Source organism: Mycobacteriales bacterium (assembly GCA_040902655.1).
Lineage (GTDB): Bacteria > Actinomycetota > Actinomycetes > Mycobacteriales > SCTD01 > SCTD01.
The window spans coordinates 195680-253350 of the sequence record JBBDWV010000052.1 but is presented as its reverse complement, the minus strand read 5'-3'; the positions used below and the strand labels follow the sequence as shown (position 1 = coordinate 253350).

Genomic DNA, 57671 nt, shown 5'->3' with positions numbered 1-57671 from the left:
TTCCGCCGCCGCGGCGCCTCAGCTCGAGCACCAGGTGCAGTGCGACCCGGGCCCCCGACATGCCGATGGGGTGGCCCAGGGAGATGGCGCCACCGTTGACGTTGACCTTGTCCTCGTCGATGCCCAGCTCCTTGCGGGACTGGATGCCCACCTGGGCGAAGGCCTCGTTCAGCTCGACCAGGTCGAGGCCGTCGACTGTCAGCCCCTCCTTGGCGAGCGCCTTCTTGATGGCGTTCGCCGGCTGCGACTGCAGGCTGGCGTCCGGGCCGGCGACGGTGCCGTGCGCGCCGATCTCGGCAAGGACCGGGACACCCAGCTCGCGGGCCTTCGCGGCACTCATGACCACCACGGCGCAGCCCCCGTCGGAGATCTGCGAGGCGTTGCCGGCGGTCACGGTGCCGTCGGCGGCGAAGGCCGGCTTGAGTTTGGCGAGCGTCTGCGCCGTGGTCTCCGGGCGTACACCCTCGTCGGTCGTGAACAGCAACGGCTCGCCCTTTCGCTGCGGGATCGGGACCGGGACGATCTCGTCGTCGAACCGGCCGTCCTTCTGCGCGGCGGTCGCCCGCTCGTGAGATCGCGCCGCGAAGGCGTCCTGCTCCTCGCGCGAGATGTTCAGCTTCTTGCCGTACTCCTCGGTACCCGCGCCCATCGCCACCTGGTCGAAGGCGCAGAACAGCCCGTCGTGGAGCGTCGCGTCGACGACCGTCGCGTTGCCGTAGCGGTAGCCGGCCCGAGCTCCGGGGAGCAGGTGCGGGGCGTTGGTCATCGACTCCATGCCACCCGCCACGACGACGTCGTACTCCCCTGCCCGGATCAGCTGGTCGGCCAGCGCGATCGCGTCGAGCCCTGACAGGCAGACCTTGTTGATCGTCAGGGCCGGGACGCTCATCGGGATGCCGCCCTGAACGGCCGCCTGCCGCGCGGTGATCTGGCCCTGCCCGGCCTGCAGCACGTGACCCATGATCACGTAGTCGACCTGGTCGCCGGAGATCCCGGCGCGCTCCAGGGCGGCTTCGATGGCGATACCGCCGAGCTGCATCGCCGTGAAGCCCTTGAGTGCCCCCGAGAGCTTGCCGATCGGGGTACGGGCGCCGGCGACGAGAACGGAGCGGGTCACAGGGGACCTCCTGGGGTCTGAGATGCGGTGCTGCGACGATACCCAGCAGCAACCCACCGCCGCGAAGGAGCCTGTCCGTGCAGATCACGCACATCGACCACGTCGGCATCGCCGTCGCCGATCTCGATGCCGCCATCGCGATGTACGAGACCGGCTTCGGCATGCGCTGCGTGCACACAGAGGTCAACGAGGAGCAGGGCGTACGCGAGGCGATGCTCGAGGTGGGCGACTCCGGTACCTACCTGCAGCTGCTCGCCCCGCTGTCGCCGGACAGCCCGATCGGGAAGTTCCTCGACAGGAGCGGCCCCGGCATCCAGCAGATGGCCTACCGGGTCGACTCGATCGAGGAGGTCAGCGACCACCTGCGCAGCCAGGGCATGCGCCTGCTCTACGACGAGCCGAAGAAGGGCACAGCGGGCAGCCGGGTGAACTTCGTACATCCGAAGAGCGCCGGTGGGGTGCTGGTCGAGCTGGTCGAGCCGGCCCCGGGGGGCGCGGCCCACTGAGACCGCGCCCGCCGGCTTCGGTACCGCGGTGACACCGATCCTGCTGCCTCGGCTATCGCGGCACCCTGCCCGCCGCGTCGGTGGGCTGGAGGCCACTCAAGCTCTCGTGCGCGTGCCCCGGCTGTGACGCGAGCCGCCGTCTCGTCACCAGGAAGGCGATGGTCAGGAACAGACCGGCCATCAACAGGCCGACGACACCGGCCAAGATGATCCGGGCAGTGCTCGAACCCTGCACAGCCACCGGTGCGAACTGTGCCGCCGAGGTGTAGATGTCCTGCACTCCTGTGCCGTTCCGGGCGTCGAGTCCGGTGGGCGGCGGGCCACTGTTGCGGGTGTCGTCCCACCCGAAGAGGGCGAAGGCGTCGGTGGAGGCGACCCCCGGCGGCGCGGCGATGTCGTAGCCGAGCCCGTAGACCCCGAAGCGGCGGTCCACGCTCTGGTCGGTGATGCGCCGGTTGTCGCTCCAGGACTCACCGCCGTCGTCGGAAGAGCTGTAGTAGACGTCGTTGGAGCGGATCCCCGGATCGCTCCGGGTGTCCCACCAGACGACGTCGAGCCGCCCGTTCGGCGCGATGCTGATGTTGGGGAAGAACTGAGCCGCCAGGTCCTCGGGTGCGTCGTCGCTGAGCGCCCCGAGATCGCTCCAGGTCTTGCCCCCGTCGCGGGAGACGCGGTGGTACACCTCGCCGTACGCCGCCAGCTTCGGACGGGGGTTGAGCCCGTAGACGATGTGCAGCGTGCCGTCCTCGGCGACGGCCATCTGCTGCCCGGCGAAGGCCGGCCCGCCCGTGGGGTTGTCCGGGCCGAACGGGGTCGCCTGCGTGGTGGTCCAGTTCTTCCCGTCGTCGGACGACCGGGACAGGAACAGCGCCTGCGCGGTGCGCGGAACGATGTTCACCGCCCCGGCGCCCCACAGGACGTACGCCGTCCCCTCGCCGTCGACCCCGACAACGGTGCCGTTGCGCCCGCCTCGACCGCCGAAATTCGCCGCCTGGTCGGGAGTGGCACCCTTCGTGCCGGCCGGCGGCAGCTCCGGAGGACCACCCCCACCCGGGCCTCCGGGCGGGGGTGGAGTGGCGCTCAGTGCCTGCTGGCGAAGGTCTGCGGAGTCGAAGACCCCGTCCGCGAGGTCCACACCTTCGTCGAAGGTGCGACCCCCGTCCCGGGACACCGCCACCATGGCACCGGGCGGCACCGCATCGGGCGCCTTGAATCCGGGCAACACCTTGCTGAAGGTGAGATACACGACGTCGTCGTCACCACCGCGACGCTCGACGGCGAGGCCCTGCACCGGGCGGAGGTTCTCGGCCTCTTTACCGGTCTTCCCACGGCTGGTACGCACCACCGACGTCTGCCAGGAATCTCCCAGGTCCGCCGACCGCGCCACCAGCACCGCTCCGCCCGCTCGGCTGGACTCTTGCGGCGACCACCCGCCGAGCGCCATGTAGAGCATCCCGCCCCCACCGAAGGCCACGGGCGCCTGGATCACTCCGCCCTGACTCTGCGAGCAGAACGGGTAGTCGGCCGTGTTGGGGGAGCCCTCCGGTTGCGTCCAGGTGGCGCCACCGTCGGCCGACCGGAGCAGGCCGCACCGGCGGGTCAGCAGATCAGCGAAGCCGGCCACCACCCGCAGCGGATTCTCGGGGTCGACGGCAAGCGCCGGGCTGGAGTACATGCGGGTCGGGCTCAGATCGGCGTGTGTCGCGCGAACCGGCTCGGTCAGGCCGCTCGGCTCAGCTGCCTGCGCGGGGCTGGAAAGCAACAGCCCTGCCAGGGTGCCGGCCAGCACTCCAGCGACGCGTCGCGAGGGTGAGATCATCACGGACTCTTCTCTTGGGGTGACGCTGAGACTGATCGGGAGCGGCCGGCCAGCCGGGCCGCAGGAGCACGTCGCCGTGCGCAGCAACACACACCAGCGATGCTGGCGGCTACCGGCTGACCGTGACCTTGGAGGGAGCCGCGCTCCTGCGGCCGGTGGCAAAGACGGTGACCCCGACCGCGAACAGAGCTATGCCAGCCACACCCAGTGAGGCCAGCGCCAGCGTGCCGCCACCAACGGACTCGGTCGTGGCCAGGCTGTCGAGTCGATCGCCCGGCGCGGCGCCCATCGGGGCAGCCACCACCGGCAACGCGCCGGATTCCCCCGGGACCTTGACCAGGGTGCGGGCGGGCACCTGCGTGGGCGTGCCATCTGCAGCGGTCTGGGTGAACACCAACACGTAGTTGCCGGCAGCGGTGCCCGGTGGGATCGTCACCGAGCCGGTGACGCGCTGCTTCACAGGTACGCCGAGTTCTGCCAGCACCGGTCCGTCGAGCGCGTCGAAGCGCACGACGACAGGCTCCTTCTGGCGAAAGTTCGAACCGACGATCTGCACCGATTCGCCAGCCTTCACGGTGTCGGTGCTCAACAACACCGCCGGCCCCGAGACACAGGCCCACGCTCCCGCGGCCAGCGAGACAACGAGCGCGGCGGCGGCAAGCCCCGCGCCGGTCAATCCACGACGAGACGACACAGGCTGGTCCCCCCAACTTTCTTGTACGGCGTGCGGCGAGCGCCACAGCAACGGGGCGAAACGTACGCAGGCGGACCAAGAGGCGCAATAGGTGCACCACACAGTTAGATGTCGGACACAGGTAGAGGTTCGCCGCAGATAGCTGTTTTTGCGGCGACGTGTTCAGTTCAGCGCGCTCGACCGTGGAAAAAGCCTGCTGCAAAGGCTGCGTCGCTGGCCGGTCGTCGACGGAGTGCGCTGAATTCGCTGGGTCGGACCTGGCGTCCCCGCCGGACGACCCGCCGCCAGGACGACCGTCTCCTGGGCACTGACCGCCGCCGGCGGCCGACACCTGCCCGGACCCGGCCGAAGCCTCGATACCCTGCGGCGCACATCCACCGACACAGGGAGAACGCCGCGCGTGAAGGACATCCTCGAGGCCATCCAGTCCGGCGACAGCAAGGCCGTGCAGGGGGTGCCGGTCCCGGAGAGCTACCGCGGCGTCGTCGTCCGCAAGGACGAGATCGGCATGTTCGAGGGCGTCGCGTCGCGCGACAAGGACCCACGCAAGAGCCTGCACGTCGACGAAGTGGCCACCCCGGAACTCGGACCGGGCGAGGCGATCGTCGCGGTCATGGCGTCCTCGGTGAACTTCAACACCGTCTGGACCTCGATCTTCGAGCCGGTGCCGACCTTCGGCTTCCTCGAGCGGTACGGGCGGCTGTCCGAGCTCACGAAGCGGCACGACCTGCCGTACCACGTCGTGGGCTCCGACCTGTCCGGCGTGGTGCTCGCCGTCGGCGCGGGCGTGTCGAAGTGGAAGGCCGGCGACACGGTCGTCGCGCACTGCCTGTCGGTCGAGCTCGAGGACCCACAGGGCCACGACGACACGATGATGGACCCCCAGCAGCGCATCTGGGGCTTCGAGACCAACTTCGGCGGCCTGGCCGAGCTGGCGCTGGTCAAGACCAACCAGCTGATGCCGAAGCCGGCGCACCTGACCTGGGAAGAGGCCGCCGCCCCTGGCCTGGTCAACTCGACCGCCTACCGACAGCTGGTCAGCAAGAACGGCGCGGCGATGAAGCAGGGCGACACCGTCCTGGTCTGGGGCGCCAGCGGCGGGCTCGGGTCCTACGCCACGCAGTACGCCCTGAACGGAGGGGGGATCCCGGTCTGCGTCGTCAGCTCCCCGGAGAAGGCCGAGATCGTCCGGCGGATGGGGGCCGAGCTGGTCATCGACCGCAGTGCCGAGGACTACCGGTTCTGGAAGGACGAGCACAACCAGGACCCCAAGGAATGGCAGCGCTTCGGCAAGAAGATCCGCGAGCTGACCGGCGGCGAGGACATCGACATCGTCTTCGAGCACCCCGGCCGCGAGACCTTCGGCGCGTCGGTGTACGTGACCAGGAAGGGCGGCACCATCACGACCTGCGCGTCGACCAGCGGCTACATGCACCAGTACGACAACCGCTACTTCTGGATGAACCTCAAGCGGATCGTGGGCTCGCACTTCGCGAACTACCGGGAGAGCTGGGAGGCCAACCGGCTCATCGGTAAGGGGCTGATCCACCCGACGCTGTCCAGGACGTACGCCCTGGAGGACACCGGCCAGGCGGCGTACGACGTCCACAAGAACCTGCACCAGGGCAAGGTGGGGGTGCTGTGCCTCGCGCCCGAGGAGGGGCACGGGGTCGAGGACTCGGCGCAGGAGTTCCGGGCCAGGCACGTGGACGCGATCAACCGCTTCCGCGACGTCTGAGCGCGCCGCGCAAGCTTCCGTGTGGCGCTGCGGGTCGGTGGGCGCCGCGGGTGGTAGGACAGCGCCATGAGCCCCGCCGACACCCCGGACGACCTGGTCCCACTGCAGGACAACGCCGACGCCGGTGGGTTCGACGTCGTCTTGCGCGGCTACGACCGCCGACAGGTGGACGACTACCTCGACCGCGTGGAGGTGGCGCTCGGCGATGCCGACGAGCGCCACGCCCAGGACGGTCAGCGGATCACGGCCCTCGAGGAGCATGTCGCGAAGCAGGCAGCGGCGCTGTCCGCTGCCGAGCGGCGCGCCTCGGGCCAGTCCGAGCCAGGGTCGCTGCTCACTGCGCGGCTGGCCGAGATGCTCCGGCTGGCCGAGGAGGAGGCCGCGTCCGTGCGGGCCGAGGCGCGGGGGGACGCCGAGCGGATGGTCGCCGCCGCCAAGCAGCAGGCGGCCCGGGAGAGCACCGAGCGCGACGCCGCGCTGCGCAAGCGCGAGGAGGAGGTGGCCCGCGCGTCCGAGGGCGCCGAGGCGGCCACCCTGCAGGCCCAGCGCGACGTCGAGGCGCTGCGCGCCAAGGCCTCGGCCGACGCGCAGGCGCAGACGCAGGCCGCCGCGCAGGAGGCCCGCACCGTGCGCGACGACGCCCGCAAGGAGGCGGACAAGCTCGTGACGCAGGCCCGCGAGGACGTGCAGGCGCTGCACGAGCAGGCCCGGCGGGAGGCCGCGGCGATGACCGCTGAGGCCCGCCGCCAGGTCGAGGAGCTCTCGGCCCAGCGCGACGCGATCGCCGGGCAGCTGCAGACGCTGCGGGACGCGGTCTCCGCCGCCGTGGCTCCGCTCAGCGGCCCGCCGCGGCAGCCGGGCCCATCGGGTCCGACCCGCGGAACCCGTGACTGACGACGCGCCGGGCTCCCCGCCGGCGCCCGAGGTCGCACGGCAGGTCGAGCAGGTCCGCGAGGTCCAGGGCGCTGTCGAGGAGCAGGCCGGGCAGGCGGAACGCGCGCGGACGGGGGCGATCGACGCGAGACATGCTGCGGAGCAGGCACGAGCCGGTGCGGAGCAGGCACGAGGCGGTGCGGAGCAGGCACGAGGCGGTGCGGAGCAGGCCCGAGCCGGTGCGGTCGCGGCCAGCAGCGCCGCCGTCGACGCTGCGCAGGTGGTCGCGCCGCCGGCGGACCCGCTGCTCGACACCGCCGCGCGCAGGATCGAGGCCGCCGTCGACGAGGACAACCCCTACGGCGTGCCCGGGCGGCCGTTGTCCAGTCGCTCACCGTTCCGGATCGCGTTCACGGGGGCGCTCGGGATCGCGCTCGCGTACGGGCTGGTGAAGGCGCTGATCGCGGTGCAGGGCGTGCTGGTCCTGCTGCTGACGGCCGCCTTCCTCGCGATCGGCCTCAACCCTGCGGTGGAAGCCCTGGAGCGCCGTCAGATGCGGCGCGGCTTCGCGGTCGGGCTGGTGCTGCTGGCGATGCTGCTGTTCTTCGTCGGCTTCGGCTTCGCAGTCGTCCCGCCGATCGTCGAGCAGGCACAGGAGTTCGCCGCGCGCGCTCCGGGCTACGTCGCACAACTGCAGGACAACGAGCGGATCGCCGCCGTGGACGAGCGGTTCGGCCTGCTGGAGCGGGCCCAGGGCATGCTGAACGATCCCGGACGCCTCGGCGTCAGCGCGGCGGGCGGCGTGCTGGGCGTCGGCAAGGTCGTCTTCGGCGCCTTCTTCAGCGCCCTGACCGTGCTGATCGTGACGCTTTACTTCCTGTCGAACCTGCCCTCGATCAAGGCCAACGCCTACCGCCTCGTGCCCCGCACCAGGAGGGCGCGGGTGGGCCTGCTGACGGACGAGATCCTCAGCCGGGTCGGGAGCTACGTGGCCGGCGCGGTGACGATCGCCGCGCTCGCCGCCAGCCTGACGTACCTGCTGCTGCGGGTGCTCGGCGTCGACTACGCCGTCGCGCTGGCGATGGTCGTGTTCCTCACCGGGCTCATCCCGCTGATCGGCGCGACGATCGGCGCCGTCGTCATCACCACGGTCGCGCTGTTCACCTCGGTGCAGGCCGGGCTGATCGTCGCCGTCTACTACCTCGTCTACCAGCAGGTCGAGAACTACGTCCTCTATCCGCGGATCATGCAGCGCTCGGTGAACGTCTCGCCCGCGGCGACCGTGGTCGCCGTGCTGGTGGGCGGCTCGCTGCTGGGGGTGCTGGGAGCGCTGCTGGCCATCCCGATCGCCGCGGCCGTGCAGCTGGTCCTGCAGGAGGTCGTCGCACCGCGTCAGGACGCGGTCTGACGCCGACGGACGACCCCGGCGGGAGTCTGCCCCGCCGTCATCCTGCCGGTCGGGCCGACGCTCCTGCGCTGTCCCCGTACGTCCTGGGCAGGGGATGGGCGGCGGGCGCCACCCGCCGGACGACCTCGTCGAGCACCCGTTCGGTGTGGCCGACGAACAGGTGCTTGGCGCCGTCGACCGCGACGACCTCGCACTGCGGCACGGCGGCAAAGCGGTTCCGGGCCTCGGCCGGCCGCAGGAAGTCGTCGTGCTCCGGGACGAGCGCCGTCAGCGGCTTGCCGGAGGCGGCCCAGCCCGCGAGGTCCGACGGCTGCGAGTAGCGCAGCGGCGGGCTGATCAGGACCGCGCCCGCGACGGAGGGGTCGCAGCCGTACATGAGCACGAGGTCGGTACCGAACGACCAGCCCAGCAGCCAGATCGCCGGCAGGTCCTCCGCCTCGCAGAAGTCCAGCGCGGCGGCCACGTCGAACTTCTCACCCACCGCGTCGTCGAACTGCCCGGAGCTGGTGCCGCGTGGGCTGGTCGTGCCGCGGGTGTTGAAGCGCAGCACTGCGAGACCCGCCAGCGCAGGCAACCGGTAGCTGGCCTTCCTGAGCAGGTGGCTGTCCATGAAGCCGCCCTGCGTCGGCAACGGGTGCAGGCAGATCACCGTCGCGACCGGCGGCCGGTCGGCCGGCAGGGCCAGCTCCCCCACCAGTTCGAGGCCGTCGGCGGTGTGCAGCACGACGTCCCGCCGCTCGGCCGGCAGCACGGTGTTGGCGCGGATGTCGGGCATGGTTGTCGACCCTACTGACCCCCTCCTTGCGTCATGCTGAGAGGAGCATCTTGCGCGGGGCGCAGCATGACGTAAGCCGGAGGGTGGGGGGTCAGCCGTAGCGGGGGGCGTTCTTGGAGCGGTGCACCTTCACGCCGCGGCGGCCGCGGGCGTCCCAGCACGCGGTGTGCCAGTGCCGCCGGTCGTCCGGCCTCCCCTGCGGCCACGCCACGACGTGCGGCGAGCCTGGGCGCAGCTCCTGGTCGCATCCCGGGCAGCGGTAGACCCGCGGGCTCGACGTGCCGGCCACCCGGCGTACGACGTGCCCGTCCTCCACCTGCTCGCCGACCGGCGGTCGCGGTGTCCCCTCGTCGTCGTCGTGCTTGAGCGCGTCCAAGGCTGCCGCGCGCATCGCCGCGCGCCGCGAACCCCTGGCCATCAGCTACTTCCGGGCGTAGTCGCGGAAGCCGCGGCCGGTCTTGCGGCCGAGGTAGCCGGCACGGACGAGGTGCTCGAGCATCGGCGCCGGCACGTCGCCCGGCTCACGGAACTCGTCGAACAGCGTCCGCTGGATCGCCAGTGTGACGTCGAGCCCGACCACGTCCATCAGCGCGAACGGCCCCATCGGGTGGCCGCAGCCCTTGGTCATGGCGAAGTCGATGTCGTCGATGGTCGCGTAGTGCGCCTCGAGCATCTTGACGGCGTCGTTGAGGTAGGGGAACAGCAGCGCGTTGACGATGAAGCCGGCCCGGTCGCCGCAGAGCACGGCGTGCTTGCGCGTCTTCGCGCAGACCTCGACGACGGTCGCCACGACGTCGTCGGCGGTGGTCACGGTCGGCACCACCTCGACGAGCTTCATCATCGTCGCCGGGTTGAACCAGTGCATGCCGACGACGTCCTGCGGACGCGAGGTGGCCTGCGCGCACTCGATGACCGGCAGGCTCGAGGTGGTCGTGGCCAGGATCGCGCCCGGCTTCAGCACCTCGTCGAGCGCGGAGAACAGCGCCTTCTTGATGGTCAGGTCCTCGACGACGGCCTCGACCACCAGGTCGCAGTCGGCCAGATCGTCCAGCGACGTGGTGCCGGTGATCCGAGCGAGCGTTGCGTCGCGCTCCTGCTCCGTCAACTTGCCGCGCTGCAGGGCCTTGTCGAGCGAGGCCTCGATCTTCTTCCGCACCGCCGCGACCTTGTCCTCGCCCCGGGCGCGGAAGATTACGTCGTAACCGCTCTTGGCGCACACCTCGACGATGCCGCCGGCCATCGTGCCGGTGCCGATGACACCGATCCGCTGGACGGGGCGTGGGCTGCCAGTGGTGGTCGTCGGGGTGGCGTGGTCGGCGACGGTCTCCGGCGAGTCCGGCGCGGCGTAGGTGTAGATGCCACGGCCGCTCTTGCGGCCGAGAAGCCCCGCCGTGACGTACTGCTTGAGCAGCGGCGCCGGCGCGTGCCGGTGGTCGCGGGACTGCGTGTACATCGTCTCGAGGATCTCGTACGCGCTGTCCAGGCCGATCAAATCGAGCAGCGCCAGCGGGCCCATCGGGTGGCCGGTGCCGAAGCGCATGGCGGCGTCGATGTCCTCGCGCGAGGCGTACTTGCTCTCGTACATCCGCAGCGCGTTGTTGAGGTAGCCGAACAGCAGGGCGTTGGCGATGAAGCCGGCCCGGTCACCGGCCGTGGCGCCGGTCTTGCCGACCTGCTCGACCAGCGCCTGCACGTCCTCGACGACGGACGGGTCGGCGACGACCGTCCGCACGACCTCCACCAGGCCCATGACCGGAGCCGGGTTGAACCAGTGCAGCCCGACGACCCGGCTCGGCCGGTGCGTACCCGTGGCGAGCTCGGTGACGGACAGCGCGGAGGTGTTGGTGGCCAGCACGGCCTCCTCCGGCAGCAGCGCGTCGAGCTGCGCGAACAGCTCCCGCTTGAGCTCCATGCGCTCGGGGATCGCCTCGATCACGAGGTCGCAGTCCTGGACAGCCGTGAGGTCGGTGCCCGTACGGATGCGGCCGAGGATCGCGTCGACCTCGTCCCGCGTGAGCTTGCCCTTGGCGAGCGCGCGACCGGTCGACGCGGTGAGGTGGGAGTGCGCCCGCTCGAGCCCGGCCTGGTCCACCTCGACCCCGACGACGCCCAGACCGGAGCGGGCGAGCACCTCCGCGATGCCCGCGCCCATGGTCCCGAGACCGACCACGCCCACCTTGTTGAACTCGCGCGCCACGGCATCCCCTTTGTCCTCGAGCCGCATCCGCGGCGGGAACCGCGAGTGTCCCAGCCTGCTGGAACGCGACCCGCGGGGGGTGCGGCGGTCAGCCGCGGCCGCGCTCCGCCTTCGCCGGTCGGGCCGCCTTGGCCGATCGGGCCGCCTTGGCCGGCCGGGACACCTTTGCCGGCCGCTCCACCTTTGCCGGGCGCTCCACCTTCGCCGGCCGCTCCACCTTCGCCGGGCGCTCCACCTTCGCCGGGCGCTCCACCTTCACCGGGCGCTCCACCTTCACCGGCCGCTCCACCTTCACCGGCCGCTCCACCTTCACCGGCCGCTCCACCTTCACCGGCCGGGGCTTGGCCGGCCGGTCCGCCGCCTCGCGCGGCTTCTCGCTGCCGGTGGCCGGAACCGCCCGTGACCGCTGCCGCTGGGCCGCCACCACCTTCGGGGACTCCGTCTTGGGCCGCGACGTGAGCGGCGGGGCTGCAGGGCGTGACGGCACCGCACCGTCCACGGGCCCGGGTGCCGGTGCGGCCGGTGCGGGCGAGGTGGCCGGCACCGGCACCTCACGCACCCACTCGTCCCGTGTCCGCAGCGCCGGGCGTCCGTGCCCGCGGCGTTCCTCGTCCTCCCTCCTGCGCGGCGTCGGAGACGGCACCACGGACGAGCGGCTCCCACCGGTCGGAGCAGCCGCCCGGGCGCCGGTGGAGGTCGCGCCGGATCCGGCGGCCAGCCGCAGCTCGGGGTCGGCCTCGAGCAGCGTCGCGTTGGCGCCCTGCCAGTAGGAGGTGCGGCCCATCGCGCCGGCCCAGCTCAGCGACAGGTGCACATGGTCTGTATGCGCGTTGGCCCCGTTGTAGGGCCTCCAGCCACGATCGGCGCTGTACGCCGACCAGATCTGGCGGTCCCAGATCATGTACATGACGCCCAGCCGGCGCGCCAGCGCGTGCCGGTTCCCGGACGTGTCGGTGGCCAGCAGCTGGCCGAGCACGCTCTCGGCAGCAGCCCGCTCGGCGGGAACACCGATGTTGACGCCCCAGTCGAAGGCTCGCCCCTCCTTGTGCTCGGAGACACCGCGCGCCGAGCACGTCCGGGAGACACCGAGGCTGCGGGTGTTCGGGTGAGTACGCAGGAGCAGGTCACGCAGTGCCGTCGTGCCGGGCTTGGCGACCGGGTCGCAGACGCGCTGTGGGTCGTAGGCCGCGTAGGGGTCGATGCCCTTCACCTGTGGCACCGAGAAGCCGCGGGCCGTGGCGGCGGGTCGGGCCGCCAGGGTGCGTGATGCCGGTCGGGCGCGCGGTGCCGACGCCGCCTGGCCCTCGTGCTTCTCCCCCTCGTGCGCCTCGCCCTCGTGCGCCTCGCCCTCGTGCGCCTCGCCCTCGTGCTCCTGCTCCAGGTCGTGCTCGTCGCTCAATGCCGGGACGGACGCCAGCGCCCACGCAGCGCCGGTCCAGCGCGCCTCGAAGCCCATGTAGGCGTACGACGCCTCCTGACACACGACCAGCCCGTTGACGGCAGTGGTGGTGTCCTCCGGTGCGGAGCCCACCGGCTCGACGTGGCCGCCGACGGAGAATTCCCCCGCGAGCGGCACCGACCAGCGCACTCGCAGCCGGTCAGCCGGGCAGAAGCGGGTGCTGTCGTCGCCGTCGCCGCGGACGGGGACGGCGTCGAGCGCCGCCGCGAGCTGCAGTGCACTGCGTTCGAGCCCCGCACGGCCGCGCTCGGCACTGCCGGCCGGCAGCGGCGTACGCCCCACCTCCGCAGCCGCGACCAGCGGCACCGGCTGCTCCAGCTCCTTGCCGGCGGCGAAACCGACGAGCGAACCGCCGAGCAGCGCGGAGCAGACGGTGACGATCAGCGTCCTGCGGCGCAGGAGTCGGGACATGGAGCAACCTCGGCACGATCGGACGGACGCACCCGATGTGCGCCCTTGTCCTTGTCGTCACCGATGTCCGTTGCTGTTGCCCCGATCGGGTGAACCGTCGCCGGGGGACCGCAGCTGACCTTCGGCGCTGTCGCTCCGGCGGCAGAGCCCGCCGCACACCCGTGACGGTGCACGCCTCAGAACAGCGTCGGGGTGCTCGGGTCCATGCCGCGCAGACCGTCGTAGTCCAGTTGCACGCAGGTGATCCCACGGTCCGCGGCCAGCACCTTGGCCTGCGGCTTGAAGCTCTGCGCGGCGAGCACGCCCCTGACCTCGCCGAGCACGGTCGAGACGCGCTGCAGGTAGCGGGTGAGCTGCTCCACACCGTCGATCTCGGCGTGCCGCTTCACCTCGACGAGCACGTGGGCACCGGTGTCGTCCCGGACCAGCAGGTCGACCGGCCCGATGTCGGTGAAGTACTCCCGCTGCACCAGCGTCCAGCCTGCACCGAGCACCTCGCAGCGCTCGGCCAGCAGCTCCTGCAGGTGCTTCTCCACGCCGTCCTTGACCAGTCCCGGGTCGGTGCCGAGCTCGTGCGAGACGTCCGAGAGCACCTCCTCGACGGTGATCACCAGCTGTTCGCCGGCCTTGTTGGTCACCGTCCAGACCCCGTCGCGATCGATGGTGCTGCACGGAGGGCTCATCCACATCAGCGGCTTGTAGGCCCGGTCGTCGGCGTGGATCGACACCGATCCGTCGGCCTTCACCAGCAGCAGCCGGGTCGCCATCGGCAGGTGGGCAGTCAGCCGGCCGACGTAGTCGACCGAGCAGGTCGCGAGGACGAGGCGCATGCCCGGTGAGCGTAGGCCCTGCCGAATGTGATGTAGCTCACATCCCCGAACGTGAGCGCCGTCACGTCCGGTACGGATAGCTTTGTCCCTCTGCCGACCGACCGTTACAAGGAGGCTCCCCTTGCGCCCTGATCTCCTGCTCGCGCACACCGAACTCAGCCGCCGCGCCGCCCTCGGCCTGGCCGGCAAGGCCGCGGCGACAGCGGCCCTGGCCAGCACCGCGCTCGGCACCGCGGCACACGCCGACGAGCCGCGGCGAAGCCGCACCGCCGGCGGAAAGCGGCGCAACGACGACGACTACGACGACCAGATGTTCGACGTCGATCACGCCGAGGACGGCGGATGGGCCCCGAGCCGGTACGGCGCCGGCGACCAGCGGGGCACGTTCAACGAGGTCACCCCGGAGAAGACCGCCGCCGCACTGGGCCTGATCACCGGCCGCAAGGCGACCAAGACCTACAACCTGGGCGAGCTGCTCACCAACGGGATTCCCGCCTACATCACCGACCCGCCGCGGGACTACCAGCAGCGGCTGACCGTCCTGGGCTACCAGCCGCCGGAGGGCTTCGAGGAGGGTGGCGGCATCCTGCAGAGCACCGAGCCGCTCGCCGCCAACCGGGTGAGCATCCACGAGGAGCGCTTCGAGCCGGGGTTCACCTACCAGATCGCCACCCAGCTGGACAACCTCAACCACCTCGGCGTCGGCGCGACGTTCTACAACGGCTTCCAGGGCCCGGACATCGCCGAGCCGTGGGGCACTTCGAAGCTCGGCAACGAGCACATGGGGCCGATCGTCACCCGCGGCGTGCTGCTCGACATCCTCGGCCTGAAGCTCGAGGCCGGCGACGAGGCCGCGCTGAGCACCAACACCGCCGGGGAGCCCACCCTGTTCGACTCCTACCGGATCACGCTCGAGGACATCCGTGCCGCGATGGAGCGCGGCCGCATCAGGAGCATCGAGCCGGGCGATGTCGTGCTCTTCCGTACGGGCTGGAACAAGGTCGTCGGCGAGCGGGAGCGCTACCTGTCCGCCGAGCCGGGGATCTACCTGCGCGAGGCCCGCTGGCTGGCGGCCCGCCGGCCGGCCATCGTCGGTTCGGACGCCTGGGGCTTCGAGCTGCTCGGGAACGAGGACGTCATCGAGGCCGCCTTCCCGGTGCACCAGGAGCTGCTGGCCAAGGAGGGCATCAGGATCGGCGAGGCCATCATCACCGACGAGCTCGCTGCCGACGGCGTCCATGAGTTCGTCTACCTCTACACACCGCAGTACGCCAAGGGTGCGACGGCGGGAAGCTCGCCGCCCGCTGCGCTGGCCCAGCCCAAGCGCTGAGGCCCGGCTCCCCGGCCGGCCGAGCGGTCGGCCGGGAGCCGCGGTGCGGGTCAGCGGTGACGGGTCAGCGGTGACGGGTCAGCCGCGGTCGCAGGTCAGTCCTGCAGTGACGCCAGCCCGTTCGCGGCGCGGACGACCTCCACCACCGAACGCAGGATGTCGGTCAGCTCGAAGTCCTTGGGGGTGTAGACCGCCGCGACGCCCTGCTCCTTCAGCCGCCGCGCGTCACCGTCCGGGATGATGCCGCCGACGACCACCGGCACGTCGCCGACGCCGGCCTCGCGCAGGCCGGCGAGCACTGCCGGGACCGCGTCCATGTGCGAGCCGGACAGGATCGACAGCCCGATCACGTGCACGTCCTCCTCGACGGCGGCCGCCACGATCTGCCCTGCGGTCAGCCGGATGCCCTGGTAGACGACCTCGAAGCCGCAGTCGCGGGCGCGTACGGCGATCTGCTCCGCGCCGTTGGAGTGGCCGTCGAGGCCGGGCTTGCCGACGAGGAAGCGCAGCCGGACGCCCATCTCCTCACCGGTCTGCCGGACCGCCTCGCGCACGGCCGCGATCGCGCTGCCGGCTGTCCCTGATCCTGCGGCGACGGCGCCGGAGACGCCAGTCGGCGCGCGGTACTCGCCGAACACCTCGCGCAGCGCGCCGGCCCACTCCCCCGTCGTGACGCCGGCCCTGGCGCAGGCGACGGTGGCGGTCATCAGGTTGTTCTCCGTCTTGGCAGCATCACGCAGCCCGCGCAGCGCCTCGTCGACGGCCGCCGCGTCGCGCTGCGCGCGCCAGGCGCGCACCGCCTCGATCGCCTGCTGCTCGACCTCCGGGTCGACCGTGAGGATGGCCTTGTCGATGTCGGCCGTGAGCGGGTTCGGCTCGGTGGAGGTGAACCGATTGACCCCCACCACGACGTCCTCGCCGGCCTCGATCCGGCGCCGTCGCTCCGCGTGCGAGGAGACCAGCGCGCTCTTCATGTAGCCGGACTCGACGGCCGCGACCGCTCCGCCCATCGCCTGCACCCGGTCGATCTCGTCGCGCACCTGTTGCTTCAGCGAGGCCACCTTGCCCTCGACGACCACCGAGCCGGTGAACAGGTCGTCGTACTCCAGCAGGTCGGTCTCGAAGGCGAGCACCTGCTGGAAACGCAACGACCACTGCTGGTCCCACGGCCGCGGCAGGCCGAGCGCCTCGTTCCACGCGGGCAGCTGCACGGCGCGGGCGCGGGCGTCCTTGGACAGCGTCACGCCGAGCATCTCGAGCACGATGCGCTGCACGTTGTTCTCCGGCTGCGCCTCGGTCAGGCCGAGCGAGTTGACCTGCACGCCGTAGCGGAAGCGCCGGTGTTTGGGGTCCTGCACGCCGTAGCGCTCGAGCAGCAGCTCGTCCCAGAGCTGCGTGAAGGCCCGCATCTTGCACAGCTCCTCCACGAAACGCACGCCGGCGTTGACGAAGAAGGAGATGCGGGCGCAGACCTCGCCGAAGCGCTCCTCGGGCACCTGCCCCGCGGCCTGAACCGCGTCGAGGACGGCGATCGCGGTGCACAACGCGTACGAGATCTCCTGCACCGGCGTGGCGCCGGCCTCCTGCAGGTGGTAGCTGCAGATGTTGATCGGGTTCCACTTGGGGATCTCGGTGACCGTGTAGGCCACCATGTCGGTGATCAGCCGCAGCGACGGGCCGGGCGGGAAGACGTAGGTCCCACGCGAGAGGTATTCCTTGATGATGTCGTTCTGCGTGGTGCCGGCGAGTTGCTGGGCGTCAGCGCCCTGCTCCTCCGCGACCGCCTGGTAGAGCGCGAGCAGCCACATGGCGGTGGCGTTGATGGTCATCGAGGTGTTCATCGTGTCGAGCGGGATTGCGTCGAACAGCGCCCGCATGTCGCCCAGGTGCGTCACCGGCACGCCGACCTTGCCGACCTCGCCGCGGGCCAGCTCGTCGTCGGGGTCGTAGCCGGTCTGCGTCGGCAGGTCGAAGGCCACCGACAGGCCGGTCTGCCCCTTTTCGAGGTTGCGCCGGTAGAGGGCGTTGCTGTCCTTGGGCGTCGAGTGGCCCGCGTAGGTGCGCATCACCCAGGGCTTGTCCCGCGTCGGGCGCGGCGTTTCCGCGGGGACGCCCGGCACTTCAGAACCGATCGACTGCACCTGCTCCGTCATGGATCCAGCGTACGGCGGGGCCCGCGAGCCTCGCCCGGGCCGCCCGCGGGTGCGGGGCGGCAGGTGGCAGGTCGGAGGCGCCCGCGGGTCAGCCGCCGAGCTGCCCGGCCCGCCCGGCCCGCCCGGCCCGCCCGGCCGCCCGGCCCGGTGATCTTCTCCAGACTGGATCCGCAGCCGACACGCCGGCGCGTTGCCTGCCGATCCAGACGGCAGAAGATCATCGGCGGGTGCGGGGCGGCAGGTGGCAGGCCGGAGGCGCCCACGGCTCCATCCGCAGCGGCCGGGCGCGCGGGGCGGGGTGGCAGCCGGCCGGCGCCCCGAGCGCGGCCAGGCCGGCCCGGTCGCCGGCGCCGAACTGCGACTCGCTGTTCGTGGTCTGCGGGTACATCACCTGCGTCGGGTCGAGGACGTGGCCGAGACCGACGGCGTGCGTGAGCTCGTGCAGCAGCACCTCGCCGTCGGTGGTGCCGGCGCCGAAGCCCGAGGCCAACCGGCGGGTGGCGTCCAGCACCACCTGGCCGGTGACGAGGGACGGCCCGTCCCGGTTCGGCACGGCAACCGCGACGGCGACGCCCTGGGTGCCGTCGCCGATCGCCAGGTCGGTCGAGTCCGGGGGCACCCAGCCGATCAGCAGCGGCGCCCAGCGCTCGCCGTAGCGTTCGGGCTGGAAGGCTGCCCGTGCACGGGAGGGCAACTCGTCGGTCTCGCCCTCGTCGACGAAACGCAGTCCGCTGGCGGCCGACAGCCGGCGCAGCGCCTCGGCGAGATCCCGACGGCCGGCGTCGGGGATCCAGCCGGCCTGGACGACGAAGCCGATCGGCCTGCACGGGTCCCAGCGCGCCGGCCGGCCGCGCTCGTCGACGTAGGTGGGCCCCCAGCCGGCCGCGGCGGACGCCGGCTGCTCGACCGTGATCACGGTGCCGTCGCCTGAGGCGGCAGCGCGGTGGCTGGCGACGGCGCCAACGGCCACCGTCAGCGTGAGCAGGCACAGCAGCACGACGAGCCTCGACCTGGGGCGGCGCCTCGGCGCGGCCACCGCACCGACGGCAACCGGCGCCCAGTACCCGTCCATGAACAGACGATCGGCAATGCAGGCCGCGTTCTGGACCGCCCGCGAGCGCTGTCCCGGCAGCGGCGCGGGGATCGGTGCACACTGGGGCCACGCCCGCGCCGGAGGAGTCACCGTGATCGTGTCGAGCTACCACCACCTGGTCGCCCCGCTCGTCGCGGCCGGGGCGCTGGCCGTGATCCTGCTCCTGTGCCGGTGGGTCTTCTCGACGGCGGACCGCGACCGGCGCAACGCCCGCCGCGCGGCGGCGCCCCCTGCCGCACGGGGCGGCGACTACGGACTGCTTGTGCCGGTGGCGACGGTCCGTACGGCCGACGACGCCGAGATGCTGCGCGCGGTCCTGCGCGAGGCGGGCATCCGGTGCACGGTCGCGGCCGACGCCGACGGCGCTGACGTCCTGGTCTTCCGCACGGACGTGCTGCGCGCCCGGGAACTGGTGGCCAGCTGAGCCGGTCCCCTAGTAGCCCAGCCAGGGCTGGTCGGGAACGACCTCTCGACGCACGTCGGCACCGAGCGCGACCAGCTTCTCGACGAACCCCTCGTAGCCGCGGTCGATGTGCTGCACCTCCCCCACCTCGGTCATGCCGTCCGCGACCAGCCCGGCCAGGACCAGCCCGACACCGGCCCGGATGTCGTGCGCCGTGACGGGGGCACCGGACAGCTGCTGCTTGCCGCGCACCACCGCATGATGGCCCTCCGTGCGGACGTCTGCCCCCAGCCGGCGCAGCTCGTCGACGTACATCCAGCGCGACTCGAAGACGTTCTCAGTGATCATCGCGGTGCCCTCGGCGATCGCGTCGAGCGCCAGCAGCATCGGCTGCAGATCGGTGGGCAGCCCCGGATAGGGCAACGTCACCAGGTCCACGGCCCGCGGCCGCTCGGTCATCGTCACCCGGAAGCCGCCCGGTTCCGGCTCGACCACGGCGCCGGCGTCGACCAACTTGTCCAGTGGGACCTCGAGGTGCTCGGGCCGCCCGCCACGCACGAACACCTCCCCCCGGGTCATCACCGCCCCGATCGCCCAACTGCACGCCACGATGCGGTCGGCCACGGTCTCGTGCTCGACCGGCCGCAGCCCCTCGACACCCTCGATCTCCAGCGTGCTGCTGCCCACGCCGCCGACCTGTGCGCCCATCGCCTGCAGCATCCGGCACAGATCGACGATCTCGGGCTCCCGCGCGGCGTTGTCGATGACCGTCGTGCCCTTGGCCAGCACCGATGCCATCAGGAGATTCTCGGTTGCCCCGACGCTGGGGAAGTCCAGCCAGACCGAGGCACCGCGCAGCCGGGCGGCGCGGGCGACGACGTAGCCGTGCTCGATCTCTACCTCGGCCCCCAGCTTGACCAGACCGGCCATGTGCATGTCGAGCGGCCGGCTGCCGATCGCGTCGCCGCCCGGCAGCGCCACCTTGGCCTCGCCACAGCGGGCCACCAGCGGGCCGAGCACCGCGATCGAGCCGCGGATCCGGCGTACCAGGTCGTAGTCGGCCTCGTGCCCGAGCCGGGCCGGGACATCAATGGCGACACGCCCGGCTGCGACGTCGACCGAGCAGCCCAGCCGCCCGACCAGCTGCGACATGACCGGCACGTCCAGAATGTTCGGGACGTTGGTCAGCGTCGTCCGGCCCTCGGCCAGCAGCGCGGCCGCCATCAGTTTCAGCACGCTGTTCTTGGCGCCGGTGACGGAGACCTCGCCCGCGAGTCGGGCACCGCCCATGACGAGGAACCGCTCCATCCGGTCAGTCTAGGGAGGCGCTGCCGAAGGCGGTGCTGCGTGCTCCTTTGCGGAGCCCGAGCCGGTGCGGCCCCGTTAGGCTGCGGCTCATGGCCGTTCACCTCACCCGCATCTACACCAAGACCGGCGACGACGGGACGACCGCGCTCGGCGACATGAGCCGGGTGAGCAAGACCGACCCGCGCATCGAGGCCTTCGCCGACGTGAACGAGGCCAACGCCGCGCTCGGCGTCGCGCTCGCGCTGGGCGAGCTGTCCGAAGAGCTGCGGGCGCTGCTGCGCCAGGTGCAGAACGACCTGTTCGACGTCGGCGCCGACCTCTGCACGCCCGTGGTGCCGGACCCGCAGTGGACGCCGATCCGGGTGACCGCTGACTACACCGAGCGCCTGGAGCAGGCCTGCGACCGCTACAACGCCGACCTGCCGAAGCTGGACAGCTTCATCCTGCCCGGCGGCACGAGCGGCTCGGCGCTGCTTCAGGTCGCGCTGACGGTCGTACGGCGGGCCGAGCGCCGGACCTGGGCGCTGCTCGAGGCCGAGCCGCAGGCGACCCATCAGGAGCCGGTGCTCTACCTCAACCGGCTGTCCGACCTGCTGTTCATCCTGTCGCGGGTCGCCAACGGCGGCGACGATGTGAAGTGGGTCCGCGGCGCCGGCCGGACCGGGTAGGGCCGCGCCGCACCGGGACCGCCCACCGGCGAACGTCGCGCTGATCCACGCGGAGTTGCAGGTGGTTCGCGCGTTCAGAACCACCTGAAAGTTCGCGTGGATCACCAGAGTGGGAGCGGAGTACGCCGGCCGGGCCGAGCGCTAGACCGGCAGCGTGGCGCCGGGCGGCCGGGCCTCCAGCCAGGCCAGGAAGCCGGTGACGGCGGCGCAGCTCATCGCCAGCTCGACCGGCTGCCCCTGCACCTGGCACTCGAGCACCGCGGCGCCCTGCAGCAGCGCCCGGTGCTCGCCGCCCGACGGCTCGCGCCGCCGCACGACCTGCAGGCTGCGCCGCGAGTAGCGCCGCCGGGGCCGCGGCGCCAGGCTGAACACGCGGTACCAGAGCAGCTCGTCGTCGACGAACCGCCCGACGCCGTTGACCCAGCCGCGGCCGTGGCCGGGCGCCTTCAGCCGCAGTGACAGCTCGATCGTGCCGCCGGCGCGCTGCAGGCCGACGCGGCGCAGCAGGCCGGCGCCCACGACGAGCACGACGAGGACGGCCAGCGAGAGCAGGACCTGTGCTGCGCTCACGCCGGGTAGCGGCCGTCGGGCTCTGCGTCCGTGGGACTACGCCGGCTGCCCGGCAGCACGCAGGCGGCTCTCGGCCCGGCGCTGCGCCGCGACATCCTGCTCACCGCGCGCCCGGTCCAGCGCGGCCCGGGCCCGGCCCGCGTCGATGTCCTGCGCCAGCTCCGCCACCTCGGCCAGGATCGTGACGCCCTCGTCGGTCACCGAGAGAAAGCCTCCGTGGACCGCGGCGAACAGCTGCGCGCCGTCGGGCTGGTAGACGGTGACCACGGCACCCTCGGCGAGCTGGCCGAGCAGGGGCGCGTGACCGGGCAGCACGCCGATCTCACCCTCGGTGGTACGCGCGGTCACCTGGGTCGCCTCGCCGCTCCACACCTCACGCTCGACCGAGACCAGCTCGACGTGCAGCTCCGCCACTTTCACTCCTTCTCGTACGTATGGGGCCGGGTCTACGAGCCGAGCGCCTTGGCCTTCTCCTCGACGTCCTCGATGCCGCCGCACAGGAAGAACGCCTGCTCGGGGATGTGGTCGTACTCGCCCTCGGTCAACTTCTTGAACGAGGCGATGGTCTCCTCGATCGGGACGAACTTGCCGGGCTGGCCGGTGAAGGCCTCCGCGACGAAGAACGGCTGCGACAGGAAGCGCTGGATCCGGCGGGCCCGGTTGACCAGGACCTTGTCCTCCTCGGCGAGCTCGTCGATGCCGAGGATGGCGATGATGTCCTGCAGGTCCTTGTAACGCTGCAGGATGCGCTGCACCTCACGGGCGACGCTGTAGTGCTCTTCACCGACGAACCGCGGGTCCAGGATCCGGCTGGTCGAGTCCAGCGGGTCGACGGCCGGGTAGATGCCGAGCTCGGAGATGGCGCGCGAGAGCACCGTCGTGGCGTCCAGGTGGGTGAAGGTGGTATGCGGCGCCGGGTCGGTGATGTCGTCGGCCGGCACGTAGATCGCCTGCAGCGAGGTGATCGAGTGTCCACGCGTGGAGGTGATCCGCTCCTGGAGCACGCCCATCTCGTCGGCCAGCGTCGGCTGGTAGCCGACGGCGCTGGGCATCCGGCCGAGCAGGGTGGACACCTCGGAGCCGGCCTGGGTGAAGCGGAAGATGTTGTCGATGAACAGCAGCACGTCCTGCTTCTGCACGTCGCGGAAGTACTCCGCCATCGTCAGTGCGGACAGCGCGACGCGCAGCCGGGTGCCCGGCGGCTCGTCCATCTGACCGAAGACCAGCGCGGTGTCGGCGATGACGCCGGACTCGGTCATCTCCCCGAACAGGTCGTTGCCCTCGCGGGTGCGCTCGCCGACGCCGGCGAACACCGAGACGCCGGAGAACTCCTTGGCGACGCGGTAGATCATCTCCTGGATGAGCACGGTCTTGCCGACGCCGGCACCACCGAACAGGCCGATCTTGCCACCGGCGACGTAGGGCGCGAGCAGGTCGATGACCTTGATGCCGGTCGGGAAGATCTCGGTCTTGCTCTCCAGCTGGTCGAAGGCCGGCGAGGGCCGGTGGATCGGCCAGTAGGTGTCGGCGTCGACGCTCTCGACGTCCAGCGGCTGCCCGAGGGCGTTGAAGACGTGCCCCTTGGTCGCGTCACCGACCGGGACCATGATCGGCGAACCGGTGTCGGTGACGTCGGCGCCGCGCACGAGGCCGTCGGTCGGCTGCATCGCGATCGCGCGGACGAGGTTGTCGCCGATGTGCTGCGCGACCTCGAGCGTCAGCGTCGACGTCGTCTCGCCCATCGTGCGGTCGACCTCGAGCGCGTTGTAGATGGCCGGCATCGCGTCGGGCGGGAACTCGACGTCGACGACGGGGCCGATGACGCGAGCGACCCGGCCGGTGCCGCCGGCCTCGGGGGCGGCAGCGGGGCTGTCGGCGGTGAGGGTCATGACGTTTCCTCTTCCTGGCTCGGGTCTGGTGCGGGCGTGGCGGGTGGGAGCAGGGTCAGGCGTCTTCGAGCGCGGTGGCGCCGCCGACGATCTCGCTGATCTCCTGGGTGATCTCGGCCTGCCGGGCCGAGTTCGCCGCTCGGGTGAGCGACTTGATGAGCTCGTCCGCGTTGTCGGTCGCGGCCTTCATCGCGCGGCGCCGGGAGGCCGACTCCGATGCCGCGGACTCCAGCATGGCCGCGTAGACGCGGGTCTGCACGTAGCGCGGCAGCAGCGTGTCGAGCAGGGCTGCGGGGTCGGGCTCGAACTCGTACAGCGGGAGCACGAAGTCCTCCGGCGGCGCCTCGTCGGACTCCTCGACCACCAGTGGCAGGATCCGGTTCGCCACCGCCCGCTGGGTCAGCGCCGAGACGTACTCGGTGTGCACGACGTGGATCTCGCCGGTGCCCCCCTCCTCCTCGGTACGCAGAAAGGAATCGATGAGCGCGTCGGCCACCTCGCGGGCGTCCTCGTAGGTCGGCTGTTCCGAGAAGCCGGTCCAGGACTGCTCGATATGCCGGTTGCGGAACTTGTAGAAGCCCACCGCCTTGCGGCCGACGAGGAAGGAGGCCGGCTCCTTGCTCTCGTTGCGCAGCAGCTCCTCGAGCTGGGCGGCGGTCTTGAGCGCGTTGGCGTTGTAACCGCCGGCCAGGCCGCGGTCGCTGGTGATGACCAGCACGGCAGCCCGCTTCTCGTCCGTCTGCTCCTGCAGCAGCGGATGGTCGAGGGTGGCCGTCTGCGAGGCGAGCGCGGAGATGACGCGGGTGATCTGCCGGGAGTAGGGCTTGGCCGCGTTGACCCGGGCCTGCGCCTTGACGATGCGGGATGCCGCGATGAGCTCCATCGCGCGGGTGATCTTCTTCGTCGACTTCACCGACCGGATGCGGCGGCGGTAGACGCGGAGCTGGGCACCCATCGGTCAGCGGCTCTTGTACTTGGTGATCGTCTCCTGGCCACGGTCCTCGGCGTCCATGGCCTCCTCGGGCGCCTCGTTCACCAGACTCTTGCCCTCACCGGTGGTGAACTGCTTCTTGAAGTCCGCCACCGCCCGCTCGAGCTGGCCGATCGTGTCGTCCTCGAGCTTGCCGGTCTGCACGATCGCGTCGTAGATCGCGGAGGCGCTGCGGCCGATGTAGTCCAGGAACTCGGTCTCGAAACGGCGGATGTCCGCGACCGGCACGTCGTCGAGGTGGCCATTGGTACCGGCCCAGATGGAGGCGACCTGGTGCTCGACCGGGAACGGGGAGTACTGCGGCTGCTTGAGCAGCTCGACCAGCCGGGCGCCACGCTCGAGCTGGGCCTTGGAGGCCTTGTCGAGGTCGGAGCCGAACGCGGCGAAGGCCTCGAGCTCGCGGTACTGCGCGAGGTCCAGGCGCAGCCGGCCGGAGACCGCCTTCATCGCCTTGCGCTGCGCCGAGCCGCCGACGCGGGAGACCGAGATGCCGACGTTGATGGCCGGCCGGACACCGGAGTTGAACAGGTCGGTCTCGAGGAAGATCTGCCCGTCGGTGATCGAGATGACGTTGGTCGGGATGAACGCCGAGACGTCGTTGCCCTTGGTCTCGACCAGCGGCAGGCCGGTCATCGAGCCGCCGCCGAGCTCGTCGGACAGCTTCGCGCAGCGCTCGAGCAGGCGGCTGTGCAGGTAGAAGACGTCACCCGGGTAGGCCTCACGGCCCGGCGGGCGGCGCAGCAGCAGCGAGATGGCGCGGTAGGCGTCGGCCTGCTTGGACAGGTCGTCGAAGACGATCAGCACGTGCTGGCCGTTGTACATCCAGTGCTGGCCGATGCTCGAGCCGGTGTACGGCGCGAGGTACTTGAAGCCGGCCGGCTGCGACGCCGGAGCGGCGACGACGGTGGTGTACTCCATCGCGCCGGCCTCCTCCAGGCGACCGACGGTCTCGGCGACCGTGGAGCCCTTCTGACCGATGGCGACGTAGATGCACTTGACCTGCTTCTTGGGGTCGCCGGTCTTCCAGTTGTCGCGCTGGTTGATGATCGCGTCGATCGCGACGGCGGTCTTGCCGGTCTGCCGGTCGCCGATGATGAGCTGGCGCTGGCCGCGCCCGATGGCCGTCATCGCGTCGACCGCCTTGATGCCGGTCTGCAGCGGCTCGGACACCGGCTGGCGCTGCACGACGGTTGGAGCCTGCAGCTCCAGGATGCGCCGACCCTCGGCGACGATCTCGCCCTTGCCGTCGATCGGCTTGCCGAGCGGGTCGACGACGCGACCGAGGAAGCCGTCGCCGACCGGCACGGACAGGATGTCGCCGGTGCGGCGGACCGGCTGGCCCTCCTCGATACCGGCCGGGTCGCCGAGCAGAACCGCGCCGACCTCGCGGGTGTCGAGGTTCAGGGCCAGGCCCAGTACCCCGCCCTCGAATTCGAGCAGCTCGTTGGCCATCGTGGAGTACAGCCCCTCGACCCGGGCGATGCCGTCACCGACCTCCGTGACGACGCCGACCTCCTCGCGGGTGGTCTCGGCGCTGTACGACGTGACGTACTGCTCGATCGCGGACCGGACGTCCTCCGGGCGGATGCTGAGCTCCGTCATGCTCTTTTCCCTGCTCTCGTTGTCTGCGTGGGGCGGTGTGCGGATGTGGGTCAGCCCGCGAGCGTGCGGCGGACGTCGTGCAGTCGGCGCGACACGGTGCCGTCGATGACCTCGTCACCGACGCGCACCTCGAGGCCGCCGAGGACGGTCGGGTCGACGTCGACCTGCAGCGAGACGTCCCGGCCGTAGATGCGGGTCAGCGAGGAGACCAGGCGGGCCTGCTGGCCCGCGTCCAGCGGCCGGGCCGCGCGCACCTGGGCGACGTAGCGCGCCCGGCGTGCGGCGGCCAGATCGAGCAGCTCCTCGATCGCGGACTCGAGCGACTGCGCCCGCGGCCGAGTGACCGCGATCTCGAGCAGCCGCACCGTCGTCCGCTGGGCCTTGCCGCCGAGCAGCTCGCGCAGCAGCCCGCTCTTGCGGTCCGCCGGCAGGCCGGGGTCGGTCAGCGCCGCCCGCAGCGCGGGCTCGCGCTCGAGCAGCCGCTCGAAGCGGAAAAGCTCGTCCTCGACCTCGTCGAGCACGCCTTCGCCCTCGGCGGCGGTCAGCGCGGCGGTGGCCGCGAGCCGCTCGACGACCTGGCGCAGGTCCTGCGAGGCGTTCCAGCGGTCGGCGACCAGGTCGCGCAGCACCGACAGCGGGAGCGGCGCAAGTTGCGCGCCGAGCAGCGTGTCGACGAGCTGCTGACGGCTGCGCGGTGTCGAGGCGGGGTCGGTGAAGGCACGCCGCAGCGACGGCTCCCGGTCCAGCAGGACGGCGACGGCGAAGAGCCCCTCGCTGACCTCCGCCGAGCCGGCACCGCCGGGCAAGCTGCCGATGCTCTCCTCGAAGCGCGTGAGCGCGCTCTTCAGTGCATCCCGGCTGGCGCCCTGCATCAGCGCGCCGTCCCTGCGGAGGCGCTCTCCAGGCCGTCGAGGAAGCGCTCCACGGTGCGCCGCTCACGCGCCTCGTCCTCGAGCGATTCGCCGACGATGCGCCCGGCCAGCTGCACGGCCAGGCCGCCGACCTCGCGGCGCAGCTCGGCCACGACCTGCTGGCGCTCGCTGGCGATCTGCGCGGTCGCCGCCTCGGTGATCCGGGCCGCCTCGGTGCGCGCCTCGACGCGTGCCTCCTCGACGATCTGCGCCCGCTGGGCCTGCGCCTCGGTCCGGATCCGGCCGGCCTCGTTGCGGGCCTCGGCCAGCTGCTCGCGGTACTGCGCCAGCAGGGCTGCCGCCTCCTCGCGCTCCCGCTTCGCCTCGGCCAGGCCGCCCTCGATGGCGGCCGTCCGGTCGGCGTAGGCCTTCTCGAAGACCGGGAAGACCTTGGCCCGCAGGAACAGCAACAGCAGCGTGAAGGCGACCGCTCCGACGATCAGCTCGGAGACGTGCGGGACGAGAGGATTCGGCTCCTGGCCGGCCTCGATGGCAAGCACCGCCGCCTCGTCGAGGAGGGCGGTGCTGACAAGGGACGCCACGGCTAGAGCACGAAGGCGAGGCCGATGCCGATGATGGCCAGGGCCTCGGCGAGGGCGAAGCCGAGGATGGCGATGCTCTGCAGCACGCCTCGGGCCTCGGGCTGGCGGGCGACGCCGCTGATGTACGCAGCGAAGATCAGCCCGATGCCGATGCCGGGGCCGATGGCCGCGAGCCCGTAGCCGATCATGTTCAGGCTGCCGTTCAGTTCGCCTTCCACAGACGTTCCTCTCACGATGGTGGTGCTCAGGGTGGGGCTCGGGACAGTTGGGGCGTGCGGTCGAGCTAGTGCTCGTCCACCAGCGCGCCGCCGATGTAGAGCGCGGCGAGCAAGGTGAACACATAGGCCTGCAGGAGCTGGATGAAGGCCTCGAAGAACGTGACGACGATGCTGGCGAAAATCGACACCGAGCCGGCGAGGACGCCGACGATGCCGCCGTACTCCAGCAGGAGGTACTCGCCGCCCAGGATGAACAGCACGAGCACCAGGTGCCCTGCGAACATGTTGAGCGTGAGACGCAGGCAGAGCGTCACCGGACGCACGACGAAGTTCGACAGCAGCTCGATGGGCGCCAACAGGATGTAGACCGGCCAGGGGATGCCGGGCGGGAACATCATCGCCTTGAAGTAGCCGACGAAGCCGGCCCGCTTGATGCCGAGGTAGTTGTAGACGGCCCAGACCATGACCGCGAGCACCAGCGGGATCGCGATCTTCGAGGTGCCGGGGAGCTGGAACGGCGGGATGATGCCGAAGAGGTTGTTGACGGCGATGAAGAAGAACAGCGTCGCGAGGAAGGGCACGAAGCGCAGCCCCTCCTTGCCGAGCGTCTCCATGCCGATGCCGTTGCGGACGAAGCCGTATGCGGACTCGCCGACGTACTGCAGCTTGCCCGGGACCATGCCGCCGCCGGCCGCGGCCCGGCGCGAGGCAGCGTAGAAGAACGCTCCCACCAGCACCGTCGCCAGCAGGACGACGACGATCGGCTTGTCGACCTCGAAGGCGCCGATCGAGAAGAAGGGCGGCGGCTCGAAGATGCTCGGCCCGGGGGGCGTGAAGCCGTTGCCCTCGGCGGCGAGGAGCGTGCTGCTCACGACGTCCTTCCTGTACGGACCGGCACAGAGCGGCAGCCGGTCATGGCTGCCTACCGTAGCGAAACCACACGAGGTACAGGCCAGCGCCCATGCCCAGGAGCAGCCCGACCAGCACGAATGCCGTGTTGTCGAACTTCTCGCTCAGCAGGTAGCCGGCTCCGCCCCACACGAGCACCCCGGAAATGACCAGGCCCAGGGCTCCGTACGCATCGGCTTCGCCCTTGCGCCGGAAGTCCTTCGACTCGTCGTCTGGGGACGGGGGCGGCATGGCAGAGGGAAGACTACAGGGTGGCCCGGGACCGGCCGACAAGGGCCACCTGCGTGCCGACCCAGACCAGCGTGCAGGCGATCAGGGTGAGCGCGAGCCAGCGGGTGTCGACGGCTCCGGAGCGGGCCACGACGCTCAGCACGACGAGCAGTCCGACCAGCCGCAGCGCGTAGGTCATGAGCAGCAGGACCAGGCCGATCCCCGCGAGGGACAGGTCGCCGCCGACCAGCAGTAGCGGCAGCGCGCCGGTCCAGAAGAAGACGAGCACGAGTGCGGCCGCCACGAGCGCCCCCACGGCAGCGCCCTCGACACCTGACAGGGCCCCGGCCAGCGCCGACAGCGCACCGGTGAGGGCGACGGTGACCGGTGCGGCCCGCGGCCCGTCCAGGCGGCGGAGCGCGCTCACCGCTCGCCCGGGTCCACGGCTCGCAGCCTGGGCACCCTGGAGATGACGAGGGCGACAGCGGCGGCCAGACCCAGCCCAGCCAGGACGGGCAGCGGGCCTCCGCTGACCGAGACGGCCACCGCGCCGAAGGCCAGCAGCGCCGTCCAGAAGTACATGATGAGTACGGCGCGGGTGTGGCTGTGGCCGATCTCCAGCAGCCGGTGGTGCAGGTGCTCCTTGTCCGGCGCGAACGGCGAGCGACCGGCCCGGGTGCGTCGGACGACGGCGAGCAGCAGGTCGACGAACGGCACGGCCAGCACGGCGAAGGGCAGCAGCAGCGGCAGCAGCACCGGGAACTGCGCCGTTGCGGGCAGGTTGGCGTAGTTGACCTGGCCGGTCAGGCTGATCACGGAGGCCGCCAGCATCAGCCCGATGAGCATCGAGCCGGAGTCGCCCATGAAGATGCGGGCCGGGTTGAAGTTGTGCGGCAGGAAGCCCAGGCAGGCACCGGCCAGCACGACGGCGATCAGCGTCGGCGCGCTGATGCGGTCCTGGGCCACGCCGCCCGTGACGCCGCCGCTGGCCAGGGAGTAGGAGAACGCGAAGAAGGCGAGCGCCGCGATGGCGCCGACACCTGCCGCGAGGCCGTCGAGGCCGTCGACGAAGTTGATGGCGTTGACCGTCAGCAGGGTGATCGCGACCGTCAGGACGACGCTCTCGGGGCCGAGCGAGATCGCGCCGACGCCGGGGATGGTGAGGGTGACGAGCTGCAGCCCGATCAGCACCATGGTGCCGGTGGCCAGCACCTGCCCCGCCAGTTTGGTGAGGGCGTCGAGGCCCCACCGGTCGTCGACCGCCCCGAGCAGCACGATCAGGCCGCCGGCGATGACGACCGCCTCGACGTCGGAGTAGCGGAACACCCGCGACAGCGCCGGCAGCGAGCCGGCGACGAGGAAGCCGGCGCACACCCCGGCGTACATCGCCAGGCCGCCCAGGCGCGGCGTGGGGATGGCGTGCACATCGCGGTCGCGCGGCTGCGCGATGGCGCCGGAGCGGAGCGCGAAGCGGCGCGCGAGCGGCGTCAGGAGGTAGGTGACGGCCGCGGCGACGCACAGGACGAGCAGGTACTCCCGCACAGGGGCGCAGGCTAGCCGGGCGTCGGGGCGTCGGTCGCGCCCGACGCGCTCGTGGAACGGGCCTCGGCGGGACGACCGTAGGCGGGGTGCGCCTGGACCAGCGCTGTCACGGCGGCCCGGACGTCCCCGGCGGCCGAGCCGTCCTCGTCGCGCACGGCTCGGCCGATGAGCGAGCCGATCTCCTTCATGTCGGCCTCGGTCATCCCCTGGGTCGTGACGCTGGGCGTCCCCACGCGCACGCCGCTGGCGACGGAGGCGGGCTGCGGGTCGTACGGGATGGCGTTCTTGTTCAGGACGATGCCGGCGCGGTCGCAGCGCGACTCGGCGTCCTTGCCGGACACGCCGATCCCCTGCAGGTCCAGCAGCGCCAGGTGGGTGTCGGTGCCGCCGGTGACCGGGCGCATTCCCTCCGCCGCGAGTGACTGCGTGAGCGCCTGGGCGTTGGCGATGACCTGGCGGGTGTAGGTGGAGTACTCCGGGCTCATGCACTCCTTGAAGTTGACCGCCTTGGCGGCCACGGCGTGCATGAGCGGCCCGCCCTGCATCATCGGGAAGACCGCCTTGTCGAGCTTCGGGGCGTGTTCGGCCTTGCAGACCAGCGCTCCACCGCGCGGGCCGCGGAGCACCTTGTGGGTGGTGAACGTCACGACGTCGGCGTACGGCACCGGGCTCGGGATCGCCTTGCCCGCGACCAGGCCGATGAAGTGGGCGGCGTCGACCATGAAGACGGCGCCGACCTCGTCGGCCACCTCGCGGAAGGCGGCAAAGTCGATCAGCCGCGGGATCGCGGAGCCGCCGGCGATGATCAGCTTGGGCCGCTGCTCGCGGGCGAGGTCGCGCATCTGGTCGTAGTCGATGTCCTCGCTGCCCTGGGCGACCCCGTAGTGCACGGCCTGGAACCACTTGCCGGAGAAGCTGACCTTCGTGCCGTGCGTGAGGTGGCCGCCGTGCGGCAGCGACATCGCCAGAACCTTGTCGCCGGGCGACAGGAACGCGCCGTAGACAGCGAGGTTGGCACTGGCGCCCGAGTGCGGCTGCAGGTTCGCGTGCTCGGCGCCGAACAGCTGCTTTGCCCGCTCGATGCCGAGCTGCTCGGCGCGGTCGACGACCTCGCAGCCGCCGTAGTAGCGCCTGCCGGGATAGCCCTCGGCGTACTTGTTCGACAGCGTGCTGCCGAGCGCGGCAAGCACCGCCGGGCTGGTGAAGTTCTCGCTGGCGATGAGCTGCAGCCCCCCGCGCAGGCGGGTGAGCTCGTCCAGCACGACCCCGGCGATCTCCGGGTCCGTCTGCTCGAGGGCGGCGAAGTCGGGTCCCCAGAAGGTCATGCGGTGCTCCTGTCCACAGGCGGGCTTACCTGGACTCTACGGCGGCGGCGATGAGGTCGAGCGGGCGCTGCAGACTGCGGCGCACCAGGTCGCCGCAGACGGTGAAGCCGTGTTCCGGTCCCTGGTACGGGTCGGCCAGGTCGTCGTCACGCGGCGAGCCCGGCGGCACCAGGCCGCGCCGTCCGGCCGCGGCGCGGACCAGCTCGCGGGCCCGCTCGACCGGGTCGCTCGCCGTCAGCTGCGCCGGCTCGACCTCGCCGGTCAACCGGTCGAACTCGCGCAGCGTGAAGCTGCGGGCGGCGGCCCGCGGGTGCAGGACGACGGCGGCCGCACGGTGCTCCCGGGTGGCCCCGAGCACCAGGTCGGCCCGGGCGACGTGCTCGGCGACCAGCTCACGCGCCCGGAAGTCCGTGCCGTCCAGGCTGACGCTCTGCAGCGTCGAGAGGGCGTACGGCTCCATCGGTGCGCCGGCCTGACCCCAGGTGCCGGCCGAGTCGACGACGAAGCGCCCGGAGGCCGGCCCCAGACGCTCCTGCAGCCCGGCGCGCGTCAGCCGCTCGGCCATCGGCGACCGGCAGATGTTGCCGGTGCAGACGTGCAGGATCCGGAACACCTCGCTCATCGGGGCCCCTCGACGTCGGGCAGGAGGGCCTGCAGGTCGGCGAGCTCCAGAGCGCCGACCCGGCGCACCTGTGGTGGCGATCCGGTCAGGTCGACGATCGTCGACGCTTTGCCGTCGCCGCTGGTGCCGGCCTCCAGGTAGACCGCCACGGAGCTGCCGAGCTGCTCCTGCGCCTGCGCGGCATCGGTCGCGGGCGGCAGGCCGGTGCGGTTGGCGCTGCTGACCGCCAGTGGTCCGGTCTCGGCCAGTACGGCGAGCGCGACCGGGTGCAGCGGCATCCGGACAGCGACGGTGCCGCGGGTCTCCCCCAGGTCCCAGGCCAGCGAGGCGGCGGCGGGCACGATGAGGGTGAGCGGTCCGGGCCAGAAGGCCTCGACCAGGCGGCGCATGCGCGGCGTGACCTGGTCGGCGAGGCCGTCCAGACCACGCCAGGAGCCGACCAGGACCGGCACCGGCATGTCGCGGCCGCGGCCCTTGGCGGCGAGCAGTCGGTCCACCGCAGGTGGCGAGAACGCGTCGGCGGCCAGCCCGTAGACGGTGTCGGTGGGCAGCACCGCGAGGTCACCGCGGCGCAGCGCCGCCACGGCCTGCGCCACGCCCGGGGCCGGGTCCTCCCGCACGTCGTGGACGGTCACCGGGTGCCGGCCCAGCGGGCGGTGACGTAGCGGTCACGATCGGCGTAGTCCTTGTGGTCCTGCACGTCCGACCAGCCCCCGGCCTGCTCGAACAGGGCGGGTGCGATCCGTCCCTGCCGGTCGGAGTGCTCGACGACCACGAGGCCGCCCGGCTTGAGCAGCCGCCGGGCGGCCTGCTCCACCAGACGGATCACGTCGAGGCCGTCCTCCCCCGCCCACAGCGCAACGCCCGGGTCGTGGTCGAGGACCTCCGGGTCGGGCAGGTGCGCCTCCGTCGTCGCGACGTACGGCGGGTTGCTGATCACCAGGTCGAGGGTGCCGTCCGAGCCGGGCAGCGCGTCCTCGGCGCTGCCGAGGTGCAGCTGCACCGCGGGATCGCCGGCCTTGATCCGGTTGGCGGCATTGCGGTGCGTCCAGGCCAGCGCGTCGGCGTCACGCTCCACGGCATGCACCACCGCCCCCGGCACTTCGTTGGCCAGCGCGAAGGCAATGGTGCCGCTGCCGGTGCACAGGTCGACGCAGAGCGGCTTCTCGACGCCCTTCAGCGCGTCCACCGCGAACTGCACGACCGATTCGGTCTCCGGCCGCGGCACGAAGACACCGGGCCCGACCTCGAGTTCGATGTAGCGAAAGCCCACGCTGCCGGTGAGGTGCTGCAGCGGCACGCGGGCGGCCCGGCGCGCGACGAGCTCGTCGTACGCCGCCGCCTGGTGGTCGTCGAAGTCGTCGACCAGGAGCAGGTCCGAGGGCTTGGCGAGGCCGACGACGTGCACCGCGAGGGCGCGGGCATCGTGCTCAGGGCTGTCGACCCCGGCCTGCCGGAGCCGGGTCGTGGCGGCCTGCAGGGCGGCCCGCAAACGGGTCATGGGCTGTCCGGCCCGGCGAGCTTGGCGGCGGTGTCGGCGTCCACCAAGGAGGCGATGACGGGGTCGAGGTCGCCGTCCAGCACCTGTACGAGGTTGTTGGCCTTGTAGCCACTGCGGTGGTCGGCCACCCGGTTGTCCGGAAAGTTGTAGGTGCGCACCTTCTCGCTGCGGTCCACGGTGCGGATCTGCGCGCCGCGCACGGCGCTGTCCTTGGCCGCCTGCTCCTCGAGGGCCAGCGCCAGCAGCCGGGCGCGCAGCACGCGCATACCGGCCTCGCGGTTCTGCAGTTGGCTCTTCTCGTTCTGCATCGCCACGGTCACGCCGGTGGGCAGGTGGGTGATGCGGACCGCGGAGTCGGTGGTGTTGACGCTCTGCCCGCCGGGTCCGGACGAGCGGTAGACGTCGATGCGCAGGTCGTTCTGGTCGATCGTGACGTCGACCTCCTCGGCCTCGGGCAGCACCAGGACGCCGGCGGCGGAGGTGTGGATGCGGCCCTGGCTCTCGGTGACCGGGACGCGCTGCACGCGGTGCACACCGCCCTCGTACTTCAGCCGGCCGAAGACGGGATCCGCCGGGTCGCGGCTCTTGACCGCGAGCTGGATGTCCTTGAAGCCGCCGAGCTCCCCCTCGGTCGCGCTGATGACCTCGACCTTCCAGCCGCGCTGCTCGGCGTAGCGGGTGTACATCCGGACGAGGTCGCCGGCGAACAGCGCGCTCTCGTCGCCGCCCTCGCCGGCCTTGACCTCGAGCAGACAGTCCTTGGCGTCGGCGGGATCCCTGGGTACGAGCAGGTCCCTGATGCGGCCCTCGAGCCCGGTCAGCTGCTCCGCGAGGTCGTCGGCCAGCTCGGCCATCTCGGTGTCCTCGGCAGCCATGTCGCGGGCTGCCTGCAGGTCGGCCTGCACGACCTCCTGCTCGCGGATCGCGGCCACCAGTGGGCCGAGCTCGGCGTAGCGCCGCCCGAGCTCGCGGGCGCGCGCCTGGTCGGCGTGCACCGACGGGTCGGCCAGCTGCTCCTCGAGCTCGGCGTACTCCGACAGGGCGTTGTCGGTGGGCGTGCCGACACCGCGTTCGCTCGAACCGGCCATGCTCGTCCTTCCTCCGACACGACAGCGGCGCCCGTCCCCTGAGGGGACGGGCGCCGCCGGACGGCTACTTGGAGCGCTTGCCGAAGCGCTGCTCGAACCTCGCGACGCGGCCGCCGGTGTCGAGGATCTTCTGCTTGCCGGTGTAGAAGGGGTGGCACTGGGCGCAGACGTCCGCGCCGATCTTGCCGCTGGCCTCGGTGCTCTTGGTCGTGAAGGTGTTCCCGCAGGTGCAGGTCACCGTCGTCTCGACGTAGGTCGGGTGGATGTCGGCCTTCATGGCGGTGCCTCTCGGTCAGGTGAGCCGCCGGGTCGCCGCGGACGGCGTGAACCGGTGCTCGTGCAGGGACCAGTGTGCCAGAACGGCCCACCGGGAGGTCCAACGCCCGACCCCCCGCGCGTACTCCCCCGGGTGGAAGGGAGGTACTACTTCTCGTCGGGGTTCACCGTCGTCTTCTGGATCTGCATGAGGAACTCGACGTTGGTCCGGGTGGCCTTCATCTTGTCCAGCAGCAGCTCGAGGCTGGCGGTGGTGTCCAGCGCGTGCAGGACCCGGCGCAGCTGCAGGACGATCCGCAGCTCCTCGGGCGCGAGCAGGATCTCCTCCTTGCGGGTGCCGGAGGCGTCCACGTCGATGGCCGGGAAGATCCGCTTGTCCGCCAGCCGTCGGTCCAGCTTGAGCTCGGCGTTGCCGGTCCCCTTGAACTCCTCGAAGATCACCGTGTCCATCGCGGAACCGGTCTCGACCAGCGCCGTGGCGAAGATCGTGAGTGAGCCGCCGTTCTCGATGTTGCGGGCGGCCCCGAGGAAACGCTTCGGCGGGTACAGCGCCGCGGAGTCCACCCCACCGGTGAGGATCCGGCCCGAGGCAGGCGCACCGAGGTTGTAGGCGCGCCCCAGCCGGGTGATCGAGTCGAGCAGGACGACCACGTCGTGCCCGAGCTCGACCAGGCGCTTCGCACGCTCGATGGACAGCTCCGCCACGGTGATGTGGTCCTGCGGCGGCCGGTCGAAGGTCGAGGCGATGACCTCGCCCTTCACCGAGCGCTGCATGTCGGTGACCTCCTCCGGCCGCTCGTCGACCAGGACGACCATGAGGTGGCACTCGGGGTTGTTCGTGGTGATGGCGTTGGCGATCGCCTGCATCACCATCGTCTTGCCGGCCTTCGGTGGGCTGACGATCAGGGCTCGCTGGCCCTTGCCGACCGGCATCACCAGGTCGATCACGCGGGTGGTCAGGATGCTCGCGTCGGTCTCGAGCCGCAGGCGGTCCTGCGGGTAGAGCGGCGTGAGCTTGGTGAAGTCCGGCCGCTTCCTGGCCTCCTCCGGATCCATCCCGTTGACCGTGTCCAGGCGGACCAGGGCGTTGTACTTGTCCCTGCGTTCGCCCTCGCGCTGCTGGCGCACGGCGCCGGTCACGGCGTCTCCGCGGCGCAGGCCGTGGCGACGCACCTGCTGCAGCGAGACGTAGACGTCGTTCGGACCCGTGAGGTAGCCGGTGGTCCGCACGAAGCCGTAGTTGTCGAGGATGTCGAGGATGCCGCCGACCGGGATCAGGACGTCGTCGTCGCTGAGAACCGGGTCGGGGTCGTTGCCGAAGCGCTCGCCGCTGCGGTTGCGGTTACGCCCGCGCCCGCGCTCGCGGAAGCGGCCACGCCTACCGCCGAACTCCTCGTCCTCACGCAGGCCGTCCTGGCGCGGGCCGTCCTGGCGCGGGCCGTCCTGGCGCGGACCGTCCTGGCGCGGGCCGTCCTGGCGCGGACCGCGGTCGGTGCGGTCACTCCGGGGGGCGCGGTCGCGGGGCGGAGCGTCGGACCCGGCCGGAGCCTCACCGGCAGCGGCGGCCGCAGCCATCCGCTCCTGACGGCGCGCCTCCCGCTCGAGGAAGCGCTCGCGACCGCGGTCGACCCGCTCGGCCTGCTCGCCCTCACCCTCGTTTTCCCGGGGCCCGTCCTGGGCGGAGGCGCCGTCGGTCTCGGTGCGACGGTCCGAAGCGGCGTCACCGTCCGCGCCGGACGCCGCGGCAGCCGCAGCCGGCTCGATGCGCCCCGCAGCCGCAGCCGGGTCGGTGCGATCGGCGGCAACCGGCTCGGTGCGCTGGGCGGCGCCCTGCTTGTCCTGGATCGCTTCGATCAACTGGCTCTTGCGCAGTCGCCCGACGCCGCTGATACCGAGCTCGCCGGCCAGCGCCTGCAGCTCGGGCAGGACCATGGCGGCCAGGCCGCCGCTGGCGGCGCGGCGCCGCGTGCGCGGTGCGGCGGTCCCTCCTGGAGCAGGAGTGGAATCGGCCTGCGGAGAAGGCGCGTCCGCGCCGTTCGGGAGCAGGTCGGTGGTGTCGGTCAAGGAGGGTCCTCCCGGTGGGCTGCCCGGCCGCGGGCGCGGCGGGGGCAGAGGGTGCATCCGGCTGTCGAGACGGCCGGTGGTCCTCGCCGATCGGCGAGGTGCTTCGTGGGCCGTCGCCCCGGCGGTCGAGAATGCGGACCGCAGGGCCGGCTCGCACAGCCCGATCAACGGCGCCGGGGCCGGGCCTCGACGGGCGGAAAGGGACCGGGGCAGAGGCTGCGACAGGGGCGTCGCGCTGCCCGGCAGCGAACACGGGCCCCGGACCGGGGCGACTGTGCACGTCCAGAGTAACGACGCGTGCCCGACTTCACAACCAAGACGGCGACAAGGGCGAGGGGACAAGGGCGGGCCGGCCGTTCCTCAGCGTGTCCCGACGACGTAGGCGCCACACGGCTCGACGGCGAGCGGCAGCACCGTCCAGCCCTCCCGGGGTCCCGTGACGGCCCGCCGGCCGGCGACCGTGGTGAGCGCCAGCACCGTGGGTCCGGCGCCGCTCACCACTGCCGGCACACCCGCCGCGCGCAGCGACCTCACCAGCTCGGCGGTGGCGGGCATCGCGGGCGCACGGTAGCCCTGGTGCAGCCGGTCCTCGGTGGCGGCCATCAGCAGCGCCGGGTCGGCCGTCAGGGCCTGCGGCAGCAGTGCTGCGCGGGAGGCGTTGAGCACGGCGTCGGCGTACGGCACCGTTGCCGGAAGCAGGCCGCGTACCTGCTTGGTGGAGGAGCGGGTGGCCGGCACGAACGCGACGGGGGCGAGGTCGGCGTGCGCATCCAGCCGCAGGACCCGCGGGCCGCCGGGCTCGGTCCAGGCGAAGGTCACCCCCCCACGCAGGCAGGCCGCGACGTTGTCCGGATGCCCCTCCAGCTCGTCGGCGAGATCGAGGCGAGCCTGCGCGTCGAGCTCGGCGTCGAGCACCAGCGCACCCGCCGCGACGACTGCGGAGACGATCGCCGCAGACGACGACCCCAGCCCGCGGGCGTGCGGGATCCGGTTGGTGCAACGCACCTGCAGTCCGGGCGGCTGCCCGCCGAGCCGCTCGAAGGCAGCGCGCAGCGACCGCACCACGAGGTGCCGCTCACCCCGGGGCAGGTCATCGGCACCCTCCCCCGTGACCTCGACCGCCAGACCCGCGCGGGTCACGCCCACCACGACGTCGTCGTGCAGAGACAGCGCGAGCCCGGCGCTGTCGAACCCGGGGCCGAGGTTGGCGCTGGTGGCGGGAACGCGCACGTGGACGGGGGCATCGCGAAAGCGTGGCACCTCAGTCTCCTGCCGGGCCGGCGGAGACGCTCAAGCCAGACCCAGGGCCGCCGCTGCCGCCACGGCGCTGTTGGCCACGGTGACCGGTTTGGGCGCCCCGGAGATGGCCCAGTCCGGGTCCTTGAGACCGTTGCCCGTGACGGTGCAGACCACGCGGGCACCCGCCGGGATCAGACCCTGTTCGTGCGCCTGCAGCAGCCCGGCAACGCTCGCCGCGGAGGCGGGCTCGACGAACACGCCCTCCTTCTGCGCCAGCAGCCGGTAGGCGGACAGGATCTGGCGGTCGGTCACGGCCTGGATGTCGCCGCCGGACTCGTCGCGGGCATCCAGCGCCTGCTGCCACGAGGCCGGGTTGCCGATCCGGATCGCCGTCGCAATCGTCTGCGGGGCAGCCACTCTCACTCCCGAGACGATGGGTGCCGCACCAGCCGCCTGGAAGCCCAGCATCATCGGCCGCGACGTGGTGACGCCGTCCCCGGCGTACTCCTTGTAGCCCTTCCAGTAGGCCGTGATGTTCCCGGCGTTGCCGACCGGCAGGCAGTGGATGTCCGGGGCGTCGCCGAGCGCGTCGCAGACCTCGAAGGCGGCCGTCTTCTGTCCTTCGATCCGGTCCGGGTTGACCGAGTTGACCAGCGTCGTCGGGTAGTCCTGGGACAGCACCCGGCACAGGTCCAGGCAGTCGTCGAAGTTGCCCTGCACCTGGAGCAGCCGGGCTCCGTGTACCAGTGCCTGGGCGAGCTTGCCGAGGGCGATCTTGCCGTCGGGCACCAGCACAGCGCAGGTGAGGCCGCCTTTGGCGGCGTAGGCCGCGGCGCTCGCGCTGGTGTTGCCGGTCGACGCGCAGATCACCGCCTGCGAACCGGCCTCGAGCGCCTTGCTGATCGCCATCGTCATGCCGCGGTCCTTGAAGGAGCCGGTCGGGTTGGCGCCCTCGACCTTGAGCCAGACCTGCGCGCCGACGACGTCGGACAGCACGGTCGCGGCCACCAGCGGGGTGCCGCCCTCGAGCAGCGTGACGACCGGTGTCGCGGCCGTCACCGGCAGCCGGTCGCGGTACTGCTCGATCAGCCCCCGCCAGCCGGCCCAGGCCTTGCTCTCGGCCACTGCTGTCATTGCGAACCCTCCACCCTCATCACGGACGCGACGGCACGGACGCTGTCGAGCCCCCTGAGCTGCTCCACCACACCCTGCAGCGCGGCGTCGGTGGCGGTGTGGGTCACGACCACCAGGCTCGCGTCGTCCCCGTGCCCCTCCTGCCTGACCGTGCGGATCGAGACGTCGTGGTCGGCGAAGGTGTTCGCCACGGCCGCGAGCACTCCTGCCTTGTCGGCCACGTCCAGGCTGATGTGGTACCTCGTGACGACCTCGCCCATCGGCCGCACGCGGAGGGCGGCGTACGACGACGCGCCGGCGCCGCGCGCACCGGACAGCGTGTTGCGGGCCACCGCGACCAGGTCGCCGAGCACCGCGCTGGCGGTCGCGGCTCCGCCGGCGCCCGGGCCGTAGAACATGAGCCGGCCGGCGCTGGCCGCCTCGACGAAGACGGCGTTGTAGGCCTCCCGGACACTGGCCAGCGGGTGCGACAGCGGGATCATCGCCGGGTGCACCCGGACGCTCACGGCGTCGCCGTCCTTCTCCGCGATGGCGAGCAGCTTCACCACGCTGCCCATCGCCTTGGCACTCGCGACGTCGGCGGCGGTCACCTCCGTGATGCCCTCGCGGTGCACGTCCGCGGCGACGACGTCGGTGTGAAAGGCCAGCCCGGCCAGGATCGCCGCCTTGGCCGCAGCGTCGAAGCCTTCGAGGTCGGCGGTCGGATCGGCCTCGGCGTAGCCGAGCGCGGTCGCCTCGTCGAGGGCGTCCGCGAAACCGGAGCCCTGCTCGTCCATCCGGGTGAGGACGAAGTTGGTGGTGCCGTTGACGATGCCGGTGACGCGTGAGATGTGGTCACCCGCAAGGGATTCACGCAGCGGGCGCAGCAGCGGGATGGCCCCGGCGACGCTGGCCTCGTAGTAGAGGTCGGCGCCCCCCGCGACAGCCGCGGCATGCAACGTCGCGCCGTCCTCGGCGAGCAGCGCCTTGTTCGCGGTGACCACGCTCCTGCCCGCCCCGAGCGCGGACAGGATCAGCGTGCGGGCTGGCTCGATCCCGCCGATGACCTCGACGACCAGGTCGATGTCGTCGCGCGCGACGAGTCCCGCTGCGTCGGTGGTGAACAGCTCGTCGGCGACGGGCAGATCGCGGGCCCGGCCGCGCCGGCGCACCGCGATCCCGGCCAGCTCGAGCGGCGCCCCGACACGGGCCGCGAGGTCGTCACCGGAGCTGTACAGCAGCCGGACGACCTCGGAGCCGACCGTGCCGCAGCCGAGCAGGGCGACGCGCAGGGGGGCGGTCATCAGACCACCTTCACGGGATCGTGCTGGCTGGTGGTGCAGCAGGTACAGGTGCGCCCGGACTCCCGGCGCCGGCGCTGCTCGACGACACGCGCCCGGCGGGCGCCGGCAGCGAGCAGGACCAGGACCACGACGGCGTATGCGGCGGACGCTGCGGCGCCGGCCAGCGCGAGGACCAGCAACCCCAGGCAGACCAGCACGCCGAGCAGCGCGGCCAGGAACAGCAGCTGCAGGCGACGGCCGCTCGTGTTGCCCCTCATTCGGTGTCCAGGCGCAACAGGTCGTCCTCGGTCTCACGCCGCACGAGCACACGGGCGGTGCCGTTCCTGACCGCGACGACCGGTGGGCGGGGAACGTGGTTGTAGTTACTGGCCATCGAGCGATGGTAGGCACCGGAGGCGGGCACCGCGACCAGGTCGCCCGGGGCGAGATCACCCGGCAGCGGCACGTCGTGCACGACGATGTCGCCGCTCTCGCAGTGCTTTCCGCACAGCGTGACGTTCGCCGGCTCGGCGCCGGACGCGCGCGAGGCGAGCACGGCGGTGTACCGAGCGTCGTACAGCGCCGTGCGGATGTTGTCGCTCATGCCGCCGTCGACACTCACATAGGTGCGCAGGCCGGGCAGCTCCTTGACGGTGCCGACCTCGTACAGCGTGACGGTCGTCGGGCCGGCGATGGCCCGACCGGGCTCGACGGCCAGCCGCGGCACCGGCAGGTCGACCGCCTCGCACTCCCGCACGACGATGCGGCGCAGCCCGTCGGCGTACTCGAAGACGTCCATCGGGTCGTCGGCGGCGGTGTAGGCGATTCCCTGGCCGCCGCCGAGGTCGAGCTCGGGCAGGACGACGGCGTGCTCGTCGCGTACCGCCGCGAGCAGGCCGACCATGCGGTGCGCGGCGAGCTTGAAGCCGTGCACGTCGAAGATGTGCGAGCCGATGTGGCAGTGCAGCCCGATCAGCTCGAGCGAGGGCTGCGCGAGCACCCGCCGGACCGCCTCGGCGGCCGCGCCGCTGGCCAGGGAGAAGCCGAACTTCTGGTCCTCCTGGCCGGTCTGGACGTATTCGTGGGTGTGTGCCTCCACGCCGGGCGTCACACGGACGTAAACGCGCTGGCGCACCCCGGCGCCCTCTGCCACGGCCGCGATGCGCACCAGCTCGTCGAAGGAGTCGATGACGATGCGGCCGACACCGACCTCGACGGCGCGCTCGAGCTCGGCGACCGACTTGTTGTTGCCGTGGAAGAGCACCCGCTCGGTCGGGAAGCCGGCGTTCAGCGCGACCGCCAGCTCACCGCCGGTACTCACGTCGAGTGACAACCCCTCCTCGGCGACCCAGCGTGCGACCGCCGTGCACAGGAACGCCTTGCCGGCGTAGTAGACGTCCGCCGCCGGCTCCCCGGAGGCGGGCCCCGGGTCGAAGGCCTGCCGCCACTCGCGGCAGCGGCGGCGGAAGTCGTCCTCGTCCAGGACGTAGGCCGGGGTGCCGAACTCCGCGGCGAGGTCGCGTACGTCCACACCGCCGAGCTCCAGGACGCCGGCATCGGAGCGGGTGGCGTTGCGCGGCCAGACGGCCGGCTCGAGGTCGCTCACCCGGACGCTCGCGGCGGCAGGCAGCACGGTCACCAGCTCACATCCGCTCCGGTGCCGTCACGCCGAGCAGTCGCAGGCCGTTCTCGAGGACGGTGCGGGTGGCCCGCCACAGCAGCAGCCGCGGCGCCGTCGTGGGCGCGACCTCCTCGTCGCCCTTGGGCAGCACCTGGCAGTCGTCCCAGAACCGCTGGGCCGCCTTGGCGACCTTCTCCTCCAGGTAGCGCGCGACCCGGTGCGGCTCCCGCAGCTCCGCGGCCGTCGCCACGACCTGAGGGAACTCCGCGAGCGCCAGCAGCAGCTCGGCCTCGCGCGGGTGGGTGAACAGCGACAGGTCGACCGACGCGGGATCCGGCTCGGCAATCCCCATCTCGGCAGCATTGCGGAGTACGGACGCCGCGCGGGTGGCGGCGTACTGCACGTAGAAGACGGGGTTGTCGCTGCTCCTGCGGGTGACCAGGTCGACGTCGAGGTCCATCGCGGAATCAGCCGACGACCGGGCCAGCGTGTAGCGGGCAGCATCCACGCCCACCAGCTCGACCAGGTCCTCGAGCGTCACCATCGTGCCGGCCCGCTTGGACATCCGGATCGGTGCGCCGCCCTGCAGGACGTTGACCAGCTGCCCGATCGGCAGCTCGAGCGTGGTGTCGGGGTCGTCGCCGAAACACGCGGCCATCGCCCGCATCCGGCCGACGTAGCCGTGATGGTCGGCACCGAGCATGATCACGACCTTGTCGAAGCCGCGGCCACGCTTGTCGAGGTAGTAGGCGGCGTCGGAGGTGAAGTAGGTCGTGCTGCCGTCCGACTTGACCAGGACCCGGTCCTTGTCGTCGCCGAAGTCGGTGGTCCGCAACCAGACCGCGCCGTCCGCCTCGTAGACGTGGCCCTGCCCGCGCAGCCGCTCCAGCGCGCGGCCGACGGCGCCGGAGGTGGCCAGCGACAGCTCCGAGAACCACACGTCGAAGTCGACGCCGAAGGACCGCAGCGACGCGCGGATGTCCTCGACCATGAGCGCGGTGCCGTCGGCGCGCAGCACCTCGAGGATCTTGGTCTCGTCCTCGGCGGGCAGGCCGGCGTTGCGCCACAGCACCCGGGCGGCCACTGCCGGCACATACGCGCCGGCGTAGCCGTCCGCAGGCACCGGCTCGCCCTTCGCGACCGCGAGCAGCGACTCGGCGAACCGGTCGATCTGCAGGCCGGCGTCGTTCACGTAGTACTCCCGGGTGACCTGGGCACCGCTGGCCTGGAGCAGCCGGGCGAGGGCGTCGCCGACGGCCGCCCAGCGCACCCCGCCGATGTGGATCGGCCCCGTCGGGTTGGCCGAGACGAACTCCAGGTTCACGACCTGCCCCGCCGCAGCGTCGTTGGTGCCGTACGCCGCTCCCCGCTCGAGCACCTGCAACGCGACCTGGCCGAGCGAGGCCTGACCCAGCCGCAGGTTCAAAAAGCCCGGCCCGGCGACGGCGACCTGCTCGATGCCGCCGACCTCGCGCAGCCGGACGGCCAGCAGCTCAGCCACCTCCCGCGGCCGCCGGCCGGCCGCCTTGGCCAGCTGCAGCGCGATGCTGGTGGCATAGTCGCCGTGTTCCTTCACGCGGGGGCGCTCGACGCTCACCTCGGGGGGCGGCGTCACGGCCAGCTCACCGGCCTCGACGGCGGCCACGACGGCGGCCCGCACCGCGGCGCCGAGCTCGGAGGGAGTCACCGTCCCAGGGTAGTGCCGCCCCGCACCTAGACTTCCGCGCAGGCGCGTGCAGGGAACGCCTCTGCGGCGCTGCTCGTCCGCATCGTCGGGACCGGCCCGGTCCCGCCCCCCGCTGCACACCTGAACGAGGACGGTCTCCGCATGGCTCGCACACCCGCCACTCCGCGCCGGGCGGCCCCCACGAAGGTCTCCAAGCCCTTCCCGTGGGGCACCGCCCTCGGATCGCTGCTGCTGGCGGCTGCGCTCGTCGGGATCGTCGCCTACGCCGCGCTGAACCAGGGGTCAGGCGTGCGCGACCTCGTCCGCAACCCCGATGCCGCCATCGAGGGGGTGGCGGTCGCCGATGCGGAGTCGCTGAGCCAGGGGCATGTCGCGGGGACGGTGGACTACCCCCAGACGCCACCGAACGCCGGCGACCACAGCGCCACCCCGCAGCAGTGCGACGTGTACACCGAGCCGATCGCGCCGGAGCACGCCGTCCACTCGCTCGAGCACGGCGCGGTGTGGATCACCTACAACGACGAGGTCCCGGCCGACCAGGTCGAGAAGCTGGCCGGCAAGGTGCGGGGGAACCCGTACGGCCTGATGAGCCCGCTGCCCGAGCAGAGCAGCCCGATCAACCTGTCGGCGTGGGGTCGGCGGCTGTCGGTCGACAGCGCCGAGGACGACCGCATCGACGACTTCATCGAGGCCTACGCCAGCGGGCCGCAGACCCCGGAGCCGGGTGCCGCCTGTTCCGGGACCACGAGCACCGGGCCGGTGCAGCCGGCCGCTCCGGACGCGGTCGCGCCGTCGGCGGCGGTGGAGGTGCCGGTCGACCCCAGCGCCGCACCGAGCAGCTAGCGCCGCACCGAGCAGCTAGCGCCGCACCGAGCAGCTGACCGGCGCGGCCTCAGACCAGGTCGCGCGGGATCTCCCTGGACCAGTTCTGGGAGTAGACACGCCGCTGCCCGTGCTCCTCGTCCTTCTCGTAGGCGTCCAGCTGCGCCGACACGACGAAGTCGGTCGGGGTGCAGGTCAGCAGGGTCCGGGTCGAGACGTGCACCTGCCAGTCGCCCCGGGACAGGCCGCGCTCGGTCCGCGTCTCCCCGCGGGCCGAGCTGACGTCGTTGCCGCAGACGCTGAACCACTCGTTCGTCGCCCGGCGCAGCACGGTGCCGGTCTCGTCGATCCGGACGCTGCCCTGGTCGTTGACCACCTCGAGCGCCGAGGTGTCGGTGACCAGATCCCGGACGACCCTCCAGTGGTGCTCCTCCGGGACGAGCGGGGTCACGGCGAGCTCCTGCGCTGCCTCCGGCTCATCGAGGTCGGCAAGCTCACCGTCCTCGTCGGGACGCGGCGCACGCACCGGGACCGACAGCGCGCTGTCCCCGGCGAAGACGGTGACGGTCGCCGGCTCGGGCGCCGGCCAGGCCAGCGGCCAGTACGACGTGGAGACCGACAGCCGGAGCCGGTGACCGGCCGGGAACGCCTGGGCGATGCCGTTCAGCACGACCTCCACGGCACAGCGACGGCCGGGCTCGAGCGGCCGCGGCTGCTCGCTGCCGTCCCGGTGCGTGAGGTTCAGCAGGCCGTACGTCACTCTCGTCGCCTCGCCGTTCGGCGCGACGTCGGACAGCCGGACCGCCAGCATCGCGACGGGGCGGTCGGACGCGACCTCGAGCTGCACGCGCGGCAGGCCCAGGATCTCCAGCCGCTCCTCGAGCGGCTCGCTCTCGAACACCAGCGCGCCGCCGTCCTCCTCGCGCTGGTCATAGGGCAGGTCGGGCGTCGCGGCGTACGACGCCCACTTGCCCGCGAACATCCCGACGCTCAGCGGTGACTGCAGGTCCAGCGGTCGGCGGTCCTGGTCCGTCGGAGCGCGCAGCACCAGTGCGTTGCGGGTGAGGGTGTAGCGGCGCGCCTGGATGTCGGGTGCCGGCCAGCCCGGCTCGCCGACCCAGCGCCCCGGCCGGTCGGCGTACGACGCCTCGGGCGGCATGCTCTCCTGCATCCAGGCCCGCAGCATCGGCTCCTGCATGATCCCGGTGTCCCGGCCCTTGAGCCAGTGGTCCCACCATCGCACCATCTCCTGGAGGAAGCCCACGGCCGGTCCGGGCACACCCAGGTGCGGGTACTTGTGCCCCCACGGGCCGATCAGCCCCTTGCGGGGGACGTCCAGGTGCTCGAGCAGCCGGAAGATGGCGTTGGTGTAGCCGTCCGCCCAGCCGCCGACCGCCAGCACCGGGCACTGCACCCTGCTGTATTCCTCGCACACCGACGCGGGCTTCCAGTAGTCGTCGCGCCGCTGGTGCCTCAGCCACGTCTCGATCCACAGGCCGCTGCCGCGCAGCCGTTCGAACCACAGGTCGCGCCACCGCTCCCCGACGATCTCGGGGTCCGGCGGCAGGCTGTTGAACGCGAACATCACCGTCGCCTCGGACAGGTTGTCCGACAGCAGGCAGCCGCCCATGTAGTGCATGTTGTCGACGTAGAGGTCGTCGGTTGCCGAGGCGCTCACGACGGCCTTCAGCGCAGGCGGGCGGCGGGCCGCCACCTGCAGGCTGTTGAAGCCGCCCCAGGAGATGCCGAACATCCCGACGTTCCCGTCGCACCACACCTGCTCGGCGAGCCAGCCGATGACGTCCTCCGCGTCCTCGTGTTCCGAGGGGCGGTACTCGTCGACCAGCACCCCGTCGGAGTCACCGCTGCCCCGCATGTCGACGCGCACGCTGACGTAGCCGTGGCCGGCGAGGTACGGGTGGTTGAGCGCGTCCCGGCCCCGCGTCATGTCCCGCTTGCGGTACGGGAGGTACTCGAGCACTGCCGGAACCGGTCGCTGCTCGGCGTCCTCGGGCAGCCAGATCCGAGCCGCGAGCCGGGCTCCGTCCCGCATCGGGACGAAGACGTTCTCCAGGACGCGGACCTGGTGCGGGAAGTCCGTGACGGTCCTCATGCGGTGGCCTCCTGTGCGGCTCCCGAGGTCAGGGAGCTGCCCGCCCCGACCCGGTCACCGCGTCGTACTCGAAGGGCAGCAGGTCCAGACACGCGTGGTAGTGGGCCACCAGCTGCTCACGGTCGTCGGCGCCGAGATACAGGACCCCGAGGATGTACTGGTAGCTGTCCTGGTGGGCGAGGCCGGAGAGCCGGTCACCCGGCTGCACATCGATCTTGACCAGGGTCTCCGGGAACTTCTCCTGAAGCCGCGCGACGTCCTCGGGGGCGGGCACCCCCGCGACGACGGCGTCCTCGGTGCGGACGATGTTGCACTTCGCCGCCACCGCGTGTCCCCCCTGCCGGTGCGGCATCCGGGGCCGCTGCCCGAGCGCCACGTCCACCGCGACCTCGTGGTTGGAGGCCCCGTCCACCTTGGCGAACAGGTCGCTGTGCGACTGCGAGATCCGGGTGTTCACCTCGATCAGCCACAACTTGTCACGGGCCTCGTCCCACATGAACTCGGCGTTGAAGCAGCCGTTGTCGTAGCCGACCTGCCGCAGATAGCGCTCGCAGACGTCGGCCATCTGCCGCTGCACCCGCTCGGGAACGGTGCCGGCCGGGTAGTCCAGGCGGGAGATGGCGTGGGTCTCCGGATCGGTGTACATGTCCACCACGCCGTGCACGGCGAACTCCCCCTGGAACATCGACCCCTCGGGGGCCGCCTGGATGCCGTCGATCAGCTCCTCGGCCAGACACGTGCGGCCGGTCGCCTCTCGGAGCTCGGGCGGGAGGTCGAGATGGGACAGCGCCTGGTCGAAGGGGTCACCGATCTCCCGGATGCCCGCCCGGATCTCCTCGACGGCTCGGACGAAGCCCTCGGCGCCGGCCACCTTGAAACCCAGCTCCGAGGAATGCGACTTGACCGGCTTGACCCAGAACGGGAAGTCCAGCTCGATGCCCTCGAGCGCGTGGTCGTCGAACGGGTCGAACGAGGTGAAGCGCGGCACCACCTCCGGAACGCAGGCGACCTGCTCCAGGCGGCTCCAGTACTTGTGCTCGGTCTTCAGCACGCTCTCCGGCGACGGGGAGGGCAGGCCGCGCTCGGCCGCCAGGATCGGCGCCAGCACGCTCACCGGGAAGTCCCAGTGGGCCACCAGAGCCTCCACGCTGCCGGGATGTGCGGCGAGTTCGCGCCGCGCCTGCTCGAGCAGCTCCTCGAAGTCGAAGCGGGTCTGCGCGACCAACCGACCGTAGCCCAGCAGGTCGTGGAACGTGCACCGGTCTGCGTCGCGGATCGTCGCGAGCTCGCCCCGCTGGAGGTCGGTGAGGCCCAGGACGAAGACGTTGTTGCTCATGCCGAAGGCCCTGCCCGACGGACAACGCCGGACACCTGCTGCGCAGGAACCGGCTCAGGCCGGCGGCAGGCCCGCGAGCCGGCGGACAACCCCGATCAGTTCGTCGGGGTCGAACGGCTTGGTGAGGTAGGCGTCGACGCCGATCCGGCTGCCGCGTTCGAGGTCGGCCTCCTGGGCACGGGCCGACAGCAGGACCACCCTGATGCCTGCGGTCTCCGGGTCGGCCCGCAGCCGGCTCGCCGCCTCCCAGCCGTCCAGCCTGGGCATCATGATGTCGAGGGTCACGACGTCCGGCGCAACGTCCTTGACCTTGTCCAGGCAGTCCTGCCCGTCGACCGCCGTGGCGACCTCGAAGCCCTCGAGCTCGAGGTTCACGGTGATGAGCTGCCGGATCACGTCGTCGTCGTCGACCACGAGGACACGGCCCAGGCTGCTCGACATGATGAGGACGCTACACACGCTCGGGGCGACCTGCCGGAACGCGGCTGACTGGTAGCGTCCTGGACGCCCGGAGCCCCCGTAGCTCAGGGGATAGAGCGGCGCCCTCCGGAGGCGTAGGCGCAGGTTCGAATCCTGCCGGGGGCACGCACGCAGACGATCTCATCCATGCCGGAGCTGCCGCCTGATCAACGCCGGCTTTCGTACGCTGTGCCGGCCTGCGAATGTGCGGGTGTCCCGCGTTGATCACCAGCAGGTGAGGCAACCTGTGCACCCCGTGAGCGAGTGCTGCAGACAAGCCCCATCCGGGGCTCAAGCCGGCGCAGGTTCCTGCCGATACGCGCAGCATGGACGCAGACCCGGCGCTGCAGCGGCTGTACGACCGCTACCGCGTGGTCGTGGCCGCGCACCGTTCGCAGAAGCGGACCAGCAGCCTGCCTGCCGCCGAGGCGGTCCTGGAGGCTCGGGTGCTGCTCTACGAGCACCTGGTGGCCACCGGCTGGGACCCACCGGCAGAGGTTCGCCGTCAGCTGGCCCTCGACGCGCTGCTGATCGAGCAGCCGCCCAGTGAGCTGGCCGGCTGAACGGAGCCGACCGCCCGCGCACGTCCCACGGCGGCCCACCCGCGCGCGTTCCACAGCGCCCGCCAGCGCATGGTCAGCAGGTCGTCGGCGCGGGCGCAGCCGCAGTGATCAGGTAGCGGTCGACGGTGCTGCGCACGCAGGCCGACGATCCGGAGCGGTAGACGGTGTGGCCCTCGCCCCGGTAGCTCACCAGCACGCCCTTGGACAGCTGCTCGGCCAGGGCAACCGACCAGGCGTACGGCGTGGCCGGGTCGCCCGTGGTCCCCACCACGACGACCGGCGGTGACCCCGGCGCCGTGACCCGCTTGGGCTCCCCCACCGAAGGCACCGGCCACCTCGAGCAGACCAGACCCGAGAGCGCCACCGTGGGGCCGAACCTCGGCGCGTCCTTGCGGACCCGCTCGGCCAGCGCGAGGTAGGGCGCGGTCTCGCGAGGCCACTGCCGGTCCAGGCAGACCACGGCCGAGAGTGCCTCGCTGATGTTGGCGTAACCGGCGGACGTGCGGTCGAGGTAGGCGTCGGACAGCGCGAGCATCGGCGCGCCGTCACCGCGTTCGGCAGCGACCAGGGCGTCGGCGACGGCCGGCCAGCCGCTGGCCCTGCTGTACAACCCGCCCAGCACGCCGAGCGAGAACTCGCCCGGGCCGAGCCGGCGCGCCTGCCGCGTCGGCAGGGACGCCTGCTCGACCTTCGCGGCGAGCCGGTCGTAGGCCTCGAGCAGGTCGCCGTCGACCGCGCCCCGGTAGCTGCAGCCGCGCCGCTGGCAGTCGGCCAGAAAGGCCTCCAGCGCGCGGTCGAAGCCCTTCGACTGCCCCTCGAGCAGGCCATCCCAGGTCAGCTGTGGATCGATGCCGCCGTCCAACACCATCGCGCGGACCCGCGTCGGATAGGCATCCAGGTACGCCGCGCCGAGCGAGGTGCCGTAGGAGTAGCCGAGGTAGGTGAGCGTCCGGTCGCCGAGGGCGGCGCGTACGCGGTCGAGGTCCGCCGCCGCCTCGGCGGTCGAGACGTGCGGCAGCAGACGTCCGGAGCGCCGAGCGCACCCGGCGGCGAATCTCTCGTTGGTGACCTCGAGCTCGCGCACCTCCGCGTCGTCGTCCGGGCTGGGATCCACGGCGAAGTAGGCGTCCAGCTCGGCGGTGGTGCCGCACCGGACGGGCGCGGTGCGGCCGACCCCGCGCGGGTCGAAGGCGACCAGGTCGAAGCGGGCGCGTACCGGCTCCGGAATCTGTCGCCAACCCACCTGCAGGTAGTCGACGGCAGAGGCACCGGGGCCGCCAGGGTTGACGACGAGCGAGCCGATCCGCTGTCCGCGCTGGGCGGTCCGCAGCCGGGTGAGAGCGAGGTCGACGCTTCCCGCGGCCGGCTCGCCGCTGACGAGCGGCACCCGCAAGCTGGCGCACTGGAAGTCGCCCTCGCAGGCCTGCCACGACAGGGGTGCAGGCGCGGCAGTGACCGTCGTCGGCGACGCGGTGGGGGAGGTCCCGGTGGCCACGAGCGACGCGGTGGGCGCAGGCGACGCGGCGGAACTCGGGGAAGAAACCGCCGAGCGTGCCCGGACCGTCGGGTCATCGCCGGTGCCGCAGCCGACGGCCAGCAGCGCGAGGGCTACCAGGGCAGCGGCGTACGGGCCTGTCACCGACCCAGTCTGCGGCACCGGACCACCGGGGCGGGACACCACGCGTCGACAACCGCTGCCGACGGCGCTCCCGCGGCAGCGTAGTCTGAAGCACCGGGCAGCCAAGGCAGAACACTTCCGGGAAGAGGCGATTCCACGCGTGTCGACGCAGCCGGGCCAGCAGACCGACTTCGGTGCCAACGAGTGGCTGGTCTATGAGATCCACCAGCAGTATCTGAAGGACCCCGACAGCGTCTCCGACGCCTGGCGCGAGTTCCTGTCGGACTACAAGCCGGCGGTCGAGGGCACCGCACCCAACGGCGGCCCGGCCGGCGGCATCAAGGGCACGCCGCCGCCGGCCCCGACCGCCCAGGCGCCCGACACCCAGGCCCCCGCTGCCCCGGGGCCAGCCCCGGCCGCTCCCGCCCCGGCCGCTCCCGCCCCGGCACCGGCGGCCCCCGCGGCCGCGGCGGAGAAGAAGCCGGCTGCGACCGCCGGCATGCAGACGACCCCGCTCAAGGGGGCCGCTGCGCGGGTGGTCAGCAACATGGAGTCCTCGCTCACCGTCCCGACCGCCACCAGCGTGCGCAGCGTCCCCGCCAAGCTGCTGGCGGACAACCGCATCGTCATCAACAGCCACCTCCGGCGCTCACGCGGCGGCAAGGTCTCCTTCACCCACCTCATCGGCTATGCCCTGGTGCGTGCGGCGACCGACGTGCCGGTGATGAACAACAGCTACGCCGAGGTCGACGGCAAGCCCGTGGTCGTGACGCCCGACAACGTCGGTCTCGGTCTCGCGATCGACCTGCAGAACGCCAACGGCTCCCGCTCCCTCGTCGTCGCCGCCATCCGGGGCGCCGACGCGATGGACTTCTCGCAGTACTGGGCGGCGTACGAGGACATCGTCCGGCGGGCCCGCGCCGGCAAGCTGACCACCGAGGACTTCCAGGGCACGACCATCAGCCTGACCAACCCGGGCGGTATCGGAACGGTCCACTCCGTGCCGCGGCTGATGCAGGGCGCCGGCGCGATCATCGGCGTCGGCGCGATGGAGTACCCCGCAGAGTTCCAGGGGGCGTCGGAGGAGACGCTCGCGCGGCTCGCGGTCAGCAAGGTCATCACGCTCACCAGCACGTACGACCACCGCATCATCCAAGGCGCCCAGTCCGGTGAGTTCCTGCGCCGCATGCACCAGCTGCTGCTGGGCGAGGACGGCTTCTACGACGACATCTTCGCCAGCCTGCGCATCCCGTACGTCCCGGTGCGCTGGGTCCCGGACCAGCAGGCCAGCCACGAGGGTGACCTCGACAAGGCCACCCGGGTCATGGAGCTCATCCACGCCTACCGGGTGCGCGGCCACCTGATGGCCGACACCGACCCACTCGAGTTCAAGGTGCGCAGCCACCCCGACCTCGACGTGGTCACGCACGGCCTGTCGCTGTGGGATCTCGACCGCGAGTTCCCGGTGGGCGGCTTCGCCGGCAAGAAGGTGATGAAGCTGCGCGACGTCCTCGGCGTCCTGCGCGACTCCTACTGCCGGACCGTCGGCATCGAGTACATGCACATCCAGGACCCCGACGAGCGCATCTGGCTGCAGGACCGGGTGGAGAAGAAGGCGCAGCAGCCGGACCGTGACGAGCAGCTGCACGTGCTCGAGCGGCTCAACGCCGGCGAGGCCTTCGAGTCCTTCCTGCAGACCAAGTACGTCGGGCAGAAGCGCTTCTCGCTCGAGGGCGGCGAGACCCTCATCCCGCTGCTCGACGGGGTACTCCAGCGCGCCGCCGACGAGCGGCTGGACGAGGTCGCCATCGCCATGCCGCACCGCGGCCGCCTCAACGTGCTGGCCAACATCGTCGGCAAGAGCTACGCCCAGATCTTCCGCGAGTTCGAGGGCAACATCGACCCCCGCACCGCGCACGGCTCAGGTGACGTGAAGTACCACCTCGGGGCCGAAGGCTCGTTCACCAGCCTGGCCGGGCGGGAGATCGCCGTGAGCCTGCAGGCCAACCCGTCGCACCTCGAGGCGGTCAACCCGGTTCTCGAAGGCGTCGTGCGCGCGAAGCAGGACATGATCAACAAGGGCGAGCAGGGCTTCACCGTCCTCCCGGTCCTGCTGCACGGCGACGCGGCCTTCGCCGGCCAGGGCGTCGTGGCCGAGACGCTGCAGATGGCGCAGCTGCGCGGCTACCGCACCGGCGGCACCGTGCACGTCGTCGTCAACAACCAGGTCGGCTTCACCACCGGGCCGCACTCCGCCCGCTCGTCGCTCTACGCCACCGACGTCGCCCGCATGGTGCAGGCGCCGATCTTCCACGTGAACGGCGACGACCCCGAGGCCTGCGTCCGCGTCGCCAAGCTGGCCTTCGACTACCGGCAGGCGTTCAAGAAGGACGTCGTGATCGACATGGTCTGCTACCGCCGCCGTGGTCACAGCGAGGTCGACGAGCCGTCCTTCACCCAGCCGCAGATGTACGACATGATCGACGCCAAGCGCTCGGTGCGGAAGATCTACACCGAGAACCTCATCGGCCGGGGCGACATCAGCGTCGACGAGGCCGAGGAGGCGCTGCGCAACTATCAGGAGCAGCTGGAGAAGGTCTTCCAGGGCACCCGCGAGGCCGCGAACGCGCCCTCGATGTACCCGGAGCGCAAGGAGCCCGGCGTCGACGACCTGCAGACCGCCATCACCCGCGAGGTGGTCAAGGCGATCGTCGACTCGCAGGTCACGATGCCGGAGGGCTTCACCGTCCACCCGCGGCTGCTGCCGCAGCTGCAGAAGCGCGCCAAGATGATCGACGACGGCACCATCGACTGGGCGATGGGCGAGACACTCGCCCTGGGCTCGCTGCTGCTGGAGGGCCATCCGGTCCGGCTGGCCGGCCAGGACGCCCGCCGCGGCACCTTCGGCCACCGGCACTCCGTCGTCGTCGACCGCGTGAACGGCAACGAGCACACCCCGCTGGCCCACCTGTCCGAGGACCAGGCAGCCTTCTACGTCTACGACTCCCTGCTGAGCGAGTACGCCGCGATGGGCTTCGAGTACGGCTACGCGGTCGCCCGGCCCGACGCCTTGGTGCTGTGGGAGGCGCAGTTCGGCGACTTCGTCAACGGCGCGATGACCATCGTCGACGAGTTCATCGCCGCTGGTGAGGCCAAGTGGGGACAGCTCTCCGGTGTGACGCTGCTGCTGCCGCACGGCTACGAGGGTCAGGGCCCCGACCACTCCTCGGCCCGGCTGGAGCGCTTCCTGCAACTGTGCGCCGAGGACAACATGGTGGTGGTCGCGCCGACGACGCCGGCCAGCTACTTCCACCTGCTGCGCAGGCAGGCCCTGCAGTCGCACAAGCGGCCCCTGGTGGTCCTGTCGCCCAAGTCGATGCTGCGCCTGCGGGCCGCCGCCTCGGCGGTGGAGGACTTCACCGACGCCGGCTTTGCGCCGGTGCTGGTCGACCCGGACGGAATCGACGCCACGGGTGTCCAGCGCGTGGTCCTCACGACCGGCAAGGTCTTCTACGACCTGCTCTCGGCCCGTCGCAAGAGCCAGGACGACCGGGTGGCGCTGGTGCGCGTCGAGCAGCTCTACCCGCTGCCGGGCGAGGAGATCGCCGACGCCCTGGCCGGCTACCCCAACGCCACGGACATCGTGTGGTGCCAGGAGGAGCCGGCCAACCAGGGCGCCTGGTCGCACATGGCGCTCTCGCTGCCCGAGCACCTGCCGCCGGGCCGCTCGCTGCGCCGCCTCTCCCGCAAGGCCGGCTCCTCGCCGGCGGCCGGCTCCAGCAAGGTGCACGAGGCCGAGCAGGCGGCGCTGATCACGGCGGCGCTGGAGCTCTAGTGCGGCTGGTCTGACCGGGTGTACTTCACCGACCGGGGCCTCGAGGAGCTCGCCGAACGCCGCGGTGAGGAGACGGTGACGCTGTCCTGGCTGGCCGAGCGGATGCGGCAGTTCGTCGACGCCCAGCCGGAGTTCGAGGTGCCGATCGAGCGGCTGGCGACCTGGCTGGCGCGGCTGGACGACGACGAGGACGAGTAGCCGGCGCCTCCCGTACGCCCCGCTGGCGCACGGGAGGACGGGTCAGCCGACCTCGGTGGTGATCTCGATCGACCCCTCCAGGCTGCGGGCCACCGGGCAGCCCTGCGCGTGCGTGGCGAGCACCCGGTCGAGCTTCTCCCGATCCTCGTCGGCGACCGTGAGCCCGGTGTAGGTCACCCGGATCCGCTTGACCACCAGCACCTTCCCCTCGAGCTCCACCTCACCGCGCGCGTGCCCCACCAGACCGGTGGGGTCCATCCGCCGAGCCCCGAGGGCTCCGGCGAACGTGCCGGTGAGTCAACCAAGTGCCGCGCCAACAAGGTGGTCGATCGTGCTGGCGTGGCTCGGGAACTGCCCGGGCTGCGCGCCGTAGTGCTCGGCGATGGCGCCGTGCATGCCGTAGAGGGTCGGCTCCTCGTCGCCGGGGAGGTATGCCGCGCGCAGCGAACCCTCCCTGCGCTCGACACGGACCTCGGACACGTACGCGACCTCTCCCACGGGAACCTCCTGGTTGTCGACCGATGCGCCGTGAGCATGCCCCGTCGTGGCTCGGGTAGCACCGCCGGAGCCATCCGATGAGGAGTCGTCGTGCGCCTGCCCATCGACCCCCGACCCGACCGGCCGGTAGCCCAGTCTCGCCGGCACCTCGCGGCTCCGGAGGTTCGCCTCGTCGCAGTGGATCTCCATCCGGTGGACGTCGGGGACCTCGAGCGCCGCCCTCGTCAGAGCCCCCGCAGCAGCGGTGGCGTAGCCACGGCCTTCCGCGTCAGCACACAGCCAGTAGCCGAGCTCCAGCGCTCCCGGTCCGATGCGGCGGTGCAGGCCGAACCTGCCCAGGACCACCTCACCGTCACCGGTGAGGGCGAGATAGTTGTACTCCTGCCCCTTCTCCCACGCGGCGTCCACGGCGAACTGGCGCTCCCGCTGGACACCGACCGTTCCCGCCTCCTTCGTCGCCCACGGCATCCACGGCTGGAGGTGCTCCAGGTTCCGGGCCACGGCCGCCGCCATCCGCTCGACGTCGTCCGCGACGAGCCGGCGGAGGATGAGCCTGCCCGCGTCGATGAGCTCGGGCGGGTGCACGCGCATGATGCTGACTGTGCAGCACCTGGCGCCCGACGCGCCAAGGGTTTCCCGCGATCCAGGGGTAAAGCAGTGCCGGCCACCTCCTGTGGCGTGATGTTCCCGGTGTCGCGTCACCGCGCTTCTGCCCCGTCGCGAAGAGCACCCCTCGTGCGGCGGCTCGTCGGCAGTTGATCTTCTGGATGCTGGATTCGCAGCAAACGCGCCGGCGTGTCCGCTGCCGATCCAGCAACCAAAAGATCACCAGGCATGAAGATCTTGGTTGGGACGCACGGTAGTACCGGCTCTGCGCCAGCAGGGGACCGAGTAGAAGACCGGCTCCCGACGGTGTGGCATGCACCGCCTCCAACGGCTCGCGGTCTCGGCAGTGCCTCGTCCCTCACCTGCGCGCGTACGGACCCCACCGCGGGTCGGCGATCCGGCGGTCCGAGCCGCTGCCGCGCAGCGACCACACGAGGGCGGCGCCGACGACGAAGCCGAGCACGTGGGCCAGGTAGGCGGTGCCGGTTGCCTCCGACAGGCCGGCACCGCTCGCATAGAGGTACTGCAGCACGAACCAGCTGCCCAGCACCAGCCAGGCCGGCAGGCGTACGGGCAGGAAGAAGAAGAACGTCAGCAGCGACCAGACCCGGGCCTTCGGGAACAGCACGAGATAAGCGCCGAGCACTCCGGCGATCGCCCCGGACGCGCCGACGAGCGGCTGGCTCGACCCGTGGAAGAACAGCGAGAAGCCGTACGTGGCGGCGTATCCGCAGCCGAGGTAGAAGGCCAGGAAGCGCACCTTGCCGAGCCGGTCCTCGACGTTGTTGCCGAAGACGTAGAGGAACAACAGGTTGCCGAGCAGGTGCAGCCACCCACCGTGCAGGAACATCGCGAACAGCACCGACAGCGCCGGCGACTTCTCGTAGGGCGGCGGCGACTGGGTGACGCAGCCGGTGCGGCCACCGGCCGATGTGCCGACCGCGCCGGTGGCGACCTCGTCGGCCGGGTCGTTGCTCACCACCTCGGCCGGCTTGGCGGCGTACTCGTCGAGAAAGGCGACCTGCCGGCAGAGGGAGGCGGCGTTGCCCTCGCCCAGCAGCGGCGCGACCGCGATCGGGCTGATCAGGAAGGCGACGACATTGGTGACCAGCAGGAGCCGCGTCACCCAGGGGGTGCGCCGCGTCGGGTTGACGTCGTGGACGGGCAGCACCACAGGAACTCCTAGGGGGTCAGGACCAGCTTGCCGACCACGTCCCCCGCAGCCAGCCGCTCGAAGCCCCGCGCCGCCTGCGCGAGCGGGATCACCTCGTCCACCGGGGGGCGCAGGCCGGTGGCCTCGAGCAGGCGCAGGAGGCCGGCGAGTTCGTCGCGGGTGCCCATCGTCGACCCGACGACACGCAGTTGCAGGAAGAACAGCCGGTTGAGGTCGGCGCCCGGGTCGGCGCCCGTCGTCGCGCCGGACACCACCAGCGTGCCGCCGGGGCGCAGGCTCTTCATCGAGTGCGACCAGGTCGCCTTGCCGACCGTCTCGAGCACCGCGTCGACCCGGGCGGGCAGCCGCGCACCGGGCTCGAAGACCTCGTGCGCGCCGAGCTCGAGCGCACGGGCCCGCTTGGCCTCGTCCCGGCCGGTGACCCAGACGACCAGGCCGGACGCACGGGCGAGCGCGATGGCGGC

The 57671-nt window shown here is 71.8% G+C and carries 54 protein-coding genes, 1 tRNA gene and 1 pseudogene (2 of these 56 running past the window's edge); 12 read left to right on the top strand and 44 right to left on the bottom strand.

From position 1 onward, the window contains the following. Positions 1-1117, bottom strand: the 5' portion of a protein-coding gene (locus WD794_15735; protein ID MEX2291762.1) for an acetyl-CoA C-acetyltransferase. The gene continues 74 nt to the left of window position 1, outside the view; 1117 of the gene's 1191 nt are visible here — the first part of the coding sequence; its start codon is at positions 1115-1117; the stop codon falls past the left edge of the window. An 83-nt stretch (positions 1118-1200) separates the two neighbouring features. On the opposite strand from WD794_15735, the gene mce reads away from it, so the two are divergent. Further along, complete coding sequence (gene mce / locus WD794_15730; GenBank protein ID MEX2291761.1) at positions 1201-1623, top strand: methylmalonyl-CoA epimerase; 423 nt, start codon at positions 1201-1203, stop codon at positions 1621-1623. Positions 1624-1675: 52 nt separating this feature from the next. Here mce and WD794_15725 read toward each other — a convergent pair whose 3' ends face one another. Both WD794_15725 and WD794_15720 read right to left on the bottom strand, forming a co-directional pair. Beyond that, positions 1676-3442, bottom strand: coding sequence for a sialidase family protein (locus WD794_15725; GenBank protein ID MEX2291760.1), 1767 nt, complete (start codon positions 3440-3442; stop codon positions 1676-1678). Between the two features lie 109 nt (positions 3443-3551). Continuing rightward, positions 3552-4118 carry a hypothetical protein gene (locus WD794_15720; GenBank protein ID MEX2291759.1) on the bottom strand — a complete coding sequence of 189 codons (567 nt, stop codon included), beginning with the start codon at positions 4116-4118 and terminating at the stop codon, positions 3552-3554. 418 nt (positions 4119-4536) lie between these two features. Between WD794_15720 and ccrA the strand changes: the two genes are divergently transcribed. From ccrA to WD794_15705, 3 genes are all read left to right on the top strand, one after another. After that, entirely contained in the window at positions 4537-5874 is a 1338-nt protein-coding gene (gene ccrA / locus WD794_15715) for a crotonyl-CoA carboxylase/reductase (protein MEX2291758.1), read from the top strand. A 66-nt stretch (positions 5875-5940) separates the two neighbouring features. Beyond that, positions 5941-6768: a DivIVA domain-containing protein gene (locus WD794_15710; GenBank protein MEX2291757.1), complete on the top strand. Its 828-nt coding sequence runs from the start codon at positions 5941-5943 to the stop codon at positions 6766-6768. Further along, entirely contained in the window at positions 6761-8155 is a 1395-nt protein-coding gene (locus WD794_15705; protein MEX2291756.1) for an AI-2E family transporter, read from the top strand. Before WD794_15710 ends, WD794_15705 begins: the two co-directional genes overlap by 8 nt. A gap of 37 nt (positions 8156-8192) precedes the next feature. Here WD794_15705 and WD794_15700 read toward each other — a convergent pair whose 3' ends face one another. From WD794_15700 to nucS, 5 genes are all read right to left on the bottom strand, one after another. After that, positions 8193-8930 carry a hypothetical protein gene (locus WD794_15700; GenBank protein ID MEX2291755.1) on the bottom strand — a complete coding sequence of 246 codons (738 nt, stop codon included), beginning with the start codon at positions 8928-8930 and terminating at the stop codon, positions 8193-8195. A gap of 91 nt (positions 8931-9021) precedes the next feature. Next, complete coding sequence (locus tag WD794_15695; protein MEX2291754.1) at positions 9022-9348, bottom strand: ATP/GTP-binding protein; 327 nt, start codon at positions 9346-9348, stop codon at positions 9022-9024. 3 nt (positions 9349-9351) lie between these two features. Then, positions 9352-11127, bottom strand: coding sequence for a 3-hydroxybutyryl-CoA dehydrogenase (locus WD794_15690; protein MEX2291753.1), 1776 nt, complete (start codon positions 11125-11127; stop codon positions 9352-9354). 88 nt (positions 11128-11215) lie between these two features. Further along, on the bottom strand, positions 11216-12997 hold the full coding sequence (locus WD794_15685) for a hypothetical protein (GenBank protein ID MEX2291752.1): 1782 nt from the start codon (positions 12995-12997) through the stop codon (positions 11216-11218). A gap of 176 nt (positions 12998-13173) precedes the next feature. Continuing rightward, positions 13174-13827, bottom strand: coding sequence for an endonuclease NucS (gene nucS, locus WD794_15680; protein ID MEX2291751.1), 654 nt, complete (start codon positions 13825-13827; stop codon positions 13174-13176). Positions 13828-13948: 121 nt separating this feature from the next. Between nucS and WD794_15675 the strand changes: the two genes are divergently transcribed. Continuing rightward, complete coding sequence (locus WD794_15675) at positions 13949-15157, top strand: cyclase family protein (GenBank protein MEX2291750.1); 1209 nt, start codon at positions 13949-13951, stop codon at positions 15155-15157. A gap of 95 nt (positions 15158-15252) precedes the next feature. Here WD794_15675 and WD794_15670 read toward each other — a convergent pair whose 3' ends face one another. Continuing rightward, complete coding sequence (locus tag WD794_15670) at positions 15253-17310, bottom strand: methylmalonyl-CoA mutase family protein (protein ID MEX2291749.1); 2058 nt, start codon at positions 17308-17310, stop codon at positions 15253-15255. A 217-nt stretch (positions 17311-17527) separates the two neighbouring features. Next, positions 17528-18382 (bottom strand): matrixin family metalloprotease, encoded by an 855-nt coding sequence (locus WD794_15665; GenBank protein ID MEX2291748.1) that lies wholly within the window; start codon positions 18380-18382, stop codon positions 17528-17530. Positions 18383-18494: 112 nt separating this feature from the next. Between WD794_15665 and WD794_15660 the strand changes: the two genes are divergently transcribed. Beyond that, entirely contained in the window at positions 18495-18827 is a 333-nt protein-coding gene (locus WD794_15660) for a hypothetical protein (protein MEX2291747.1), read from the top strand. A gap of 9 nt (positions 18828-18836) precedes the next feature. Here the strand turns inward: WD794_15660 and murA are convergent, their stop codons facing one another. Then, positions 18837-20114: a UDP-N-acetylglucosamine 1-carboxyvinyltransferase gene (gene murA / locus WD794_15655; protein ID MEX2291746.1), complete on the bottom strand. Its 1278-nt coding sequence runs from the start codon at positions 20112-20114 to the stop codon at positions 18837-18839. 89 nt (positions 20115-20203) lie between these two features. On the opposite strand from murA, the gene WD794_15650 reads away from it, so the two are divergent. After that, positions 20204-20782 (top strand): cob(I)yrinic acid a,c-diamide adenosyltransferase, encoded by a 579-nt coding sequence (locus WD794_15650; protein MEX2291745.1) that lies wholly within the window; start codon positions 20204-20206, stop codon positions 20780-20782. Positions 20783-20923: 141 nt separating this feature from the next. Here the strand turns inward: WD794_15650 and WD794_15645 are convergent, their stop codons facing one another. From WD794_15645 to argS, 25 genes are all read right to left on the bottom strand, one after another. Next, positions 20924-21352: a DUF2550 domain-containing protein gene (locus WD794_15645; GenBank protein MEX2291744.1), complete on the bottom strand. Its 429-nt coding sequence runs from the start codon at positions 21350-21352 to the stop codon at positions 20924-20926. Positions 21353-21388: 36 nt separating this feature from the next. Then, the gene (locus WD794_15640) at positions 21389-21766 is read right to left on the bottom strand and encodes a F0F1 ATP synthase subunit epsilon (protein ID MEX2291743.1); all 378 of its coding nucleotides are present in this window, start codon (positions 21764-21766) and stop codon (positions 21389-21391) included. 32 nt (positions 21767-21798) lie between these two features. Beyond that, positions 21799-23241, bottom strand: coding sequence for a F0F1 ATP synthase subunit beta (gene atpD, locus WD794_15635; GenBank protein ID MEX2291742.1), 1443 nt, complete (start codon positions 23239-23241; stop codon positions 21799-21801). Positions 23242-23296: 55 nt separating this feature from the next. Beyond that, positions 23297-24196, bottom strand: coding sequence for a F0F1 ATP synthase subunit gamma (locus tag WD794_15630; protein ID MEX2291741.1), 900 nt, complete (start codon positions 24194-24196; stop codon positions 23297-23299). A gap of 3 nt (positions 24197-24199) precedes the next feature. Then, positions 24200-25834, bottom strand: a complete 1635-nt coding sequence (gene atpA / locus WD794_15625) for a F0F1 ATP synthase subunit alpha (GenBank protein MEX2291740.1) — start codon at positions 25832-25834, stop codon at positions 24200-24202. Positions 25835-25884: 50 nt separating this feature from the next. Beyond that, the gene (locus tag WD794_15620) at positions 25885-26706 is read right to left on the bottom strand and encodes a F0F1 ATP synthase subunit delta (protein ID MEX2291739.1); all 822 of its coding nucleotides are present in this window, start codon (positions 26704-26706) and stop codon (positions 25885-25887) included. Continuing rightward, positions 26706-27287 carry a F0F1 ATP synthase subunit B gene (locus WD794_15615; GenBank protein MEX2291738.1) on the bottom strand — a complete coding sequence of 194 codons (582 nt, stop codon included), beginning with the start codon at positions 27285-27287 and terminating at the stop codon, positions 26706-26708. The genes WD794_15620 and WD794_15615 overlap by 1 nt, the downstream gene beginning before the upstream one ends. Positions 27288-27289: 2 nt before the next feature. After that, the gene (gene atpE, locus WD794_15610) at positions 27290-27475 is read right to left on the bottom strand and encodes an ATP synthase F0 subunit C (GenBank protein MEX2291737.1); all 186 of its coding nucleotides are present in this window, start codon (positions 27473-27475) and stop codon (positions 27290-27292) included. Positions 27476-27570: 95 nt separating this feature from the next. After that, entirely contained in the window at positions 27571-28377 is an 807-nt protein-coding gene (gene atpB, locus WD794_15605) for a F0F1 ATP synthase subunit A (protein MEX2291736.1), read from the bottom strand. A gap of 40 nt (positions 28378-28417) precedes the next feature. Continuing rightward, complete coding sequence (locus tag WD794_15600; GenBank protein MEX2291735.1) at positions 28418-28645, bottom strand: hypothetical protein; 228 nt, start codon at positions 28643-28645, stop codon at positions 28418-28420. 13 nt (positions 28646-28658) lie between these two features. Continuing rightward, positions 28659-29051, bottom strand: a complete 393-nt coding sequence (locus WD794_15595; protein MEX2291734.1) for a hypothetical protein — start codon at positions 29049-29051, stop codon at positions 28659-28661. Beyond that, entirely contained in the window at positions 29048-30166 is a 1119-nt protein-coding gene (locus tag WD794_15590; protein ID MEX2291733.1) for an MraY family glycosyltransferase, read from the bottom strand. The genes WD794_15595 and WD794_15590 overlap by 4 nt, the downstream gene beginning before the upstream one ends. Before the next feature lie 11 nt (positions 30167-30177). Continuing rightward, entirely contained in the window at positions 30178-31491 is a 1314-nt protein-coding gene (glyA, locus tag WD794_15585; GenBank protein ID MEX2291732.1) for a serine hydroxymethyltransferase, read from the bottom strand. Between the two features lie 25 nt (positions 31492-31516). Beyond that, positions 31517-32113, bottom strand: a complete 597-nt coding sequence (locus WD794_15580) for a low molecular weight phosphatase family protein (GenBank protein ID MEX2291731.1) — start codon at positions 32111-32113, stop codon at positions 31517-31519. After that, on the bottom strand, positions 32110-32748 hold the full coding sequence (locus WD794_15575) for an L-threonylcarbamoyladenylate synthase (GenBank protein ID MEX2291730.1): 639 nt from the start codon (positions 32746-32748) through the stop codon (positions 32110-32112). Before WD794_15575 ends, WD794_15580 begins: the two co-directional genes overlap by 4 nt. Then, positions 32745-33614 (bottom strand): peptide chain release factor N(5)-glutamine methyltransferase, encoded by an 870-nt coding sequence (gene prmC / locus WD794_15570; GenBank protein MEX2291729.1) that lies wholly within the window; start codon positions 33612-33614, stop codon positions 32745-32747. Before prmC ends, WD794_15575 begins: the two co-directional genes overlap by 4 nt. Continuing rightward, positions 33611-34702 (bottom strand): peptide chain release factor 1, encoded by a 1092-nt coding sequence (gene prfA / locus WD794_15565; protein MEX2291728.1) that lies wholly within the window; start codon positions 34700-34702, stop codon positions 33611-33613. Before prfA ends, prmC begins: the two co-directional genes overlap by 4 nt. A gap of 64 nt (positions 34703-34766) precedes the next feature. Beyond that, positions 34767-34979 (bottom strand): 50S ribosomal protein L31, encoded by a 213-nt coding sequence (rpmE, locus tag WD794_15560; GenBank protein MEX2291727.1) that lies wholly within the window; start codon positions 34977-34979, stop codon positions 34767-34769. A 146-nt stretch (positions 34980-35125) separates the two neighbouring features. Continuing rightward, positions 35126-36910, bottom strand: a complete 1785-nt coding sequence (gene rho / locus WD794_15555; protein ID MEX2291726.1) for a transcription termination factor Rho — start codon at positions 36908-36910, stop codon at positions 35126-35128. Between the two features lie 492 nt (positions 36911-37402). Next, the gene (gene thrB / locus WD794_15550) at positions 37403-38302 is read right to left on the bottom strand and encodes a homoserine kinase (GenBank protein MEX2291725.1); all 900 of its coding nucleotides are present in this window, start codon (positions 38300-38302) and stop codon (positions 37403-37405) included. A gap of 30 nt (positions 38303-38332) precedes the next feature. After that, positions 38333-39415 (bottom strand): threonine synthase, encoded by a 1083-nt coding sequence (thrC, locus tag WD794_15545; GenBank protein ID MEX2291724.1) that lies wholly within the window; start codon positions 39413-39415, stop codon positions 38333-38335. Then, positions 39412-40698, bottom strand: coding sequence for a homoserine dehydrogenase (locus WD794_15540; protein MEX2291723.1), 1287 nt, complete (start codon positions 40696-40698; stop codon positions 39412-39414). The genes thrC and WD794_15540 overlap by 4 nt, the downstream gene beginning before the upstream one ends. Beyond that, positions 40698-40955 carry a hypothetical protein gene (locus WD794_15535; GenBank protein MEX2291722.1) on the bottom strand — a complete coding sequence of 86 codons (258 nt, stop codon included), beginning with the start codon at positions 40953-40955 and terminating at the stop codon, positions 40698-40700. The genes WD794_15540 and WD794_15535 overlap by 1 nt, the downstream gene beginning before the upstream one ends. Next, positions 40952-42316: a diaminopimelate decarboxylase gene (gene lysA, locus WD794_15530; protein MEX2291721.1), complete on the bottom strand. Its 1365-nt coding sequence runs from the start codon at positions 42314-42316 to the stop codon at positions 40952-40954. The genes WD794_15535 and lysA overlap by 4 nt, the downstream gene beginning before the upstream one ends. A gap of 4 nt (positions 42317-42320) precedes the next feature. Then, positions 42321-43985 carry an arginine--tRNA ligase gene (argS, locus tag WD794_15525; GenBank protein ID MEX2291720.1) on the bottom strand — a complete coding sequence of 555 codons (1665 nt, stop codon included), beginning with the start codon at positions 43983-43985 and terminating at the stop codon, positions 42321-42323. Between the two features lie 141 nt (positions 43986-44126). Between argS and WD794_15520 the strand changes: the two genes are divergently transcribed. Continuing rightward, positions 44127-44828 (top strand): DUF3105 domain-containing protein, encoded by a 702-nt coding sequence (locus WD794_15520; protein ID MEX2291719.1) that lies wholly within the window; start codon positions 44127-44129, stop codon positions 44826-44828. Positions 44829-44877: 49 nt separating this feature from the next. Here WD794_15520 and WD794_15515 read toward each other — a convergent pair whose 3' ends face one another. The 3 genes from WD794_15515 to WD794_15505 are packed head-to-tail and all read right to left on the bottom strand — an operon-like array spanning position 44878 to position 48697. After that, the gene (locus tag WD794_15515; protein MEX2291718.1) at positions 44878-46920 is read right to left on the bottom strand and encodes a CocE/NonD family hydrolase; all 2043 of its coding nucleotides are present in this window, start codon (positions 46918-46920) and stop codon (positions 44878-44880) included. 28 nt (positions 46921-46948) lie between these two features. Continuing rightward, positions 46949-48256, bottom strand: a complete 1308-nt coding sequence (locus tag WD794_15510; GenBank protein ID MEX2291717.1) for a hypothetical protein — start codon at positions 48254-48256, stop codon at positions 46949-46951. Positions 48257-48310: 54 nt separating this feature from the next. Further along, a complete protein-coding gene (locus tag WD794_15505; GenBank protein MEX2291716.1) occupies positions 48311-48697 on the bottom strand; it encodes a response regulator in 387 nt (128 codons plus the stop codon). Positions 48698-48769: 72 nt separating this feature from the next. Between WD794_15505 and WD794_15500 the strand changes: the two genes are divergently transcribed. Together WD794_15500 and WD794_15495 are read left to right on the top strand one after the other, a co-directional pair. Beyond that, positions 48770-48841 (top strand) — tRNA-Arg (locus WD794_15500). Between the two features lie 200 nt (positions 48842-49041). After that, on the top strand, positions 49042-49278 hold the full coding sequence (locus WD794_15495; GenBank protein ID MEX2291715.1) for a hypothetical protein: 237 nt from the start codon (positions 49042-49044) through the stop codon (positions 49276-49278). Between the two features lie 73 nt (positions 49279-49351). On the opposite strand, the gene WD794_15490 is transcribed toward WD794_15495, so the two are convergent. After that, the gene (locus tag WD794_15490) at positions 49352-50917 is read right to left on the bottom strand and encodes an alpha/beta hydrolase (GenBank protein ID MEX2291714.1); all 1566 of its coding nucleotides are present in this window, start codon (positions 50915-50917) and stop codon (positions 49352-49354) included. 139 nt (positions 50918-51056) lie between these two features. Here WD794_15490 and WD794_15485 point away from each other — a divergent pair, with 139 nt between their 5' ends. Further along, on the top strand, positions 51057-54731 hold the full coding sequence (locus WD794_15485; GenBank protein MEX2291713.1) for a multifunctional oxoglutarate decarboxylase/oxoglutarate dehydrogenase thiamine pyrophosphate-binding subunit/dihydrolipoyllysine-residue succinyltransferase subunit: 3675 nt from the start codon (positions 51057-51059) through the stop codon (positions 54729-54731). An 18-nt stretch (positions 54732-54749) separates the two neighbouring features. After that, the gene (locus tag WD794_15480; protein MEX2291712.1) at positions 54750-54929 is read left to right on the top strand and encodes a DUF6104 family protein; all 180 of its coding nucleotides are present in this window, start codon (positions 54750-54752) and stop codon (positions 54927-54929) included. Positions 54930-54971: 42 nt separating this feature from the next. Here the strand turns inward: WD794_15480 and WD794_15475 are convergent. The 4 genes and pseudogenes from WD794_15475 to WD794_15460 all read right to left on the bottom strand — a co-directional run. After that, positions 54972-55205, bottom strand: a pseudogene (locus WD794_15475) (OsmC family protein). Positions 55206-55226: 21 nt separating this feature from the next. Continuing rightward, positions 55227-56018 carry a GNAT family N-acetyltransferase gene (locus tag WD794_15470; GenBank protein MEX2291711.1) on the bottom strand — a complete coding sequence of 264 codons (792 nt, stop codon included), beginning with the start codon at positions 56016-56018 and terminating at the stop codon, positions 55227-55229. Between the two features lie 373 nt (positions 56019-56391). Further along, positions 56392-57207 carry a rhomboid family intramembrane serine protease gene (locus WD794_15465; GenBank protein MEX2291710.1) on the bottom strand — a complete coding sequence of 272 codons (816 nt, stop codon included), beginning with the start codon at positions 57205-57207 and terminating at the stop codon, positions 56392-56394. A gap of 8 nt (positions 57208-57215) precedes the next feature. Next, on the bottom strand, positions 57216-57671 hold the 3' portion of the coding sequence (locus tag WD794_15460) for a zinc-binding dehydrogenase (GenBank protein MEX2291709.1). The gene runs 510 nt beyond the window's last position; the window shows 456 of its 966 coding nt (coding positions 511-966); its start codon lies beyond the right edge, outside the window — the gene reads right to left on this strand; the stop codon is at positions 57216-57218.

Bases quoted from the DNA above. Each gene is read 5' to 3' on its own strand.
- WD794_15650 (MEX2291745.1), top strand. From the start codon at position 20,204: ATGGCCGTTCACCTCACCCGCATCTACACCAAGACCGGCGACGACGGG.
- WD794_15515 (MEX2291718.1), bottom strand. From the start codon at position 46,920: ATGAGGACCGTCACGGACTTCCCGCACCAGGTCCGCGTCCTGGAGAAC.
- WD794_15670 (MEX2291749.1), bottom strand. From the start codon at position 17,310: ATGACGGAGCAGGTGCAGTCGATCGGTTCTGAAGTGCCGGGCGTCCCC.
- atpD (MEX2291742.1), bottom strand. From the start codon at position 23,241: ATGACCCTCACCGCCGACAGCCCCGCTGCCGCCCCCGAGGCCGGCGGC.
- atpA (MEX2291740.1), bottom strand. From the start codon at position 25,834: ATGACGGAGCTCAGCATCCGCCCGGAGGACGTCCGGTCCGCGATCGAG.
- prfA (MEX2291728.1), bottom strand. From the start codon at position 34,702: ATGGCCGGTTCGAGCGAACGCGGTGTCGGCACGCCCACCGACAACGCC.
- thrC (MEX2291724.1), bottom strand. From the start codon at position 39,415: ATGACAGCAGTGGCCGAGAGCAAGGCCTGGGCCGGCTGGCGGGGGCTG.
- WD794_15665 (MEX2291748.1), bottom strand. From the start codon at position 18,382: ATGGACGGGTACTGGGCGCCGGTTGCCGTCGGTGCGGTGGCCGCGCCG.
- WD794_15695 (MEX2291754.1), bottom strand. From the start codon at position 9,348: ATGGCCAGGGGTTCGCGGCGCGCGGCGATGCGCGCGGCAGCCTTGGAC.
- WD794_15630 (MEX2291741.1), bottom strand. From the start codon at position 24,196: ATGGGTGCCCAGCTCCGCGTCTACCGCCGCCGCATCCGGTCGGTGAAG.
- WD794_15725 (MEX2291760.1), bottom strand. From the start codon at position 3,442: ATGATCTCACCCTCGCGACGCGTCGCTGGAGTGCTGGCCGGCACCCTG.
- atpE (MEX2291737.1), bottom strand. From the start codon at position 27,475: ATGATCGGCTACGGGCTCGCGGCCATCGGCCCCGGCATCGGCATCGGG.
- WD794_15520 (MEX2291719.1), top strand. From the start codon at position 44,127: ATGGCTCGCACACCCGCCACTCCGCGCCGGGCGGCCCCCACGAAGGTC.
- WD794_15580 (MEX2291731.1), bottom strand. From the start codon at position 32,113: ATGAGCGAGGTGTTCCGGATCCTGCACGTCTGCACCGGCAACATCTGC.
- WD794_15700 (MEX2291755.1), bottom strand. From the start codon at position 8,930: ATGCCCGACATCCGCGCCAACACCGTGCTGCCGGCCGAGCGGCGGGAC.
- WD794_15510 (MEX2291717.1), bottom strand. From the start codon at position 48,256: ATGAGCAACAACGTCTTCGTCCTGGGCCTCACCGACCTCCAGCGGGGC.
- WD794_15470 (MEX2291711.1), bottom strand. From the start codon at position 56,018: ATGCGCGTGCACCCGCCCGAGCTCATCGACGCGGGCAGGCTCATCCTC.
- WD794_15685 (MEX2291752.1), bottom strand. From the start codon at position 12,997: ATGTCCCGACTCCTGCGCCGCAGGACGCTGATCGTCACCGTCTGCTCC.
- WD794_15540 (MEX2291723.1), bottom strand. From the start codon at position 40,698: ATGACCGCCCCCCTGCGCGTCGCCCTGCTCGGCTGCGGCACGGTCGGC.
- rpmE (MEX2291727.1), bottom strand. From the start codon at position 34,979: ATGAAGGCCGACATCCACCCGACCTACGTCGAGACGACGGTGACCTGC.
- prmC (MEX2291729.1), bottom strand. From the start codon at position 33,614: ATGACCCGTTTGCGGGCCGCCCTGCAGGCCGCCACGACCCGGCTCCGG.
- WD794_15505 (MEX2291716.1), bottom strand. From the start codon at position 48,697: ATGTCGAGCAGCCTGGGCCGTGTCCTCGTGGTCGACGACGACGACGTG.
- WD794_15620 (MEX2291739.1), bottom strand. From the start codon at position 26,706: ATGCAGGGCGCCAGCCGGGATGCACTGAAGAGCGCGCTCACGCGCTTC.
- nucS (MEX2291751.1), bottom strand. From the start codon at position 13,827: ATGCGCCTCGTCCTCGCGACCTGCTCGGTCGACTACGTCGGCCGGCTG.
- WD794_15710 (MEX2291757.1), top strand. From the start codon at position 5,941: ATGAGCCCCGCCGACACCCCGGACGACCTGGTCCCACTGCAGGACAAC.
- WD794_15535 (MEX2291722.1), bottom strand. From the start codon at position 40,955: ATGAGGGGCAACACGAGCGGCCGTCGCCTGCAGCTGCTGTTCCTGGCC.
- glyA (MEX2291732.1), bottom strand. From the start codon at position 31,491: ATGACCTTCTGGGGACCCGACTTCGCCGCCCTCGAGCAGACGGACCCG.
- WD794_15495 (MEX2291715.1), top strand. From the start codon at position 49,042: ATGGACGCAGACCCGGCGCTGCAGCGGCTGTACGACCGCTACCGCGTG.
- rho (MEX2291726.1), bottom strand. From the start codon at position 36,910: ATGGTCCTGCCCGAGCTGCAGGCGCTGGCCGGCGAGCTCGGTATCAGC.
- WD794_15600 (MEX2291735.1), bottom strand. From the start codon at position 28,645: ATGCCGCCCCCGTCCCCAGACGACGAGTCGAAGGACTTCCGGCGCAAG.
- murA (MEX2291746.1), bottom strand. From the start codon at position 20,114: ATGGAGCGGTTCCTCGTCATGGGCGGTGCCCGACTCGCGGGCGAGGTC.